This window comes from Geofilum rubicundum JCM 15548, assembly GCF_000974365.1.
Classification (GTDB): Bacteria; Bacteroidota; Bacteroidia; order Bacteroidales; family Marinilabiliaceae; genus Geofilum; species Geofilum rubicundum.
The window spans coordinates 1-49,900 of sequence record NZ_BAZW01000029.1 but is presented as its reverse complement, the minus strand read 5'-3'; the positions used below and the strand labels follow the sequence as shown (position 1 = coordinate 49,900).

Sequence of the window (49,900 nt, the reverse complement as noted above, 5' to 3'; positions counted from 1 at the left end):
CCTTCCTACCCCATCAACCCTTCCTACCCTATCAACTACTCCCTCCTCATCTCCCTCACCAACCGCGCATACTTCCCACCTTGCTGCATCAACGAATCATGGTTGCCCCGCTCAATAATCCGGCCCTCCTCCAACACCAAAATCAGGTCGGAATGCTTAATGGTACTCAGTCGGTGCGCCACCGCAATCACCGTGCGGGTTGAGAAAATATTTTCAATGGCTTTCTGAATGTACTGTTCCGTAATGGAATCCACCGCACTGGTAGCCTCATCCAGAATAATCAGCTCTTTATTGCCGCTAATGGCCCGGGCAAAGGAAATGAGCTGGCCCTGACCTTTGGAAAGATTATCACCATTGTCCTGAATCACGAAATCATATTTCCGGGAAGAGGCTGCACAAAGCGGTCGGCATACACAAAACGGGCCGCCTCTTCCACTTCGCGGGGACCAATACCCTCGCGTCCCAGACCAATATTGAAGCCAATGGTGTCATTGAAAAGGTAAATATCCTGCTGCATCACCGATACCGTTTGCCGAACCCGACGAAGGGGAACATCCCTTAACTCTTCCCCATTGATGGTGATAGAACCCCGGTAGCCCGAGTAGGCCTTGATGAGGAGTCGGATAATGGTCGATTTCCCCGAACCCGTAGTGCCCACCAGGGCAATACGGTCCCCCTTCTTCAAAGTAAAGGAAACTTCCTTCAATACATCGGGCTCCCCTTCCCCATAGCTAAAAGAAACATGATCAAAAACAATCTCCTGCAAAGCAATTGGTGCCACGTTGGTTTGCTCCACGCAATGAGCCGGTTCTTCCTCTTCCTGACCAAACAGGGCACTGATATGTTCCAGAGCCGACAAAGCTCTTTGTATGGTGGTAATCTGCTGGGCAAACTGTCGGACCGGAATAAACAAACGCCCCAGGGTGGTGACAAAAACAATGAGCACCCCTATGGTAAAATTCAGATTCCATATTTGCACAGCCCCATACCAAATGACCAAAGCAGTGGCAATGGAGGTAATGCCCTCCACAATAGAATACAGGGATGCATCATAAACGTTGGAACGGTTTTGTGCGTCACTGTAGGTTTTATTCAGGGCATCGTATTTTTTAAAGGCCGTCTCTTCAGCCGCATATAGCTGAATGGTTTTCATGCCGTAAATGGTCTCTTGCAGGTAGGCGGCTGATTTGGCCAGACTGGTTCTGGACTCATCAAAGGCTTTGCGTATTTTCTTCCGCAAATAGCGCATGACCACAACGATCAGAGGAACAACCAGTAAGAGCACCAGCGTTAATCCGGCGTTGAGATAAAACAAATAGCCCACCAATGCCAGTGTTTTGATGGTATCGGCCAGGAGACCAAGGATACCGGCGGCAAAGGATTCTGCAATGCTCTCCATATCACTCGTCAAGCGTGAAAGGGTAACGCCAATGGGATGCTTGTCGTAATACCGCATGGGAAAACGCAGCGTTTTCCCAAACAAATCACGCCGCATATCCACAATGGCCAGTCCCCCGGCCTTCGAAAAAGCATAACTATAAATCCCGTCAAACAAAAAATTAATCAACAAGACAGAAGCCAGCATAATGGTATAGAGCTTCAATCCGGAAACATCTCCCGGCAGAATAAAGTCATCAATAATGCGCTCTACCAGCCATAAAAAAGCAATGCCGGCCGTCGTTGTAATGGGAATGGAAGCCACACTAATGATCATCCATTTTTTATGCGGTACAAAGTACTTACCAAATTTTCTGATCAGCCACCAATCGTTGGCGCCCACTAACTTATTAATTCCAGCTACCTTCATTTGCGGCCTCCTTCCTGTACCTGCCATGTTTCGCGGTAAAATTCTGAGTCGCGCAACAATTCCTCATGCGTGCCTTTGGCCACCATTTGACCTTCTTCCAAAACAATGGTAAAATCAGTTCTTTCCAACACACTCATGCGGTTAGAAATGATGAGCAGACTACTCGCGACTTTGTTCTCAAACAACTGCCGGATCAGGAAGCGTTCGGTGTCACTGTCAACCGCTGAAAACACATCATCCAAAATCAACAACTGGCCAGGGGCGTAGAGGGCGCGGGCCAGACTGATACGTTGTTTTTGTCCACCCGACAGCATGATGCCTTTTTCACCCACCATGGTTTTTTCCTTTTTCGGAAAGCGTCCCAACTCGTCGGCCAGTGCACTGCGATAGACCACATTCTGCAGATGCTCCTCCTCAAGATTGAGTCCCGCACCAAAGGCGATGTTGTTCTCCACCGTGTCTGAAAAAAGGAAGACATCCTGACTCACTGTCCGGACGGCCGATCGTATATCATGTCCACGTAATTCAGAGGCATCCTTCTGGCCAAAATACAATGTGCCTGGTGGCACTTTCAGGTAGCCATTGAGACAATTGATGAGGGTGGTTTTGCCGGAGCCTAAGCGACCAGTGATGCCAATGACCTGACCGGGCCTTATGTCGAAAGAAATATGCTTCAAAGCGGGTCCTTCACCATTGTGATAAGTGAAATTCAGGTTTTTGACAGAAACGCCCTGATGGACCAGGCGGGACTTTTCCTCTGTCGGGAGGCCTGGCTTCAAATCATCGACCCCCTTACGGTCCATAATGGTTTGAATACTGCTGATGCCCACAAAGCCCTGTTGAAAGACGGTCAGCACCCAGCCCAGTCCCATTATCGGATGGGTGAGCAAAGCCGCATAGGCGATGTACTCGGTCAACTCACCAATGGTAAACTCACCGTTGATCACATAAAGGCCGCCCACAAACAGGACCACAATTTTCAGAATTTGCTCCATACTTCCCAGGAGGGGCATGACAAAAGAGCGTATCCATGAAATTTTCAGGGTATAATCAAACAGCGAAACGTTTTCTTTCTCCACCTGATTCTCGGCCCACTTATGAATGTTGTAGCTTTTGATGACGCCGTTTCCGGATAAAAAGGAAACGGTTTTGCCTGATAAACGTTGCAGGGCATCCATGCGCAGGTGGGTGTTTTTGACCATGACCACCATGCCGGTGCGCACAATGATGAAAATCACCACCAGGGGCACCATGCAATAAAGTGTTAATGTGGGCGACATCGCCCACATTTTATATGGGGTAACCGACAAGGAAAACAAAATGTTCCCAATTTGAAGAAGTCCGAATCCGGTAATCATGCGCACTCCGTTAATATCGTTGTTGATGCGCGATATGATAGAGCCGGCACTGTTGTCATCGTAATAGTCTTTCCCAAAAGAAGACAACTTCTGAAACATCTCCCCCTTCAATTTACGCTCAATGAGCCGTCCCGGTACAAAAAACAGAATGCGCGAAAAGGTACGCACGATTATCAGCACCAGAGCCAGTCCCAGAATAATCGCCACATATTGATAAAACTGATCCTCGTTACCTGCACGCCCCTGCGCAATAATATCAATACTTTTTTGAATGTATTCCGGTATCGTCACCGACGCCCAAATCGTCAACGCCAAAAAAACAACGCCCCCCGCGTACCACCATCTAAAACGGTGTGTGTAATAAAGTAAAAACTTTAATTTAGCCAACATCCCATCTCTTTATTTCAAAATTTTGACACTTAACCCAACCTACCCTATCAACCCCATCTCCCCTTCCTACCCCACCAACCCCATCAACCCTACCTACCTATCAACCTAATAACCTAATGACCTAATAACCTATCAACCTAAATACCTTTCTCCCCTTCCTACCCCATCAACCCAATCATCCCTTCCTACCTATCAACCTAAATACCTTTCTCCCCTTCCTACCCCATCAACCCAATCATCCCTTCCTACCCAATCAACCCCTTCCCATCCACTCTCCCGCCCCACCTACCATGGTAAAGCTCCAGCAAGCGGTCCGCCCTCGTTTGTCCCGAAGACAAAATTTCTTCCAAGGGTTGTAAATATTTCTGTTCAGAATCCATCCCCATTTCCCTTGCCCGGTGCGCCAAACCTTGATCGGACAGCTGCAACAGTTCCCGGGCCACATCCAACAAATTAGAAGATTTGTAACAAGCCTTCAGGCCCATTTTGGGGACTTCCGCTCTTAACCCGCAGAGGGTTTCCATGCCCAGTTCCATACCCAGTGAATGGGCGGCTGCCAGACTGTCCGCATGGTATAAAAGCCCGGTCCAAAAGGCCGCCAGAGCAGCTATCATGTGGGCCGAACCAGCATCGGCCCCCCGTAATTCAATAAACTTCTTTAGCCGGATATCCGGAAACACCGTCGAAACATGCACTTCCCAGTCGCCCATCGTCGGTTTAAAACGGTGCTGCCCTTTCATGAATTCCCTGAAAGTCATGCCATCTGCAGAATGGTATTGCCCCTGACGATGGATAAAATACATGGGCACGTCCAACAGAAACTCCGTCCACCGCTCAAAACCAAAACTTTTATCAAAGACAAAGGGCAAAAACCCGCAGCGATCGTTATCGGTGTGGTCCCAGACATGCGAGCGGTAGGTCAAATAGCCATTGGCTTGCCCCTCCGAAAAAGGCGAATTGGCGAACAAGGCCATCACTACCGGTTGAAAAGCCTGTGCCACCTGCATTTTTTGCACCATATCGGCTTCTGAGCTGTAATCCACATTCACCTGAATAGAGGCGGTGCGCGACATCATATCCAGTCCCAAATCCCCCTTGCCGGGCATCCAGGATTTCATAAAGCGGTAGCGCTCCTTAGGCATCCAGGGCATTTTTTCACGTGACCAGAAAGGATCAAAGCCCATGGGCAGATTGTAAAAACCCAGCTCCTGGCCCAATCTTTCCAACACTTCAAAATGCTGGCGCGTTTCGTCATAAGTCTGGTGCACCGTCCGGTGATTGGCACCTGAAAGCTCAAACTGTCCGCCCGGTTCCAGCGTTATGGTGGCCCCGTCTTTGGCCAGTGCAATGAGATGGCCCTCTTCCGTCATGGAGGCCCATCCGTCCCTTTGCATTTGCGACAGCACGTTTTGAATCCCCGGTTGGCCCATATAAGCCAAACGACTGAAATCTTTTCTGTTGTACAAAAACTGCTCATGCTCAGTGCCGATACCCCACTCCGCTTTGGGTTTAATGCCCAGGCGAAACCAATCTGTCAACTGTGATTTATCTGTTACCTCTGCCGATGTATCGGTATTATTCATTAAAGTAGATTCTAATAAGTATGGAAATAGGATGGCTTGAGCACTCAGTTTTTTGGAGCGCTGAGAATACAGTCCAGCACATATTTCTCCACATGTCGGTTTTCTCCAATATAGGGATAATTGTGCATGGACAACATGGCCGGCGCATTTAGCTCAACCACGATATAATGAACAGGAGAAGGCGTGGCTTCCAGATCATTGATAATGATATCCACCCCGGCAATTCTTAACCCGGCTGCTCCGGCAGCCTTCACAGCCACCTCCTTGTAAAAGTCCGGCATGGCATCGGTGACATCTATGCTGTCGCCCCCGGTACTCAAATTGGAGTTTTTGCGCAAATAGACCTTTTTGCCCTTTGGAATAATTGAATCGATGGTCAATGATTGTGCCTGCAAATGCCGCTGGACTTCTTCATCCACCCTTATTTTCAGTAAGGGATAACGGTAGTCGTCTCCGCGCCCCACATTTTTTTCCTCGATCAATTGCTGCACCGTCGATACACTGTCACCAATCACATTGGCCGGTTCACGAAAAGCGATGGCCCGCACATGCCCGTCAATGACCAAAAAGCGGAACTCCTTTCCGGGATAGTACTCTTCCACAATGACTTTGTCCGCGTAAAGAAAAGCCCTTTCAATGGCCGTGTGAAGCTGATCCTGGTTGACAATGGCCGTACTCACGCCAATACCGTGGTCGGTATTGGCAGGTTTCACCACCAGGGGATAATCGGGCATCCGGGAAAAATCCCTTGCTTCCGCTTTTTGCAAAATCAGCCCTTTGGCATAATGAACCCCTTTCCGCTCCAGAAATTGCTTGGTCATCCATTTATCATTGGAAATCCAAAAAGCAATCAGACTATTACCATCGGATATGGTCCCTTCATGTATGATGTATTCCCGATTGTTCCATGTAACAACCAGGAGATTATTGTCCGCATCAATCACCTCAAAAGGCAAATCACGCCTCAAAATTTCTGCGATGATGATTTGTGTGGTGGCCTCAAAATTTTCATACCCTTTTAATGGGGTATAACTAAAAGATGGCTGTGGCATATGAATCATTTTCTTATATAATCGGAAGTAAAACGAGCCAGGCAGGGTATTTGTTCCCGCTTCCTGCAAAAGTAACCAGAATATGGGAAAAGGGGAACAAAAAAGCCGGCAATGCCGGCTTTTTTTATATTTGGGGATCTGTTAACCTTTATTCCAACTCCAAAGCCACCACCGACAAGGGAGGCATGGTCACTTCCAAAACATTCTTGGAAAATTTGTATTGAGAAAAGTCTTTTGGGCTCACCACATCGGCATCATCAAAAGTATTCACTGAATTGAATTCAGGTGCGGTAAGCACGGTACCATTGTTCACCTTTTTGACCTCTCCACTGCTTAAATCCACCGTTACTTTGATGGATTTATGCGGATTCGTATTGCTTAGATTCACATTCACTTTACCATCCTTCTGTGAGGCAGTGCCTGAAATGGCAGGAATGACATCCGTACCAAAACTGTAGTTTTCAGATGACAATTCCACAGGAATGCTAACGGCGTCCTGGTGACCGGCATACATTCTGAACACATGATACGTCGGCGTCAGAATCATTTTATCTTCCTCGGTAAGAATCATCGCTTGCAAAACATTCACCACCTGAGCAATGTTGGCCATTTGCACCCGGTCGGCATGCTTATGAAAAATATCGAAGGTGGTGGCAGCAATTAAAGCATCCCGCATGGAGTTCTGCTGATACAAAAAGCCCGGATTGGTGCCCGGCTCAGCATCCGTCCAAATGCCCCACTCATCCACCAACATACCCACTCTTTTCTCCGGATCGTACTTATCCATCATCTCTGAATGCTTGGTAATGATCTCATCCATGCGCAAACCCTGCTTCAGGCCTTTGATATACAAGCCCTCATCAAAGCCGGTAGCGGCAGATTTTGAGCCCCAATTACCAGTGGCAATGGTATAATAGTGAACGGATAAGGCATCCATGTTGCGACCGGCGTTTTTCATCAGCACATCGGTCCACCGGTAGTCATCCCCATTGGCACCACAACCCACACGTTCAAATTTCCCCTTGCCGTACTGACGGGCATACAAGGAATACTGACGCAAAAGGTCCGAATAATATTCAGGCGTCATATCACCACCGCAGCCCCAACTTTCATTACCAATACCCAAAAATTTAACATCCCAGGGTTTCTCACGGCCATTTTCACGCCGCCAATTGGCCATGGGCACATCACTGTCGGCCGTCATATATTCAATCCACTCCACCATCTCCTTCACCGTTCCGCTGCCCACGTTGGCCGAAATATAGGGATCCGCCCCAATGATCTCACACAAATTCAAAAATTCATGGGTTCCAAAACTATTGTCCTCAATAACGCCGCCCCAAAACACATTTTCAATATTGGGACGATCCTGAACCGGCCCTACACCATCTTTCCAGTGGTAAGTATCGGCAAAACACCCACCGGGCCACCGCAATACGGGAATCTGCAACTCCTTTAAGGCCTCCAGAACATCTTGCCGGTAACCGTTGACATTGGCCATGTCAGAATCCGGACCCACCCAGATACCGTCATAGATACAACGACCTAAATGTTCGGCAAACTGTCCGTAGATGTTTTTATTAATTACCTGATTGGCCTCAGCAAAATCAAGTTTCATGCTGTTTTCCTGTCCGTTTACTGCTACACCAAGCAGTATAAACAGACCGGTCATCAAACCTAAACCTTTTTTCATAGTTCTTAAATTTAGTACAAAGTGGCTGTTAATAATAAAAGTAATTCTAACCTTAAAATTAGGTAAACAGCGCATATTGACCAAGCGAAAAAATAAAATAACACCCCTATCCTCCAAATAAACCAATTTTTCCACCTAAAAGGAGGGATGCAAAAAAACCGTTCAAAGCCTGTTTAAGAAACAGGCTTTGAACGGTTTTAAAGATACACCCTCTGTTCAATTGGCCTCAGCATTAAAACAGAATAATGACCTAAACTATTTTCCCAAATAGCTACTTTTTCCAGAGCGATTCCAGCTCTTCGAGCGTCCGTCCTTTTGTTTCGGGAACCATTTTCCAGACAAACAAGGCCGACAAAATACTCATCAAACCATAGAATCCATAAGTCATTCCACCACTAAACTCCATCATGGCCGGATAGGTTGATGAAATAAAGTAGTTGGCCGTCCATTGAGCAGCCACCGCAATCGCAACAGCTCTTCCACGGATCTTATTAGGGAATATCTCAGATATCAAGACCCAGCAAATGGGTCCCCATGACATCATAAAGGAAGCGGTATAGACAATGATAAAAACCAGGGTCCAGATACCAATGATGTTAAAAAACGACAGCGCAGAAATGGCAAACATACCAACGGCCATGCCAATTGATCCGATTATCAAGAGGGGTTTACGACCGAGCTTATCGACGGTCATGATGGCCAAAACCGTAAATATCACATTGATCAAACCCATTACAACGGTTTGCATCATGGAGGCATCTTTACCGGCTCCCATACTTTCAAAAATACGGGGCGCATAATAAAGCGCTACGTTAATTCCGACAAATTGCTGGAATACCGACAATAGAATACCAATAATGATCACCAGCTTACCATAAGAAAACAATTTTCCCGAATGGTGCTCCACGGTGGATCTGATATCCCTCAAAATATCACGCGCCACATCCGCGCCGTTGATTTTTGTCAGGACGTTAAGAGCCTCATCATGACGGTTGGTGAGGGTCAGATACCTGGGTGTTTCAGGTACAAAAAACAATAATATACCAAAGATGGCTGCGGGAATGGCTTCTGAGAAGAACATCCGTCGCCATCCAATGGTGTTAATCCACTCAATACTCTGCCCATTGGCAATGCCCCAGTTCACGAAATAAACCACCAACATACCAAAAATGATGGCAAACTGGTTGAGCGAAACCAGGCGTCCCCGAATATTGGCCGGAGCGATCTCTCCAATGTAAACGGGACTTATGGCCGAAGCCATACCAACACCAATTCCACCAATGACCCGGTAAAAATTAAACATCATTAACAGGGAGATGCTTACTTCACCTTCAGAAAAGAACAGGAACTCGGGATACCCTGACCCCAAAGCTGAAATAAAGAACAGAAACGCCGCTATCATCAGGGATTTTTTTCGACCTATCCGCGAGGAAAAAATCCCGGAAAGTGCTCCCCCGATAATACAGCCAATGAGCGCGCTGGAGGTCGTGGCGCCATGAATAAAGGTACTTAAACCCTGACTGTCGATGAGAAAGGCCTGAATGGATTTCTCCGCCCCTGAGATAACAGCCGTGTCATAACCAAAAAGCAAACCGCCCAGCGTGGCAACAAGCGTTAAGCCGGTGACGTACAGCTTATTTTGACCATTTTTCATTAAAATATTTTTTTGATTAAAATTAAATAACCCAGTCAACAACAGCAGGTTGTTCCTCGGGTAACATCAATAAAAGTGACAAGGGGAATGTAACTTTTGAAAAAAGGTTGTCGAACCACCCGCGGGTTTTACGACAACCTAAAAATAATCAATTAAATGAAACACATCCCGAAACTTCAAGACAAAATAGATCCAAGTGATAAAATGGAAAACGCATCATATTTCGGGATGTTTGTTTTTCAGAGTATTTTAAATATACAAGTTAATCAACTGCTCGTAAAGTTCTTGCTTGCCACTGAGCATTTTGGGCTCACCATTGGCAGCAGCAATGTTTCTCAGGTCGGCCAGCGACAATTTACCAGCCTCAAATTCAGCACCTTTACCATTATCGAAAGAAGCATAACGCTCTATGCGCATTTTCTTGTAATCCGACTCGTTCAGAATCTTATCGGCAATCACCAATGAACGGGCAAAAACATCCATTCCGGCAATATGCGCAATAAAGATATCGTCCAGATCGGTTGAATTACGCCGGGTTTTGGCATCAAAATTAATACCACCGGTCTTAAATCCGCCAGCCTCCAGGATCACCAACATGGCTTCCACCGTTTCATAAATATTGATCGGAAACTGGTCGGTATCCCATCCATTCTGGTAGTCACCGCGGTTGGCATCAATGGATCCCAGGAGTCCGGCATCCGCAGCTACCTGCAGTTCGTGCTGGAAAGTATGGCTGGCCAAAGTCGCATGATTCACTTCAATGTTCAGACGGAAATCTTTTTCGAGACCATACTGACGCAGAAAACCAATAACCGTAGCTGTATCAAAATCGTACTGATGCTTAGTGGGTTCCATGGGTTTGGGTTCAATATAGAAAGCACCTTTAAAACCCTGACTGCGGGCATAATCACGAGCCATGGAAAGGAAGCGACCCAAATGTTCCTGCTCACGCTTCATGTTGGTGTTCAAAAGACTCATATAGCCTTCGCGTCCACCCCAAAAGGTGTAACCTTCTCCGCCTAAAGCAATGGTGGCATCAATGGCGTTTTTCACCTGAGCACCGGCATGGGCCACCGCATTGAAATCAGGATTGGTAGCAGCCCCATTCATGTAACGCGGGTTGCTGAAAACATTGGCTGTACCCCAAAGCAACTTCACACCTGAGTCTTGCTGCTTGGCTTTGGCATAATCAACAATGGCCTGAAGATTCTTCTCGTACTCGGCCACAGAAGATCCTTCGCTCACCAAATCAATATCGTGAAAACAGTAATAAGGCACACCTAACTTCGTGATAAATTCAAATGCGGCATCCATTTTATTCTTGGCAGCCGATACGGCATCTGCTCCCTGGTTCCAGGGAAAGGTTTTGGTACCGGGACCAAAAGGGTCACCACCTTCACCGCAGAATGTATGCCAATAAGACACCGCAAAACGCATGTGCTCTTTCATGGTTTTTCCGGCCACCACCTGATCGGGGTTGTACCATTTAAAGGCCATCGGGTTCTTTGACTCTTTGCCTTCGTACTTGATTTCTCCTATACCGGGGAAATACTCCTTGCTTCCTAATGTTAAACTCATAACGATCTTATTAACGGATTAAAACTTTAAATTATTTTTCCAACTATTATACACTTCATTTACAGCGACCTTGTCGCCATCGGGTTCAATGGTCTCCAGACAAGTCAGTCGCTCAAAGGCTTCTGCAGCATTTTTATAAAGACCGGCGCCCAAAGCTGCGCCCCGGGCAGCACCCAAGGCACCATCCGTATCATATAGTTCAATGCGGGCATCCAGCACATTGGCCATGGTTTGCCGAAACAGGGGACTTAAAAACATATTGGCTTTACCGGCACGCACCACCTTGGCTTTTATACCCATTTCACCCATGATGTCAACGCCATAGCGGAAGCTATAGGCGATCCCCTCCTGCGCAGCACGCAGCATGTGCGACTGGTTGTGGATATTGAAGCTTATACCTTTGAAACCGCCTCCTGGATTGGCATTTCCCAAAACGCGTTCGGCACCGTTACCAAAGGGATAAACCAATAGGCCCTTAGCCCCTACAGGTGCCTTCATGGCCACTTCATTCATGGCCGCATAATCGAGATGGGCAGCCACATTCTTACGCAACCAGGAATTGAGAATGCCGGTTCCGTTGATGCACAACAGAACCCCCAAGCGTTTTTGCTCCTGGCTGTGGTTCACATGGGCGAAGGTGTTAACGCGCGATTGCTCATCCCGGGCCAGGGTGTCATTGACACCATATACAACTCCTGAAGTTCCGGCTGTTGCCGCCACTTCACCAGGTTCCAGCACATTTAAGGAGAAAGCGTTGTTGGGTTGATCACCGGCGCGATAGCTCACTGGGATGCCGGCAGGCAAACCCAATTCACTCGCTACCTGCTCGCTCACCTGCGATTGCTCAGAAAAAGTATCCACTATTTCCGGAATCAAATCTTTGGCAAAACCAAAGTAATCAAAGAGTTCTTCAGCAATGCTTGCTTTCTTAAAATCCCACATGATGCCTTCGGTCAAGCCACTCACAGTCGTCTGCATCCTGCCAGTCAACTTATAGGCCATGTAATCGCCCGGCAACATAATTTTATGAATACGGGCAAACAATTCGGGCTCATTGTCTTTTACCCATTTAAGTTTAGAGGCCGTAAAATTTCCCGGAGAATTAAGGCAGTTGGACAAACAGTATTCCGCTCCTAAATCATTAAAAGCCTGATCACCAATTTCAACGGCGCGACTGTCGCACCAGATGATGGATGGACGAACCACTTCTCCCTTATTGTCCAAAGCCACCAAACCGTGCATCTGGTAGGAGATGCCAATGGCTTTAATTTGATCCTTGGGCGCAGCTGAACGAGCCAGTACATCTTTCAAGGCACTTTTCATATTGTTCCACCACTGGCCCGGATCCTGTTCGGCCCAGCCGGTCTTAATGGCCGTTATCGCCATCTCTTCAGACGGATAGAAGGCAGAGGCAGCGCAACTGCCATCCGACAAATTCAAGAGACTGACTTTAACGGACGAGCTACCTACGTCGATTCCTAATGTGTACATAATTAAATAGTCTGTTCTGTTCTGTTTAAATAGCAAATATTTTTATAACGATTCTCTGATCAAAACTTTTGTGGGCACACAAATCTGCATGGAAATATCGCCGGAGACAAACTCCGCAGCCTTGCTGCCCATTAACTGAAAATCGGTTGTAATAACAGTGATGCCTTTATAAATAAACTTTTTCATCGGTGTTTCATTATAGGAAATGATTCCTGCATCGGTCCCGGGTTCCAGTTTCTTTTCCCGGCACTGCTCCAAAAAATGTCCCAACATGCGGTCGCTCACACTAAAATAAGCCATTCCCGATCGAACCTCAAACTGCGACGGTTTAGTAACTACACTGTGTTTAATATGGTTATGCTTACAAAACTTCTCAAAATATTGAACCGACTCAATCGGGTGATTGGTATAATCCGGATAAAGAAAAACCATCTCTTTGTACTTCTCCAGAAGGTGTTTAACCGATTCCAATCCATCATAAACCGACTGGCCAAAATCCTGATAAAGTAAATTATTACCAGGTTTAGAGTAAATATTCCAGTCAATCACCAGCAACTTATCGGAAGGAATCAGGGCGAGGACAGCATCCATTTCTTCATGATCAAAGGGCATGACCACGTAGCGGTGATACTTACCAATGCTCTCCTCTATCTGGCGTTTGAAGACTTCCGGATTGTAATGGTGAAAATGGACATCTGCCAGCACGTTGTTGGGTAAATTCTTGGTAAAGGCATCGTAAAGCACCTCCTTATAAGCTTTAAAAGTATCCAGGAACAAGAAAACCCGACGGATTTCACGTGCCACAAAATAACCTTTATTGGGCACCGAATCAATCACTCCCTGCTCCTTCAGGATGGTATAAGCCTTGAACACGGTATCCCTGCTCAACTTATAATCTTTACAAATTTGATTAACAGACGGCAAATGATCCCCCACACTCAATCGGTTTTCCGAAATAGCATGATTCACAGAATCAATCAATTGCCGGAACTTAGGAACATTTCCTTCATCGTTGATCTGAAATTTAAAAGTGCTTTTTTTGGACGTCATAGTGTTCTGGTCTGTTACGGTCAAAGATATGTTTTTTTAAAATACCTTGTATCCCTTCAAACCTTTTTTTTAAAAACCAGGCAAAAAATATTGGTCCACCTAACCCGATAAATCATAAAAAAATATAAATAGCGGGATATGACCAGCCATGGTAGAGGTTTCTAATTATAAGTTATTACTTTTGCACTCTGATTTTTCCGAAACAGACCACACTCCCGGTCATGGTATCTAATCAATTCGGAAATGACAATCAGATGGCGAGACCGGGCTTTCAGACAGGAAAAGAGACTACCTGCCTGGTTTTAATAATATGGGGTCACTGTAACAAACAAGGGTTACAGACCTTTAATTCTTTTTATTTTACATGCAAACATTTTCTGAAACCGGGCTTAAGCCCGAGATTCTTGAATCCATTGAAAAAATCGGATTCATTAAGCCTACACCTATTCAAGCAGAAACCATTCCTTTTCTATTAAATTCTGAAGAAGACCTGGTTGCAATGGCACAAACCGGAACAGGTAAAACAGCCGCATTTGGCCTGCCCGTTCTGCACAAAATGGATTTGAACGCCAAAGGCGTACAAGCCATTGTTCTATGCCCAACGCGTGAACTGTGTCTTCAAATCACCGCTGACCTTAACACTTATGCAAACAACTTACCTGTTTCGGTGGTTCCTGTATATGGAGGCGCACCCATTCACAACCAAATCATCGCCATTCGAAAAAAATGCGACATTGTGGTTGGCACCCCCGGACGGGTCAACGACCTGATCCGCAGAGACAAACTGGATCTTTCTTCCATCCGCTTTTTAATTCTGGATGAAGCAGACGAAATGCTGAAAATGGGTTTTAAGGAAGAGATGGATGCCATTATGGGCGAAACGCCGGACACCAAGCAGACGCTGCTGTTTTCGGCCACCATGCCTCCCGACATCAACCGGATGGCAGGTAAACATATGAATAAGCCTAAGACCATTTCTGTGAGTCGTCAGAATATTTCCAACGACGACATCAGCCATGAGTTTGTGGTAACATCCCCCCAGAACAGTTACCAGGCTTTACGCAGAATTGCTGACATAACCCCTGATATTTACGGTATTGTATTTTGCCGTACCCGTCAGGAAACAAAAGACATCGCTGACAAACTGATGAACGACGGCTACAATGCAGATGCATTGCATGGCGACCTTTCTCAGGCCCAACGTGATTATGTTATGGGACGTTTCCGCAACAACAAGCTTCAAATTTTGGTAGCTACCGATGTGGCGGCGCGCGGACTGGATGTGGATGACCTCACACATGTGATCCATTATCATTTTCCGGATGATCCGGAAAACTACATTCACCGGAGTGGCAGAACCGGCCGTGCCGGTAAAAAAGGTATTTCTATCGCCATTTTAGCGCCTTCAGAGACGCGACGTCTGGGCTTTTTAGAAAAACAGACCGGCAAGAAACTGACCAAGCGTCAAATCCCTACCGGAAACGAGGTCTTTGAACTGCGACTGAAAAATCATTTAAAAGGCGTGGCAGCAGCAGACACGAATCAGTTCGACCTGCAGCAGTATGCTCCAACCATTGAAGCTGAATTACAGGACTTGTCACGTGAGGAAATCATTGAAAAGTTCATTGCTGCGCAATTCAACCGTCTGCATAAGGACTACAGCCAATCTGCCGATTTGAATGTCACCGCTGCCGACCGTAAATCACGCACAGAAAGAAGTCCCCGAACAGGTGGAAGCGCACGTGGTGATAAATTTGCCCGTTATTCGATCAACATTGGTGCCAAAAACAATTTACGTCCGGATGTTCTGATCAGCATCATTAACCGCCAGACACCGGATCGGAAAATTGCCATCGGGAAAATTGATATTCAAAGTAAGGTATCCTATTTTGAAGCTGAAAGTTCGCATGAACGGCATTTAATTCAGGCTTTCAAAAAGGCCCGGTTTAAAGGTCAGTCGCTGATGGTTCAGTCAATGGACGGTGAGCGTGGAGGAGAGCGTGGCGGATCCCCGGCCAGACGGACATATGCCAGACATAAGAGAAATTAAGGTATAGAGAATAAAGGTTCCAATAAATCAACAGCCCGTCAGGTACCCACTACCTGACGGGCTGTTTCATTAAACCAAACCTAACCCTAAACTCTGAGAAAACTAAGATATATATTGCAATTAACATGCCATAAAACCACCTAGGAACCTCCCATAAAAAAAAGAGGCTAAAACCGGGGGATGCACTACCCGTTTAAGCCTCTTTTCTTCCTAAACCTAATTAACCTAACCTAAACCTATGAAAAAACCTCCGTTCTTTCTATACAAATATATGACTGAAAACAGGATAGCGCCAGCAAATACTGTTATAAAAAGTTAAAACCCGCAAATAAAAACCTTCATCCACCGGAGGGCGCCATTCAGGCCAAGCTCCCGGGCTAAAAGTGCAGGCGGAACGCAATGCTCAAATTCTCCCTGGCCTGTATTTTACTTGATTCACTTTCAAAATACCTGAAATTCGTAACAATGCGCGTGGTCAAAAAGACATTAATTTTCATGTCCAGAATAATATCCCACTCGGCCTGTACCTTATCCTCTTTCTCAAAATAATCATAAAAAACGTTCATCGCGGAGGAAAGTTTGATGTCCTTGGTGATGTCCCATTTGATATTGTTCTGTAAGGATCCCCCCATGAAAAACATGGATTTCTTATCCTCAGGAATACTGTATCTGGTCTGATCGATGGTCGCCGTATCCAACACCATGGTGACCCTGCTGGTCAAAGGCGATAACATCAGTGTAAAATTCTTGGTTTTGTAATCCATACCTGCGGCCAACGACCAAAAGGCAGGTGCCATAAACGCAGAAATGGGCGTTTCCTTGTCCACATCTTTGCTGCTGTAACCCTGAAAAAACTGGGTTCTAAAATTGAACAGCAAACTGTAGTACCACTTTTTACTGGCATTCACCCCATATTTACTGGAAATTTCTATTAAGTCGTCATTGATGCGCGATTTGCTTCCATCACTATCAATGAATCCGACTTTATGAATCAGATTGTTCTCCCATTGGGTATTTTCATCTTTATAAACCGCAGAAAACCGTAAATCACTTAACAGGGCTAATGACTGCTGTCCCCCCTTTACCCAATTCTTTAAATAAGCCTGAGAAAACTGAACATGCTCCGTTCCCGAAAACACCCAGGGTCTTTTGGCCATATCCACCTTTTCCAAACGCCCTGGCCGATTGATCTCCCTGGCATTAAAGAGGTGTTCTATACTTCGGGAACTGGTATTGCGGGACAAGCGACTGGCCTCTCCAAAGACTTGTGGCGGATCGGGCAATTCATACCAATCGTACTGAACCACAGAAGGGCTTGTATGATACAATTGCCTCATAAAGCGTTCCCTCGAAAAGCCCTCCTTCATCATTTGAGCATGAAGCGTATCGGCCCGCCCGGGATGCTTTAAAAAATTCTGATACCGGTCGAAGGGCGTCTTCTCCACTTCCGAATCAAAATCCATTAAATCCGGCACCGGCGGACTCTTATAAATATTTGGCAGGGCATGGGCCCAATAGCCGCCCGGCTTATGAAGGGCATATTCTAAGTGATAAACATTTAGTGGTCGCTGTTGCAGATGGGAAACAATATGAGCTCTGGAAACATTAACATCTAAAACCTCGGCTCCTGCCAAAAAAGGAGTTGAATAAAAAGGAATTCGGGCGCCTTTTAATTTCTTCATTTCGTTTTGGCGCCTGACCTCTTCCAACATCTGATCGTGCAACCATTCGGCCCCCATGGGTTCAAACCACCACTCCGGTAAAACATAATCCGGAAAATACCTGTCCACCGCAGTCTGTCCATTACTGCTTTGGACCACCCCAAAAAACAACAAAAATCCTAAGATCGTCTTAATTCTCATCCGAATAAGTTAATTGAACAAAACAAGCGCTGCAAAACTAGCTGAAATTAACGACATAAAAAATTAAGGACTAAAAGTGCAAGCCCTAAATGGCCGACTTCTCCATGGTCGAATTCCTTACAAAAAAACTGCCAATTCTTCTTCTATCTCCAAAAAAATTCCGTTGTTTTGTAAAAATGAAGGACCTCACATCGGGAACAGAAGCCGGACTTATTTTCAAATTTGCATTACCATTGGTGATTGGGAATCTGTTACAGCAATTCTATAACATCATTGACAGCATCATTGTTGGAAATTATCTGGGAACCGAAGCTTTAGCTGCGGTGGGGGCCTCTTTTCCCATCTTTTACACGCTCATTGCCTTCATCATTGGCATTGGCAGTGGCGCCACCATTGTCATCAGTCAATACTTTGGGGGGCGCGATTATGCCCGCGTCAAGCAAGCCATTGGCACCATTTACCTGTTCATGTTTGGAGCCGGCATTGCGCTCACCGCCATCGGCATCTTCTTTAGCCGCGAAATTTTCACCCTGCTAAATATCGGAGAGGATGTAATGCCCCATGCTCTGGCCTATTTCAATGTGTATATGATTGGAATGGTGAGCTTTTTTGGGTTCAACGGGACATCCTCCATTTTAAGGGGCCTGGGCGACAGTCGCACCCCGCTACTTTTTTTAGCCATTGCCACGGTGGCCAATATCGGACTTGATCTGCTTTTTATTATTGTCTTTAAATGGGGAGTGGCCGGTGCTGCCTGGGCGACGGTGATGGCGCAGACCGGGGCTTTTGTCACGGCCATTTTTTATTTAAACCGGCGCGACCACCTGATCCATTTTAGTGTGAAAACCATCACATTTGACCCATACACTTTCTGGCAAAGTGTGAAAATTGGCTTACCTACCGGATTTCAACAGACCTTTGTCGCCTTAGGGATGTTGGCCCTCATTCGCATCATCAATAACTTTGACACAGTTACACTGGCCGCCTACACCGCAGCCAGTCGCATAGATGCCCTGGCAGCTATGCCGGCCATGAATCTGGCTTCGGCACTGTCGGCCTTTGTGGGTCAAAATCTGGGCGCCAACAAAATCGATCGCATACGCAAAGGTGTTTGGGCCACCCTGAAAATGGCCTGGGCCATTAGTCTGGCCGTCATGCTGATCGTTATACTTTGGGGAAACAACATGATGGCGCTTTTCAGCGGTGATCCGGAGGTGATCCGACAAGGACACGAATATTTAATCATTGTCAGCTCCTTTTACATTGTCTTCTCATCCATGTTTGTGATGCACGGCATGCTGCGTGGAGCCGGAGACACCCTGGTTCCCATGTTTATAACCCTGATATCACTTTGGATCATACGCATACCCATTGCCTGGTACTTATCGGGACAAATTGGAGAAACCGGCATTTGGTGGAGCATTCCTTCCGGATGGTTCATTGGACTAATCGGCACCTGGCTGTATTATAAAAGTGGCCATTGGAAAAAGAAGGGCATTGTGAAATACTAAAGGGGGCAGTTCAAAGTGGTTACTCAGAATACTTCAACAACCTCACCGCCTCTTTAAAAGCTTTAATGTGGGGGATGACGGCAAAACCTTCCGGCAAGGCCGGATTATTTTCCTTTACCTGGTAGCCCGAGATCCAGAAAGGAACATCTGGAAACAATTCCTGGTATCGAAGCAACAAAATTTCCAAGTCCTCTTTCTCAATGGCCGAAATAAAAGAGGTCATAAACATATCCGCCGGTCGCAACTGATGGATCAATTGCAGATCATTCATAGGCACGCCCGAGCCCAGATAAATCACTTCCAAACCTTCTTTACGGGCAATCAAATTATAGAAAAGCAGGGAAATTTCATGTTGCTCATGCTCGGCCAAAAAGAGAATAATGCGCGGGCCGTTGTGCACAGGCGATTGCATTTCATTGTCAATGGCCACAAACAATTTTTGACGAATGAGATTCGACATAAAATGCTCCTGGGCAGGATTAATGGTCCCTGCTTGCCACAGCACGCCTATTCGCTCCAAAAAAGGAAAGAGAATCGTCTCAACCGAAGTTTCAAAACCAAACTTAATAATGGCACCAGATAAGGCATTGAGGAATTTGGTTTCGTCCAATTCCAACATGGCCACCATAAGATTCTCAATTTGCACATTACTGCTGCGTCCGTCAATAGAAAGATCCAGCACACGGTTTTTGATTTCTGCATCTGAAAAACCGGCAATGTGCGAAATTTTAATGCCGTTATGGTTTAATATTGAAATATTCAACAAGCGCTTTAAATCACAATCCGAATAATACCTGATATTGGTATCGGTTCGTTGGGGTTCGATCAGTTTGTACCGTCGCTCCCACATACGAATGGTATGCGCTTTAATGCCAGAAATCTTTTCTAAATCTTTTATTGAATACTTACCCATGGTGTGTTGATTGCCTATTATATCAAATGAATAAACCATGCAAGCCTTGGTTTTGTTCAAATTATGCCTGCAAAAATAAAACAGTATCGGATAACAGCCTCATTTCAGGAAGAAAAAATCTTCACTTCCTGTAAACAACTTCAGGAAGTGAAGATTTCAAGCCTAAATACTAACCAAAAAATAGAAGGCCTGTCAAAAAATCATCCATTCATAGAGCGGAGGGTGTGAAATTATGGCAAAATAACACCATCAATAACATGTATCACACCATTCTTGGTTTGCACGTCTGCCAACACCACATTGATGTCTCCATCGAGGCTTACTCCCCCATTAACAACCACATCAATTGATTTCTCAGTGTTGAGCGTTGGGACACTTGAAGAGGACAAATCACCTGAAACAACGTTTCCACTAACCACATGTGATAAGAGTACTGAAGTCAACAAGGTCACATCCAAATCCGCAATACCATCTACCTCAAGCGTTTCAAAAAGTGCTTCAAAAGCAGCATTGGTCGGTGCAAAAACCGTCAATGGTCCATCCCCTGAAAGCGCGTCAACCAATTCCGCCTTCACAACGGCCTCCACCAAAATAGAAAAGGCGGGATTACTGAGGGCCACATCCACTATGTTGGGTTGAAGTAACACCTCATCAATGGCATGAATCACCCCGTTGGTTGCTACTACATCCACCACAGCCACATTGGATGATCCGTTAAGTACTACCCCATCGTCGGTAGAAATACCCAATGACACATTTTTCTCAAAAGCCGTCGCCAGCGTAGGAAAATATCCGGCCGTCACAGAAGAGGACGGATTAACGCCATCCAATACATGGTAGAGTAAGATGGGACTTAAAGCTTCGGCTGTTAAATCATCCAGCGTCACACCCAAATCGGTCAGCAACTGATCAAAAGCGCTGTTAACAGGCGCAAACACAGTAAAACGAACATCATCAGAAGCCAATGTCTCATCCAATTCGGCCTTTACAACCGCAGCCACCAAGGAACTAAAGGAACTGTTGGCCACAGCGTGTCCGGTAATTGACAAGGGTAAAATCACTTTATCAATCACATGAATCACACCATTATCAGCCATGACATTTGCGGTGGTAATCTCCGCCCGGTCATTCAGCATTAATCCATTCTTATACAAAGAAAGATTTAAGCCCTCGGCAGGTCCGGCAGAAAGGGTACTGTAATACCCGTCACTTAATTGAGTCGCCGTCATTTGTTCACCCAAAACGTGATACAATAAAACAGAAGTCAGCAATTCATCAGAAATATCGTCCAAAGATGAGGCACCCAATTCGGTTAACAGGGCACTAAAAGCAGCATCGGTTGGCGCAAATACGGTGAGGGAAGCATTGGGATCAGCTAAGGCATCCACCAGACCAACACGCGTCACAGCTTCCACCAAAACAGAAAAATCATCACTCCCAACTGCCACATCAACAATGGTATTGGTCATCACCTCATCTACTTTGTCATCCTCATCACTATCACATGCTGATAAGGTAAAAGCTGCCAGTAAAACAGCCAACATTTGAATTTTCAAAAACTTTTTCATAATCATTGAATTTTAATTAGCAATACATTTAATTGGTTTTGTGAGTTAAACAGTACGGCTCTGTTTTTGTTTAATCTTTTTCAGAAAAAGATAAACAAATTTTTACCGACAAATGCCAGACAATTAAAAATCAACAACTTACTAAAAGAAAAAAAATGGCTTAGCGTAGTTTTAAACTACGCTAAGCCTATTCACCAATCCATTACGCAAATCCCTATAACCATAAAAAAGAAATCCGTAAATTTGCTGCTATTAATAATTTTAAGCCACAGACAGATGATAAAGTCAATGACCGGATTTGGTAAGACCACTTGTGAATTGCCAGAAAAAAAAATTCATATTGAAATAAAATCCCTCAACAGCAAACAGCTGGATCTCAATCTGCGCCTGCCAACCATTTACAGAGAGAAAGAGCTGGAGATGCGCAACCGGTTATCGGCAGGATTGCAGCGTGGCAAAGTAGATATTTCAATTACCATCGAGTCGTTGACGGCCGACAGGGTTCCGCAAATAAACGAGCAGGTATTTGAACACTACTATAAGCAACTGAGTCAGCTTTCAGACAAGCTACAAATTAGCAGCCACTCTGATTACATCCGCACCATACTGACCCTGCCGGAAACGCTCAAAGTGGAGCAGGCTGAATTGGATGCAGAGGAATGGAAGACCCTGCAAGACGGACTCGCAGAAGCCATCGCCTCCATCAATCAATACCGCCGTCAGGAAGGAGCGGCCCTATATGATGACATTACGGCCAGAATCCACCAAATAGACACCCTGAGTCAGGAAGTGGTGCCCTTTGAAAAGCAACGCATTGAGCGGATCAAAAGCCGGATTAAGGAAAATCTGGATGAATGGAACGAAAAGAACATTGACGAAAATCGTTTTGAACAGGAACTGATTTACTACCTGGAAAAACTGGACATTACCGAAGAAAAAGTCCGCCTGAAAAATCACATCGACTATTTTAATGAAACCATAGCTGAAGATGAGCCCGTGGGAAAAAAACTGGCCTTCATCATTCAGGAAATCGGTCGTGAAATCAACACCCTTGGCTCCAAAGCCAATGATGCGGACATTCAACGCCTTGTTATTCGAATGAAAGATGAGTTGGAAAAGATTAAGGAACAAATGTTGAACATCCTCTAATTAAAGTGTGACCGCACAAATCAGAACCATGCAAAAAGGAAAACTCATTATACTCTCTGCCCCTTCAGGCTCCGGAAAAACCACCATTGTTAAATACCTTTTATCAAGGGATTTAAATTTAGCCTTTAGTATTTCAGCCACCAGTCGCCCACCCAGAATCAATGAAAAGCACGGGGTGGATTACTACTTTTTAGACGACGATACCTTTAAAAAAAGGTTGCAAAATGGTGATTTTTTGGAATGGGAAGAAGTCTATGCAGGCACCAGTTACGGAACACTTAAAAGCGAAGTGGAACGCTTGTTAAATGCCGGTAAAAATGTGGTATTCGATGTGGATGTTGTGGGCGGTGTAAACATCAAAAAACAATACAAGGAGGAGGCCTTGTCGCTCTTTATTCAGCCGCCTTCCGTGGATGAACTTCGTAAGCGACTCATTAACAGAAACACCGACAATCAGGAGGTCATTGAAAAGCGGGTGAACAAAGCCACCCGTGAGCTTCAGTTTGCGCCGGAATTTGATCACATTATCATCAATGATGTTTTGGAAGATGCCTGTCGGAAAACGGAAAAACTGGTGCGCCAATTTATTCAACAAGAATAACCATTGATCTAAAACTACTTTTGAATGAAGCATGTCGGACTCCTTTTCGGTTCCTTTAACCCTGTACACATTGGCCACCTGGCGCTGGCCAATTACATTTTAGAATACGAAAAACCGGAAGAAATATGGTTTGTGGTAACCCCTTTAAATCCCTTTAAAACATCCAGGGATCTTCTGGATGAAAAGGTGCGACTCGACATCCTAACAAGGGCCATTCAGTTGGAACCCCGTTTTAAAGCCAGCGATTTTGAGTTTGCCCTGCCGAGACCCTCCTACACCATAGATACTCTGGATCAGTTATCCAGCCAGCATCCGGACCATCACTTTTCGGTGATTATGGGAGCCGACAATCTGCTGGCCATCGACAAATGGAAAGAGGCGCAACGTTTGCTGGAAAGCCACCCATTGTTAGTGTATCCACGTCCCGGTTTTGACCTGGACCAGGCGCAGAAACATGCCAACATTCAAATCATCCAGGCACCGGTCTTTGACCTCTCATCCACCATGATCCGGGAAGCGCTGCAAGCCGGCAAAAACATTCGGTATCTATTGCCGCACGGGGTGTACGACTATATCCGGGACAACAAGCTTTATCCATCGGTTTAATCAGCCCTTACTTTTTCTTCAGTACCATATAGGCGGGCAGATGATCGCTAAAACCGCCATGATAGCTATTGCCGACATAGGTACGCCAGGTATACCCCTTGTACTTGCCTTTCTGCTGAAGCAGGAATTCCTCCTTAAAAATTTGGGCCGAATCAAAATAGTATTGGCCTTTTTTTGGCTTAAGTAAGGATTGGGAAATGATCATTTGATCAAAAAGGTTCCAAACACCCCGGTAAATCAAGGTGCCCTGTCCCTTCTCAAACAGGGGACCGGTAGCATTGAACAAAGCCCCTTTTTCCAAATTTGAACGGTCGGGCAAGGCCTTTAAATACTTAAGAACACTCTCATTGTCGGGGTCATCATTTAAATCACCCATCACCACAATTTTGGCTTTTCGCTCCGTGGCCATAATCGAATCGACCAGAGCGCGTGTTAACAAGGCTGCTTCCTTTCTAAAGGGTCGACTGCTTTCTTCGCCACCGTACCGGGAAGGCCAGTGATTAACGATAAAATGCATCTTTTCACCATTCAGCCGGCCCGAAACGACCAATTGGTCGCGTGTCAAAATCTGCTCACCCTTTTCATCCCGTATCACCAATGGAGCCGACACCGTGTTTTCCGGCTGAAATTTATCCGCCTGATATAAAAGCGCCACATCAATGCCTCTCTCGTCGGGCGAATCATAATGAATTATTTGATACCCCCTATTTTTTAAGACATCGGTATTCACCAAATCCACCAACACCTGACGGTTTTCCATTTCACACAGACCTATAACAGAGGGTCCATCTTCATTATACCCGATGCCCAACTGAGCAAGTACCAACGCCATCTGCCCCAATTTGGCACTGTATTTTTCAGAATTCCACTTCTTGGGTCCCTCCGGCGTAAACTCAAAGTCGTTCACATCCGGGGTATCGATGGTATCAAAAAGATTTTCCAAATTATAAAAAGCAACGACCTCTGCATTCCGCACTTGTCCGTATAAGACCTGTGTTCCGGCTAAACCTGAAACAAGAAAAACCACCACACAAAATCCTCTCAGCCATATTCGATTCATAGTCTGTTTTAATTAAAAACTCTATAACAAAACAACAAATAGCGATAATGGTTGACAAGTTAGATAATCTTTTCAAAAGACAGGCATCCACATTTCGTAATAAAACATAAACATGAGCAAAATCAGTCAGGTCCGGTCGCCGAATGAATGAGACAAGTCTTTTGCAGACTACATTTGATTTTGTTATATTTAGCCTTGGCAAAAGAATGAAATCCTCTTTTTTTTCATTTCTTTGCGCTGCCAAAAAACGGATTCATTAACGGGTAAAAATTGTTACGATAAAATGGGAAAAGTATTAGTAATTGGCGCCGGTGGCGTAGGAACGGTAGTCGTTCACAAAATGGCCGGTCTGCCGGAAGTTTTTTCTGAAATTTTGCTGGCCAGTCGCACCAAAAGTAAATGTGACGACATTGCCGCCCAAATTGGCGGCAACCGGGTGCAAACGGCTCAGGTGGATGCCGACAATGTGCCAGAACTGGTTGAACTGATCAACAGTTACCAACCTGATCTGGTGGTCAACGTGGCCCTTCCCTACCAGGATCTCACCATAATGGATGCCTGCCTGGAGACCGGCGTTTCCTATCTGGACACCGCCAACTACGAGCCCAAAGATGAGGCCAAATTTGAATACAAATGGCAGTGGGCCTATCAGGAAAAATTTAAAGAGGCAGGTTTAACAGCCATTTTAGGATGTGGATTTGACCCCGGTGTGACCAGTGTGTTTACAGCCTATGCGGCCAAACATCACTTCGATGAAATGCAGTATCTCGATATTGTCGACTGTAATGCAGGCGACCATGGTAAGGCCTTTGCCACCAATTTCAACCCTGAAATCAACATTCGCGAAGTTACGCAAAAGGGCAAATACTGGGAAAATGGTCAATGGGTGGTGACTGAGCCGCATGAAATTCACAAAGCACTGAATTACCCGGAGATCGGCCCCAAGGAATCCTACGTGATTTACCACGAAGAACTGGAGTCTCTGGTGAAGAATTTCCCCACCCTGAAACGGGCCCGTTTCTGGATGACCTTTGGACAGGAATACTTAACGCACCTGAGGGTGATTCAAAACATCGGCATGGCAGGCATTGAGCCGGTCATGTACAACGGCGTTGAAATTGTGCCCATTCAGTTTTTGAAAGCGGTACTGCCGAATCCGGGTGATTTGGGTGAGAACTATAAGGGATGGACCTCCATTGGTTGTCGCATCAAGGGACTGAAAGACGGGAAAGAAAAGACCTACTACGTTTACAACAACTGCAGTCACGAAGTGGCCTACAAGGAAACCGGCACACAGGCTGTGAGTTACACCACAGGCGTGCCCTGCATGATTGGGGCCATGATGTATTTGCAAGGCACCTGGAAAAAACCCGGGGTATTCAACGTTGAGGAGTTCAACCCGGATCCCTTTATGGAACAGCTGAACCAGCATGGCTTGCCATGGGTGGAGCTGCACGATGTCCATCTGGAGATGTAAAAACGAAATTCACTCAGGAATTAAACCGCCTTCGAGATAAATCGTAAAAAAATTGAGTTTGTTTGTCGTTTAAAAGCCCTCGTTGTTTGAGCGCAGCGAGTTCAAGGGGTTTAGACAAACAAACTCAATTTTAGGTTTATATCGTTAGCGGCGGCCTTTTTTGCTGACTTTTTGGGGCTGTAGCCAAAAAGTCAGAGCCTGCCCGGCTTGAGGGCTAAATTAGTAAGACTTAACCACGTCCCAGACAAAGGCCCTCACACCAATGGCCTTATTGCGCATATCCAACTTACGAACGGTCTTGAGGAGATCATCCACCCGGTCGTTGTCCACCATCGTCATGATGGCGGAATTCATTTCCGGCCAGGTATGTGTGCCCCTGCGGGGCTCACCATCCACACTGCCCTGTCCCTGAACCTGCTCAAAAAAAGTGAAACCTCTGATTTGTAACTGGTCTAGCATATATTCCACACGCTCGGTGTTGGCTTGATTGAATACAATAAATACGGCTTGCATAATCTTATATTTTAATTCTGTTTCTCATCATCTGCCATCGCAAAAAGACAAATTCTTTTCGGGTTCTTTCTTCCTTGTCGCGTTCGCCATGTTTCGACATAATACCATACAACACAGGCACCACAATCAGGGTTACCAGAGTCGAAACCAGGAGGCCCCCAATCACGACCACCCCCATGGGGCGCCAGGCTTCAGCTCCGGCTCCCTGACTCAGGGCCATGGGCAGCATACCCAAAATGGTGGTAAAAGCTGTCATTAAAACGGGACGCAAACGTGAAGATCCTGAAAGCGCAATGGCCTCATTCAGTTCATAACCTCTGTCGCGCATCAAATTGGTGTAATCTACCAACACGATACCATTCTTGACGACAATCCCCACCAGCATCACGACCCCCAAAGCGCCGATCATATCCAGGGATATTCCGGTAAAGAACAGAGCCAGTACTACTCCTGAGATGGCAAAGGGCACCGACATCATAATAATGAAGGGCTTGGAAAGCGACTCAAACTGAGAGGCCATCACGATATACACCAACATCACAATCAATGCCAGTAAAAGCCCCATGTCGGCAAAAGTCTCCTGCTGTTCCTCATAATCCCCTGCCAGTCGGATGGTCGCCCCTTGCGGCACCTCCACCTTTTCCAGTGCTTTTTCAATGCCCATGGCCAATTCGCCCATGGATGTTTCATGCGGGGTTACTTTCACCGAAACAATGCGCTGGCGGCTTTTTCGTTCAATGGTGGGGGGCGTCCAATACTCCTCTACCGTAGCAATTTCACTCAATTTGATGCGACCTCCTGCTGAGGGAATCGAGAGCGACTCTATGTCAGAGATGGTATTCCGGTTTTCTTCTACCAGACGGACAATGATGTCGTACTCTTCGCCGTCTTCTTTCAGGTATCCGGCCTGCATACCGGCTACCCGGTTATAGACATAGCCTGAGATGGTGGCGGCATCCAATCCGTGCCGCGCTATTTTTTCCTTGTCGATGTTTATTTTTAGTTCGGCCCGGTCTTCATCGCGACTGATGGTGATGTCCCGGGCATTGTGCACCTGCTGACGTATGGTATGGCGAATCTCTTCCGCCAAGAGGTTGGTCTGGTCAAAATCATGGCCATAAATCTCCACATCAACGGTAGATGTTTCCCCCATACCACTCGACACCTGCGCCTGAAAATCAACAACCTCTGGCAGAGAAGCCATTTCCTGCCTCAAAACTTCTGCTATCTCAAACGAGGTCCGCTCCCGTTCCATTTTATTCACCAGCACAACGGTCATGGCAATTTTATTGTTGGTGGTCGAATTAAACAGGGACGAAATACCTGCGTCATCACTAGATCCGGCCGAGGTCGACAGGACCTTAATTTCCGGCACCAATTCCATAAAGCGGGCTTCCAGAGCACGAGCCGTTTTCAGTGTTTCTTCAATGCGGGTCCCCCGATTGACTTCCACCGAAACAGAGATCCGGCTCTGGTCGCTTTGCTGCATAAAATCGGTACCAATCTTCCCCAAAAACATGGGCAGCAGGGTGATCAGGAAAAGCACGACCACAACAGCCAGGGTTAACTTTTTATGGTGCAGTACGTAACGCAGTAACCTGGCATAAAAGGCATCCAGCTTATCCAGCACTCCGACGATGTATTTTTGGTACCAGTTCTTTTTTTCCTCTTCTGCCACGATGTGTCCCTGCGCATCCAGGTTGATTTTACGTGCCTTCAATAACTTGGAGGCCAACATTGGGGTTAAGGAAATGGCGACCAGGGTGGAGGTAGTTACCACAATGGTGACAATCCAACCCAGCTCTTTAAACATGATACCGGCCAGACCGCCCAACATGGTGAGGGGCACAAACACGGCAGCGATGACCAGGGTGGTGGCGATAACGGACACCCAAACCTCGTTGGTGGCGTAAATAGCGGCCTCGCGCGGACTGGAGCCGCGCTCTATGTGCTTGGTTATGTTTTCCAACACCACAATGGCATCATCCACCACCATGCCAATGGCGACGGTCAGCGATGATAAGGAAATGATGTTCAGGGAGCTTCCCGTAAAAGCCAGATAGACGAAAGAAACCACCAAAGCAATGGGAATGGTGATCCCAATGATCAACGTGGCCCGCCAGCGTCCCAGAAACAGCAATACCACCAGCACCACAAAAAGCAGAGCGTACATGATGGAGGCTTCCAGACTGCTGATGGAGTCTCTGATGTCCTCCGAGGAATCGTAGATGACCTCCACATTAATGTCGGAGGGCAACAGCTTTTGAATCTCCCCCATCTCTTTGTGCACCTCCTCACAAATCTCCACCGTATTGGCGCCCGATTGCTTGGCAATAATCACGCGGACGCCATCGCGGCCGTTGATTTTCTCATCCAGGGACAAGTCCTTAATGGTATCACGCACCGTGGCGATATCACGGACAAAGACCTGGCGACCCTCACTGGTGGTGGAAACCACAATATGGTTGATTTCGGAACTTTCCACAAATTCACTGCGCACCTGCAACTGGTATTGCTCCTTCTCCATTTTGAGCGTACCGGAAGACCGGTTGATATTGTTCTGGCCAATGGCGGTCCCCACCGATTCGAGCGAAATGCTATAGGCATCGAGCTTTTCCTGGTCGATATCGACATACACATAGCGCTCCGGCGTACCCGCCAGCGAAATATTGCCGATTCCATCCACCCGGTTCAACTGAGGCATTACCACATCATTCAGAATCTTATCCAAACCGGCATAACTATCGTCGGCCGTTATCGAATACATAATAATGGGCATGGTACTGGTGCTGAACTTGAAGATGAATGGATTGCTGGTTCCGCTCGGCAGGTTGTCCTTGGTCATGTCCACATACGAGCGCACATCGTTGATCACCTCATCCAGATTCATTCCCCACTCCAGTTCCAGAGATACAATGGAGATATTATCCTGCGAGGTGGAAGTGATATCCTTTAAGCCATCAACGGAGTTCAGACTGTTTTCCAACAAGCGGGTCACATTGGTCTCCACTTCACTGGCATTGGCGCCCGGGTAGCTGGTCATGACCGAAATGTAGGGCGGCTCAATTTCGGGATACTGGTCGATGGGCAACATCTGCAACGAAAAGAGCCCCATCACCATGACGGCTACAAATATCAGTGCAGTTGTAACCGGTTTATTTATGGATGTTTTAAAAATACTCATGTTATTATCAAATCAATGGTTAACTATTTAGTGCCACCAGAGAACTAACCCTGGTGCAGTCTTTGATAAAAAACATCAAAGACGGGAATGGCCGTTTATCCCTTTTTCGGGACAATACCTGGCGCTTTCACCAAGACTACTTGACTATATTCAGCTTCACCCCTTCCACCAGTCGGGCCTGCCCCACGGTCACCAACTGGTCACCAATGGCCAATTCCTCTGAAAAAACCTCCACCATATCATCGACGCGCTTGCCCAATGAAATGCGCACCCGTTTGGCGCTATCGTTTTTAACCACAAAGACATAGCGCTCATTGGAGCCCGTCAACTTAAGCACCGCCTGATAGGGCACCATGATGGCATTCACCTCCCCAACTTTTATAGAGGTACGTGCGTACATACCCGGACGCAGCCGGTTATCGCCATTGGGTATTTTTAATTTGGCCTGAAAAGTATGGGTACTGGCATCGATGGTGGGATACACCATCTCAATAAGCGCCGGAAAGCGTACGTCGGGATAAATATCGGAAGTCACCTCCAGGGTCATGCCCGCCTTGATGAAAGGCACATAAGACTCGGGAATACTGACCAGGGCCTTTAGCTGATGCGTTTGTGTCAGAGTCAGAATGGGTGTACCACTGTACAATTCTCCATCTTCATAGTTCTTGGCCGAGATAACACCCCTGATAGGAGCTTTCACAAAGGTATTGGCACTTAAAAAATCGACACTCTCCCGTGTCTGCTCATACGCCAGCTTCGCCTGATCATAGGCCTGCTGCGACACCGTACCGGTCTCGCTCAGCGCTTTTACCCGCTCAAAATCATGGCTTAAATTGGCCAAAGTCAGTTTGGTGGTCGTTAATTGATTCTGATCCATGCGTACCAACAAATCACCGGCATTCACCCTTGCCCCCACTTCCACATAAATGTGTTCTATGTTACCCGTAACCGAGGGAGCGATGTTCACCGTTTCATACCCCTCAAGAGTGGTTGAAACGTTGATTTCCCGATCAATTTGTAAAGTCTTCAGGGGACTCACTTTCACATTTTCAACCCGCTCGGTGACCGTCTCAGCCTGCGCCTTATCACCGGCAGTACCACAACTAAGAACCAGCAGCGAAAAACCGCCTACAACAAAATATCTAAAGAAATGATTCATTTTTTTTGTATTTATGATTTTAATTTACCTAACAATCTATTAACCTAATGATCCCGCCTTGCGGGACTGCGCTTCGCTTGCCTCCCAACCTAATGATCCCGCCTTGCGGGTACCGATACTCGGTATTCCACTTCGTTACAACTCCCGCTGCGCTGCGCCTCTCGATCCCGCTTCGCGGGACTGCGCTTCGCTGCGCCTCTCAACCTTCCAGATTGAGTAGTGTTTCCAGCTCAATTTGCGCCCTTACAACTTCGAGTAAGGCCTGCACATAGCTGCTTTGGGCAGCAATGAGTTCAGAGCCAGATTGGGTGATGTCCAGACTGGAGGCCATGCCTTGCTCGTACTTTCTCGAGATGTTATCAAACACCCTTTGTACCACCACCATGTTCTTTTTTTGGGTTTCAAAACTTTCATAGGAAGAACTGAGGTTATAGGATAACTGGCGGTGCTGAATAAGGAGCGACTCACGGGTGTCTTCAAAAGTATTGAGCTGTTTTTGGTAGCCCAGTCGCGCTTCCTTAACCGCCTGCTGCCGACTGCCACTCGAAAACAGGGGAATGTTTAAGGAGAGGCCGAACATATTGGGCGGTGTCGAATTCATCGTGGCCTCATCGCTGAAATATTCCTTTTCGGAGTACTGGTAAAAGGCCGACAAAGAAGGGGCATAGGCCCACTTCTTTAGCGTGACCTGCTTTTGGGCCAGCGACACATTCTGCCGGAGTAACTGGTAATTGTAATTATTATCCAACACAAACCCCTCTCCCAACAGGGAGATACCGCTATTGGCGCTCATCAGGCCATCGATGGTCTCGCTTAGCATGATTTCTGCATCCACCTCCAGACCCAGTTGCAGGCGCATGGAATTGTAAATCATTTCGAGCGATCGGCGGTTGGCATTGATATTGGTCTTCATGCTGGCTACCTGCACCGAAATCAGGTCGGCATCGGTCTGCTCCGAGACACCCACTTCTACCGAACGCTCAGTAAATACCATCAATTGATTCAGGTGCTCCAGATTTTTCTCCAGCAACCGCACCGTCTCTTCCATGACCAATGCAGAATAGTAAAGTGTTTTCACCTGATCGGCCACCTCCTGCTCGGTTTGCTTCAAGGTGATATCCGCCATTTGTCCGGCCATCTTCTCCAATTGAACGCCCACCACCTGTGCCCCGCTCAGAGCTACAGAGGCCGTGGCCCCATAGGTCATTGAATTGGGCATGGATATTTGAAATTCACCCAAGTTCATTTTATACCCGAACATATTGCTGTAATCAACGTTGGCACTTACCTGGGGCAATAGGGTGGCCAGCGTTTGCCAGCGACTGGCCGCTGATATTTGAACATCCATGGAGGCATTCTTCAAACTGCGGTTGTGCTCCAGCGCATAAGTCTGAGCTTCCTTCAGTGAGAGATGTAGGCTGTTCTGGGCATCCGTCGTCCCCAAAAAAGACATGAGCATCATAAAAACTAAAATCCTGTTTCGCATTGTTACTATTTTGATTAATGGTTGATAAAACCTTTCTCTAACGGCTACAAATATCCCATGAATAGCAGTGGCTAAAAAAACGAATCAAGCAAACACAGAGAGATTTCAATAAGCGGAGGAGATCCTTCAATAACAGCCGTTGATTGAAGAAAACAGCTGATTATTGAATAATGAAAGAAAGAGGCTTTGGATCGATTTTATAAGTCGTAAATTTGTGGCCACGAGGAAATCCCGCTTTCCTCCCTTATAAAGAATGACACCATGATATTTACGAAATTCACCTCCTGGTTTAAGAACCTGCCGACCATGGCCATCTGGATCGTTCTGTTTCTCTTTTATTTCACCATTGGTGCACAACTCAGCCTTGTTCGGGGTTTGGTACTGGCTGCCGTGCTAACCCCCATCCAATTTACGGTTTACACCCTGAACCTTAAAAGGTTCATGCCCAGATATTATGACACCAACAAGAAAAAATTTCGCTTAAACAATACGGTGCTTATATTATTACTGGCAACACTTGGCGTTTCGTTGGAAAGCATCTATTTTCATTTCAACCCCGATATGGCTCCTCCTCACAGAGGCTGATTTTCCCCTTTATATTTCACATCATTCTTTGCCTGGTGGCCTTTTGGGTCAGCATGACCAAATACCTCATCGACAAGCAGGAAAAAACCAACATCGAATTGGAGACCCTGAAGCGTGGCAAGGCCGAAAGCGAGCTCAAATTCCTAAAAACGCAAATCAATCCCCACTTCCTGTTCAATGCCCTCAACAATATATATTCCATGGCCTATACCGGCGACAAGTCGGCCCCGGAGAAAATCACCATGCTGTCGGACATGCTTCGCTACGTGCTCTACGATTGTGAATCCGATTACATCTCCCTCTACAAGGAAGTGGACTACATCAACAGCTTCATGGAATTTCAGCAGCTCAAAACAGAAAAGCGGCAAAACATCCGGTTCGACATTGGCAATTATGATGAAAACTACCAGATAGCCCCCATGCTATTGGTCACCTTTGTCGAAAATGGCTTCAAGCACAGCAAAATAGAAAAGGACAAAAACGGCTTTGTCAACATTACCATTTCGCAAACGCCCGAAAAATTTTATTTCTTTGTCGAGAACAGCATTCCCGTAGAAGCAGCTGTCCCAACGCCTGAAACGAAAAGAGGCATTGGCATTGAAAATGCCAAAAACCGGCTAAACTTATTATATCCTAAAAAACACAAACTGGAAATCAGCAACAGCAACAATATTTATAAAGTGGAACTGGAATTGTACAAGTAATGGCAGAACAGCGAAAATACAACTGCATCGTGATTGATGATGAGTTTCTGGCAAGGAAACTAATGGCCGATTACATCTCAAAAATTCCCCAGTTTCATCTGGTGGATGCCTTTGATTCGCCTATGGCGGCCATCGACACCATTACCAGCGGTGGTATTGACGTGGTGTTTACCGACATAGATATGCCCGACATGTCGGGCATGGATTTCATTAAAAACCTATCCTTACCCCTCGTGCCCATTATTGTATTTGTTACCGCTTACCCCCAATATGCCGTGCAGGGTTTTGAAGTCAACGCCACTGAGTATCTGCTAAAGCCTGTCTCCTTCCCCCGCTTTGTGAAGGCCGTCAACAAAATCACCACCATTCTCAACTTCAAGCAAAAACTGGAAGGCATGGCCATGCAGGAAACGCCACGACCAAAGCCGAAAGGCGATCAGAAAGACTTCATCATAGTGAAGTCGGACCGCAAAATGGTGAAACTCATGTACGATGACATTCTGTTTATAGAGGGTGCGCTGGAGTACGTATTTTTCCACACCCTTGGCGGAAAATTTATGGGCCTTTATTCTTTGCGCAAACTCGAAAACGAGCTACCCGGGGACCAGTTCATGCGCATCCACAAATCCTACATAGTGGCCTTAAAGCGAATTTCAGAGATCAATGGCAACCAGGTATTGGTGGGTCGGCACACCATCTCCGTGAGCAAAGCCATGAAGCCTGTCCTGCTCGAACATTTTTCCGGCCGGAAATAACCACGTCCCAAAAAATCAAGCATTTCTATCCAAATCCCATTCATTAAGGGTTTCAACCGCCTGTTTAGTAATAGTCTAAATTAAAACTGAGGCAGAAAAAAACGCTGAAAGTCGCGTATTTGTTAATGTTTACTAATTTTCAACAACATTCCTTTTGTAAATATTGAAAATACGCTCTATCTTCATTTCGAAAAACAGACCTAATTTCTGGTCTGCCACCTTATAAAACGATCAGCTATGAGAGTTTTACTTTTAATAATACCTTTTTTTTGGGCCTGTCAGGGCCCAAAAACATCTGCCTCACAGGAGCGCACTGCACCTGAACCATCCGGAACCATTTCCTACACACTTTCGGTTGAAGGCATGACCTGTACCGGTTGCGAAAACACCGTCAAAAATGCGGTCCAATCCGTGGATGGTGTGACGGCAGTTGCAGCTTCCTTCGAGGACGAGTTGGTGAGCGTTTCTGTGACAGAAACAGCAGACACAGCTGCCATCCGTCAGCAAATTATCAGCTCAGGCTATACACCCACAGGAGGTTTTAGTCTTAAAGACAATTAATAACCCTTTCTCCGGACAAAAACACAAGCTATATTTATGAGCGAAGAAAGCAATAATAAGGTACCAGATAACCGCAATCAAAATGAGGGCAGGAAATCACGTCGTGATTTCCTTAAAAACGTTGGCCTGTTTGGTGCTGCCACGGCTGCAGGTGCAGGTGCCATCTATTCCGGTTACAAATACGAGCAGAACAAAGGATCCTCTGAAATGGTCCGGGTATTGACTGAAGACAACCGATTGGTGATGATTCCCCGCGACCAGATACAAACAGTCACTCTGGATCAGGATGCGCTTCAGAAACGGGGTCGCGAAGGTCTGGAAGGACACCGGTGGGTAATGGTGATTGATCTGGCCAAATGCCGCAATGCCCGAAAATGCGTAGATGCGTGTCAGAGCGCCCATCACCTGCGGCCCCACGAATACCACATCACCACACTGGTGATGAAAGACGCCCCCAATACGGCTCCTTACTTTATGCCCAAACCCTGTCAGCATTGCGACAATCCGCCCTGCGTTTCTGTCTGTCCGGTTAATGCCACCTTTAAAAGACAGGATGGCATTGTGTTGATCGACAATGAGCGCTGCATTGGTTGTCGCTTTTGTATTTCGGCCTGTCCCTATTCGGCCCGCATGTTCCACTGGCAGGAACCGGTCATGGCCGACACCTATGAGGAGGAGCAACCCGATTACGATGTGGAGTTGAACGTTCCGCAAAGAAAGGGAACCATTTCAAAGTGCCTGTTCAGTGCCGATTTGGTGCGGGTGGGACAATTGCCCTATTGCGTGACGGCCTGCCCCAATGGCGTGTTCTATTTTGGCGACGAAAATCAGGATGCGGTGACCAATGGCACCACCAAAGAAACGGTGCGTCTCAGTCAGCTCTTAAAACAAAACGCCGGCTACCGGCTGATGCCCGAACTGGGCACCAAGCCACGCGTGTATTACCTGCCACCTAAAAACCGGTTGTTTGATGCACCGGATGAAGACATGACCGGAACACAAATCCAGGAAACCGTTTAATTCTGACTGACCATGTATAAGTACACTGATACATCTATTACAGATAACCCAAAGCTCGATAAGATTGCCAAAGATCTGTTACAACCGGTAGGATTAAATATAAGGTTCCATATTTGGATGGGACTGCTAACGCTCGGCCTGATGGCTTGTTTATATGCTTACTGGATTCAGTTGAACGAAGGTTTAATCGTAACCGGATTACGCGACCATGTAAGCTGGGGCATGTATCTGGCCAACTTCGTTTTCTTCGTCGCCGCCAGTCTCATTGGCATGCTGATTAGTGGCATCCTTGGTCTGCTGGGCCAGGAGTGGATCAAGCCCATCGCGCGCATCGCTGAAATTATCGCCGTGGCCTTTGCTGCCGTAGCCGGCATGGTCATTGTTTCAGATATGGGACGTCCCGATCGCCTGCCCTATGTATTTATGTACGGCCGAATTCAATCGCCCATTCTTTGGGATGTCACCGTGGTAACCACCTACATGGTCATCAGTCTGCTGCTCTGGTTCATTCCCATGATTCCGGACATGGCCATTGCCAAGTCACGAATGGACCATTGCCCCAAATGGCTGAGTTTTGTTTACAATATACTCTCCTTAAAATGGACGCACCATCCGGAACAATACAAAATCTTATTTAAGGCCACCAGAATACTTTTTATTCTGGTAGTACCAACTGCCTTCGCCATACATACCGTGACCTCGTGGCTCTTCGCTGTGAACCCCCGGGCAGGCTGGGACAGCACCATTTTTGGCCCCTACTTCCTCACAGGCGCCTTTGTGGCCGGCTCAGCAGGATTGATCATGGCCATGTACTTCTTCCGAAACAACTACCGATTGAAAGCCTACATTACCACCGAACATTTTAACAAGATGGGTAAACTATTGTTTTTAACCGGGCTCATCTATCTCTATTTCAACATCAACGAATACATTGTGCCGGGTTACAAGCTAAAAACGGCCGACGCCATTCACCTGAAGGAACTCTTAACCGGACACTTTGCACCCCTCTTTTGGTCGGTACAAATTGGCGGTTTAATCATCCCCTTGATTTTGCTGCTGTTTAAGCGCTTCAGGCAACCGGGTATATTGACCATCATCGCCGTTTTTGTGTTTATTGCTTCCTGGTTCAAGCGCTACCTCATTGTAGTACCCACCATGGAGCACCCCTATTTACCCAAGCAGTTTTTGCCACAGGAATGGATGCTCTATCAGCCCACTCTCATAGAAACAGCCATTACCATAGCGCCCTTTATTCTGGTGCTGATGATTATCACCGTATTGTCCAAACTTTTTCCCGTGGTGCCCATCTGGGAAATGGCCGAACTTGGCGAACAGCATGAAGCGCATGAAACCCATCCCATAGATGAAAGTTCCCTGAGCGATGAAACCGATATCAAATCCCATTCCGATGAATAGATTTTCTCTTTTTAAACACGCGCCTATGAGATGGTCTCTCCACCTGATACTGCCCTTCCTCACGTTTAACTTCCTCCAGCTTAACGGACAGGAAAACTGGGAGGTTCCGGAAGAAAGACAAGGTCGCCTCAGTCCTTTTGAATTCAGCGACTCCATTCAACAGCAGGGCTCCATTCACTATTCGGTCAACTGTGCTTCGTGCCACGGCACACCGGGACAGGGGAATTTTGAGCGACTGGATCCACTACCAGTGGATCCGGCCACGGCAGAGTTTCAGGAGAACACCGATGGCGAAATATTCTATAAGGTGAGCGAAGGCCGCGGCCTGATGCCTTCCTTTAAAAATGTATTGTCTGCTCAGGAAATATGGGAGGTGGTTGGATACCTGAGGACCTACAACGCCGATTATGTACAGGAGGTGAGGCCAACAGCTGAGCTGTCGGCCTACGGCGGCACGGTAGAGTTGCTCATGGCCCATCTGACCGACCAAAACAAAATTCAGGTAGTGGCCAAAGGCACCCGCCATGGAGAAACCCAGCCCATTGAAGCCGCTGAAGTAGCCCTTCGCGTCAAGCGGTATTTTGGGGATTTGCAGTTGGACGAAACAAAGTTCACCAACCCTCAGGGCATTGTGGAGTTTGATGCGCCTCAGGAACTGCCTGGCGACGAAAGTGGCCATCTTGAATTGACCGCCCATCTGGTCAATCAGGAAATGTTTGGTATCACCCAGGTGGACACCACTCTGGCAGTCGGCCAGGCCTTTGTGCCCGTCAGTTTAACCCGTGACCGTGCCATGTGGAACGTGGTTCAAAAAGCCCCCATCTGGTTATTGTTGGCCTATACCTTATCGGTACTTATTGCCTGGGGAATTATTTTTTACATCCTCTTTCAAATCAAGAAAATATTTGACATAGGTGCTGAATTGGAATCCAAATCTTAAAACACTAAAAACAAAAGCTATGAATAATTTCACAACACTGGGGCGTATTCTTTTTGCCATTCCTTTTGGTTTGTTTGGTATCAATCATTTGTTTTTGTACGACTGGTATGTCGGTAATTTCACCTCCTTTCTGCCCATAGGCCCCTTTTCTGTCATCACAACAGGCATCATCATGATATTGGTCAGTATCAGCATCATTACCAAAAAATACATCACCCTTTCTACACAGGTTTTGGCCGTCATGCTCTTCATCTTCATTGCTGCCATTCATGTACCACACCTGATAAACGGTGAAGACACCACCATGGTAACCATTACCCTTTTAAAGGACATTTCCCTGATTGGTGGCTCACTCATGATTTCAGGCATGTGCTCTAGAGAAGACAACCAAAACACAACCACCAAAAATTAATCTTTTTCCCATGAAGCATTTAGTATTAACCTTTGGACTACTCTCAATTTTGGCTTTCAGTCGGGCCCAGGCCCCCACGGAAGATCAGATTGAAATTGGCGTTTATGAAAAACTGGGAGAAACCATTCCCCTGGATCTCACCTTTATTAATGAAGATGAACAGGAGGTAACACTGGGGTCATTGATTGACAAGCCCACCGTTCTCTCCTTTGTCTATTTTGATTGTCCCGGCATGTGCAGTCCTTTGCTCGACGGCATTTCTGATGTAGTCAGTAAAATGGACATGGAGCTGGGTAAAGATTACCAGGTCATCACCATCAGCTTCAACACCAAGGACACCCCGGAAAAAGCCCGTACCAAGAAGGTGAATTTTGTCCAGAACATCAGTCAGGACCACCGGGAACACTGGATTTACCTGACGGGCGAAGAGGAAAACATCAAAGCCATTACCAACGCAGTTGGTTTTAAATACAAACCCATGGGCTTTGATTTTGCGCATCCTTCCATCATTACCCTGCTGAGTCCCGAAGGAAAAATTACCCGGTACCTTTACGGCATTGAGTTTTTACCCTTTGACCTGAAGCTGGCCGTTATTGAGGCTCAGAAGGGACAAGCCATGCCAACCATCAACCGGGTTATCGACTTCTGCTTCGCCTACGATCCGGTTGAAAAAAGTTACGGGTTACAAGTCACTAAAATGGTGGGCATCCTCACCATCTTTATCGCGCTGGTTGTTTTCATTTCCTTACTCATCAAAGGACGGCGTAACAGAGCATCCAAAGCAGCTAAAAACGAATAACCAAGCAGAAAAAAACGAACAATTATGCGCAACGCAGAAAAATACACCCATGTAAGCTACCTGGAGCATGAGGGAAAATACAAAGGCATCTGGTCGTGGCTCCTTTCTACCGACCATAAAAAAATCGGACTCCTTTACCTTTATTCCATCGCCTTCTTTTTTGTAGTAGCCGCCATTCTGGGACTCTTGCTGAGGCTGGAACTCATTGCCCCCGGTCCCACCATCATGGATGCCCAAATGTACAATGGCGTTTTTACGCTGCATGGCATCATCATGGTCTTTATTGTTGTGATACCCGGTCTGGGTGCCGTATTCGGCAACTTTTTTCTACCCATCATGATTGGGGCCAAGGATGTGGCCTTTCCCAGATTGAACTTGCTATCGTGGTACATCTTCATCATTGGTGCACTGTTGGGCGTCGCCTCACAATTTGCCGGTGACGGACCACCGGATACGGGATGGACCTTTTATGTTCCTTACAGTGCGGAATCGGCCACCAATGTTATTTTTGCCCTAACGGCCGCCTTCGTTTTAGGATTTTCTTCCATTTTGACCGGTATCAACTTTATTGTGACCATTCACCGCATGCGGGCACCGGGAATGGGTTGGTTTAAAATGCCCCTCTTTCCATGGTCACTATATGCTACTGCATGGATTCAGGTACTGGCCACGCCCATCGTGGGCATTACCCTGCTCATGGTTATTGCCGAGCGAACGCTCAACATCGGCTTTTTTGATCCGGCACTGGGTGGCGACCCCCTGTTGTTTCAACACCTGTTCTGGATCTATTCGCACCCGGCGGTCTATATCATGATATTACCGGCCATGGGCGTGGTAACGGAAATCTTTCCCACCTTCAGTCAAAAACCGGTTTTTGGTTACGGTGCCATCGTGATCTCCAGTCTGGCCATCGCCTTTGTCGGCTATTTTGTCTGGGGCCACCACATGTTTACCACCGGTATCAGCTACTGGTCAAGATGGTTTTTCTCCTTCCTGACCTTTATTGTGGCCATCCCCAGTGCCATCAAGGTTTTTAACTGGATTTCGACCATGTACGGAGGCTCTATTGACCTGAAACCACCTTTGCTGTATGCCATTTCGTTTATTTTCCTGTTCATGATTGGCGGCTTTACCGGACTAACCCTGGGCGCCTTGGCGACCAATGTGCATCTCCATGACACGTCTTTTGTGGTGGCGCATTTCCATTATATCATTTTCGGGGGTATGGGCTTTGCCTTTTTCGCGGGCATCCATTACTGGTATCCCAAAATGTACGGCCGTATGTACAACATCAAACTGGCCAATATTGCCTGGGGCGTCTTGTTTACCGGCTTCAATCTGCTGTATTTCCCACTGTTTATCATTGGGTTACAAGGCATGCCCCGTCGGTACTTCGATTACCTGCCCCAGTTTCATGCCGGCCATTTCATATCCACCATTGGGGCCATCATCCTCGTCATTGGTATTTTTATGATGATGTACAATCTGATTTATTATCGCCACAGAGGACCTGTAGCACCTTCCAATCCATGGAAGGGTGTTACCCTGGAGTGGCAGATTGAATCGCCCCCGACCCATGAAAATTTTGATGTCATTCCGGAGATTAAGAATCCACCCTATCTGTTTAAAAAAGAGCCTCAAACCTGATAATTATGACAAACTCTAGTAGCCATGCACATCCTGTGGACAATGAAGCCGGAAAACTGGGGATGTGGTTATTCCTTTTTACCGAATTCTTTTTGTTTGGGGGATTGTTCTTAGTATATGCCGTTTTCAGAGCCAAATTCAGCGATGGATTTCATACCGGGGCCAACGATTTGAATGCCATGATAGGCACCATTAACACCGTGGTGCTGCTGGTAAGTAGTATGACGGTGGCCATGGCTATCACCGCCATCCAAAAAGGCAGCAATCAAAAGGCCATTCTTTTCTTAGTAGCCACCATTTTACTGGCCCTGGTATTTATGATCAACAAATATTTTGAATGGGCCCATAAGATTGAGCTACATCTTTTTCCAGGCTCAGAAGCACTGCAGACTTTGGAACGAGGAGAGCTCCTGTTTTTCAGTCTCTACTACATGATGACGGGCTTGCATGCTTTGCATGTGATAATTGGCTTAACCTTATTGATTATTTGCATTTTTCAGATAAAAGCAGGTAATACCCACAAAGGACAATATCTTTTACTCGAGAACAGCGGCCTTTATTGGCATTTAGTGGATCTCATCTGGATTTTCCTTTTCCCGCTGCTCTATTTACTGACCTAAAAAACATGACATGGACGAACACAAACCACATATATCAAGCTATTTGTCGCATGCCAGGGTACTAACAGCCCTGCTCTTCCTAACCCTCATTACGGTTTTGCTGACCTGGATAGATCTGGGCGTCTTTACCATAGCTGTAACACTTTTGGTAGCATCAGTAAAGGCAACCATTGTACTGACCTGGTTCATGCACCTGAAATTTGAAAGTGCATTCACCAGATGGATAGTGATCGGGACATTTGCCCTGTTTGTTCTGATACTGATCGTGACATTTGTCGATTACTTCTTTAGATAACCTTATAAATAAGAAGATATGTTTGGAGGTGCTTCCAATTTAGCTGAAGGCGTAGATAATGCTTTTATTTTTATATTCGCTATTTCCTTCTTTTTCATCATCGGCCTGACGGCTTAATGGTTTATATTGTCATCCGCTTTCGCAGAAGCAAGAACAAAGAAGCCATGCAGTTTTCAGGTAGCAATAAACTGGAAATAATATGGACCGTGATTCCTTTTATTCTGGTATTGCTCATGTTCTATTACGGATGGGTGGGCTTTGCGCCTATGCGGCAGGTTCCGGACGATGCCATGCGCATCAAAACCATAGGAAGAATGTGGGAGTGGGAATTTGACTATGGCAACGGCAAACTGGCCAAAGAACTGGTCATTCCCGTTGATCAACCCATACGCCTGGATTTGGAATCGGAAGACGTCAATCACAGTCTCTTCATCCCCGCCTTCCGGGTTAAGGAAGATGTGGTGCCGGGGTACGACAACTGGTTGTGGTTTACCCCCATTTACACCGGAGAATATGAAATCATGTGCACCGAGTACTGCGGTCTGTTGCATTATGACATGGTGACGAAGGTTCGCGTGGTTGAACGGGAGGTGTTCGACGACTGGCTGGAGAATTTAGAGGCCACGGGCCTGATTCCGGATCCGCCGGGCTTGGCCGTCATGAAACAGAACGGCTGCATGGCTTGTCACTCACTCGACGGCACCGAACTGGTAGGCCCTTCCTTCAAAGGACTCTACAATACTGAAAAAGTGGTACTAATTGGCAATCAGGAAGAGACTGTTGTGGCCGACGAAGATTATATTCAGCGGGCCATTTATCAGCCCAACGAGGAAATTGTCAAGGGCTATGCTCGCGGCTTAATGAATTCTTACGAAGATTTAATCTCGCAGGAAGAAATAACTTCCATTGTTGAATACCTGAAAACGCTCAATGAAGAGTAGCTGGTTAATACCTGCGGCACTGATCCGTGTGCGTCTGTCCCTCATGGTCACCTTCTCCGCTTTGATCGGTTTTTTAATTGCACCGAATCAGAGCTGGAGGGATGCTTTATTGCTGATATCAGGGGTATTCTTTTTGGCCTGTGGCACCTCTGCCCTCAACCAAATTCAGGAGAGAGGCAGAGACCGCTTAATGGAACGTACCAAAAAGCGGCCACTGGTAACAGGGCACATCTCTCTGCAAGCTGCCGGATTAATGGTCATATCGATGCTGACGGCCGGCAGTCTGGCACTCGCCTTAATTGGCTGGACACCTTTGCTTTTAGGCATCGCCAACATTTTCTTTTACAATGCACTTTATACCCCTTTGAAGCCCCGCACACCGCTGGCCATTTTACCCGGAGCCCTGGTGGGTGCCATTCCACCCGTTATGGGATGGACGGCGGCTGGAGGTGCACTCTTTCACCCCACCATCCTTTACATCGCCGCCTTCATGTTTTTGTGGCAGTTGCCCCATTTCTGGTTGCTTTTGGTGGCCCACGCCAAAGATTATGAGAGAGCAGGATTCAAGGGCTTCCCCAAATTTTTGAACCCGCAACACATTCGTTTCATCATTTTTTCATGGACCCTGATCTCCTCCCTCTTCCTCTTCTCTTTTCCCCTTTTTGGCATCCACTTTCTATGGTCGCAAGTATGGCTGCTCACGTTTATCAATGTCAGCTTCATTGCCCTGTTCTACTTCCTGCTCTTCCACAAAGCCCTCAGCCCTTATAACAAAAAAGCCTTTATCGTCCTAAACTCCTACGCCCTCACCATCCTCCTCCTCTTTGTCTGGATGTTTCAGTGATAAAAAGTTGTCCACGAATTTTCACGAATCAAAGATTGTTTTTGCTTTTATAAACAACAATTAATTTCTTTAGTCGGTATCGTGCGTAAGCCCGTCAGGAAAAAGTATAACCAAGAGCCTTGTGCGGCTTGAGCACAATACAATATATTTAATTCAAAGATTGTATCTTTGCCAGCAAACAAAAAAGATACAACAATGCCCATTGATATAAGCAAAATCCCTTCGCCCTGCTATGTGCTGGACGAGCACTTATTTCGCAACAATCTGAGTTTGATCAAATCTGTGAAGGAGCGCGCCGGGGTTGAAATCATCATGCTTTTAAGGCCTTTAGCATGTGGTCGGCCTTCCCCATTGTGCGGGAATACATCCCCCACTCCACGGCCAGTTCCATACACGAGGCACGTCTGGCTTGGGAAGAAATGGGCAGTCTGGCCCACACCTATTCACCCGCCTATACCGAAAAGGATTTTGCCACTATTCTGCAATACAGCAGTCACGTTACCTTCAACTCTTTTTCACAGTTTGAACGCTTTCTGCCCGCAGTCAACCAATTCGAACGCCAGGTATCCCTGGGCATACGCATCAATCCGGAATACAGTGAAGTAGATACCGACCTGTACAATCCCTGTGCGCCGGGCTCGCGCATGGGGGTCATTGCCGACCAGATGCCGGATATCCTACCACCGGAAATTGAGGGCATCCACTTTCATACCTTGTGTGAGTCCACCTCCTTCAACCTGGAAAAAACCCTCGAAGCCATTGAGCAGAAGTTTGGCTCGTACCTGAAGCAAGTCAAGTGGTTCAACATGGGCGGTGGCCACCTGATGACGCGCAAAGGTTATGACGTGGAGCACCTCATTGAATTGCTGAAGCGCTTCAAAGCCAAGTGGGATCTGGAAATCATTCTGGAACCCGGCAGTGCCTTTGCCTGGGAAACGGGCGTACTCGTGTCCGAGGTCGTTGATTTGGTGGAGAACCATGGCATACACACGGCCATACTGGATGTATCGTTCACGGGCCACATGCCCGACTGCCTCGAAATGCCCTACAAACCGCGTATTCGTGGTGCCCACCACGAGCCGGTGAAGGGACTGCCCACTTACCGCATGGGGGGCAACAGTTGTCTCTCAGGTGACTTTATCGGCTACTGGTCCTTCGAACAGCCCCTGAAGGTGGGCGACAAGATCGTTTTTGAAGACATGATTCATTACACGATGGTCAAGACCACCATGTTTAACGGTGTTCCGCATCCGGCCATTGGGATTTGGAACGATGCGAGCGGGCTGAATGTTGTGCGGGAGTTTGGGTATCAGGACTACAAAAACCGAATGAGTTAACAACTACCCTGAACGAGGTTTATGACTTCGGCAAAGCGGTAGTTCTCCAGGGCCGCATAGCCGGGGATGGAGGAGGCCTTGACGGAGGAGAAAAACGGGGTGTGAATACCGCATAAAAAGCGGGTTTCTAGCACCGGGGAAACCTTGTCGGCCGCTACAGCGGCCCTTAAACCGGCCAGGTATCCATCCACCTTTTCTTTGGAAAGAATTTCCAGCGGAAGCGTCTTTTCCAGTCGGGCCGCCCCGCCCTGACAAACGGAGCAATGGCCACATTGCGCCCAGTCGATACTTTCCCCAAAATAGGAAGACAGGGAGGCGGACAGACACTGGTCGCTGCTGAAAAAAGCCAGCATATCGTTGATGCGTTTCACCTCTGCCTCTTCTTTCATCGTGAATCGCTCATACACCTCATCCGTCACTTTGTCAATATCAAACCCGCTTTCCAATACCTCATACACCTCTGTCATTTGTTTGGTCTCCAGCTGAATAAACCCCTGCTCATTCAAATAGTCCAGAGCGGCCACAATGCGCTGTCGGTCGGTATTATAATTGGCCACAATGTTGTCAAAATGGACCGTGGTCCACGTCCGGGCCTTTTCCGAAAATTGAAAGATGGCCTTTAAAAACACCTGTCGCTCCCCTTTGAACCGGGCCAGAATCTGATCCGTTTCCATGACCTGCTTAAAGCGATAACTGGCAAAATAGCTGTAAAGCGGCTTAATAACACCGTCCATTTCCAGATAGACCAGCAATGTTTTCAAGGGCAATTGACGAATATTAACCGAATTGGACAGTTTGACGGATTGTACCTCCCAGTGTTTTTCGGCCCGCTGAACCGACTCCAATACTTTTTGTATGGAAGCACGCTCCGGGGTGTCGCCATAAACGAAATTCTCCAAAACATTGACTCCGTCCAGATTGCCCAGCAAGGTGCAGTGGGAGACCATGCCATCGCGACCGGCACGACCAATTTCCTGACTGTAGCCTTCAATGGATTTGGGCAGATCGTAATGTACCACATGCCGGATATCCGGCTTATCGATGCCCATGCCAAAGGCGATGGTGGCTACGATGACCGGAATCTGCCCAAACATGAAGCCATTCTGAATGGCTTCGCGATCGGCATGGTTCATACCGGCATGGTAGGCGGCCGCGACTAATCCGGCATCCCGCAGATAGGCAGCCACCTCTTCGGCCGTTTTCTGAAGGGTGACATACACAATGGTGGACTCCTCCTTGGTGGGACCAAGTAATTCGGCCAGTGCAGCTTTTTTGGAAGCTTCTGCAACCGGGAGCACCGCCAAATGCAGATTCGCACGGTAGAAACCGGTCAACACCACATCGTCTTTCAGAATGTCGAAACGCCGGCACATGTCCTCAATGACAAGTGGAGTGGCCGTGGCGGTCAACAACAAAACCTGCGAAATATTAAAAGCGGTTCGGTATTCCGGTAACTTCAGGTAATCGGGCCGAAAATTATGGCCCCACTCAGAAATACAATGCGCCTCATCTACTACCAGCAGGGAGACTTCAATGCCCGATAAAAAGCGCCGAAAGGTCTCGTTCTTAAAGCGCTCCACCGAAACCATCAAGACCTTGGTTTTACCCTGTCGCACATCCTCACGAATGGCCATGACCTGCTGGTGACTGAGGGTCGAATCAATACGGGCAGCCGGAATCCCCTGCCCCTCCATCGCCTCCAACTGATCGCTGATTAAGGCTAAAAGGGGAGAAACCACCAGGGTCAAATGGGGCAAATGCATCGCTGCCAGTTGATAAATCAAGGATTTACCAGAGCCGGTCGGAAAAATAGCCGCCGAAGACCTTCCCGCCAACAAGGTATTAATGGCCTGCTCCTGACCGGGACGAAATGAACGATGACTAAAATATTTTTGAAGACTCTGATGAATGTCTGACATGCTTTATATTTAAAAAGTTGATCAAATTTCACTAAGACAAAGTTCAGTTATTAGAAAATATAACTTAACAAGGCAAAAGCGGCTTATGGTAAAGATTAAGATTGAAGAAAATTGTTGACTACTGTCTTTATTTCAAGTTTAATCGCTTCCCAATTATGAGTAATAAGCATTACCGGGAATTCATCTTGTTCAGCATCCTCAAAATAGACAAGGCTTTTTAAAACTATAAATTCATTTCCATCCGAATATTTTTGTTGATAGAAAACAAGCATTTGCTGGAGACTAAAATGCTTCAACAGGAAAAACATATCGATAAAATCTTTTCTTGTACCCCTACCTGTAATGGCACTCAATTTCATAGCAGCAATGTCTTCCAGACTTGCTAAAACAAGGTCATTACTACTAATTGGTTGGAATAACCAAGGATAGATATAATTTACTATAATTTGCAGAGCCAACGAAGTACCTCCAACCAACCGGAGATTTTTAAAAGCAGGTTGCCCCTGTAACTGTTTTAAAAGTTCCAGTGTTGAGGAGTCAATTGTCTGGTAGTATAACATGCAAAGTCTTCAATAGGAGTATTACTTAAATTTGCGACAAAGCCGGCAGACTTTATATCTAAATCTCTTAGCTTTTTTGATACTTGAGTAATTTCATGGATACCATAAATCTGAACTATTAGCTTCCAATCAGATATGAGTCCATAGTCAAGGACTCTATGAATAATGATCTTTTTACTATTATTTATGTCCAGTTTACTTTTGTCTATATCCCAAAACAGGTGATCAGACAATGAATGGATGTATAAATTATCATTTATACTGTTGAGCATATAGGATCAATTTAGAAAAGTGTTATTCTCGCTCTTTCATTACCATGTAAATTTAGACAATTTTTGTAGATGAATAACCCTGAGCCCTTACTTTTCAAAAAAACGACAACTTGGCTGAGGACTTAAAACAACTCCTCATAATAAGCCAGTTCAGCCCGATCATGTACCCCCTTGTCTCCCAAAGCCAGATTCTGGCTTAAATCATCAAAGAAACCACGGACGGCAGCTCCCATGGGTTTGGAGCCACAAACGTAAACGGCGGTGCCCGACTGCACCCACTGTGCCACATCTTTCCGGTTAATGCGCAGCAAATCCTGCACATATTGCGGTGGATCATTCCTTGAAAAGGCCACATCCATGCGGTGAATAGACCCTTTCTCAAGCAAGGCCTTCCATTCGTCACGATAGAGGTAATCCGTTTCGATGTTGCGGTCGCCATACAGCAGCCATATTTTTACGGGGTTGAGTTGCGCGGCATTGTGACGGATAAAGGCTCTAAAGGGGGCGATACCAACGCCGGCGGCTACAAGAATAATGGCAGGATGGTCATGGCCCAGGCGGAAAGATTCTGAAGGCAGATGAATGAACTCAAGTTCGTCGCCGGGTCGCAATAAGTGATTGAGACAGGGAGAACAGAGGCCCTTTTCATGGGTTTTCACCGTGAGGTGAAAACCGTTGGTCACTTCCAGCGGACTGGAAGCAATGGAATAATAGCGGGGCGTACGGCCCTGCTGGTCGCGCCCATTTGGGAAACCTGATGGTATAAACCCTACCGAATCACCAGGCAAATAAGGAAACAAGTCACTTTCGAATTCCAAATGAAAGACTTCCTTGCTGGAATCGGGTTGATTCAAACGAAATTGCCTGGTTAATCGTGCCTTATAGCGCCTGGTCTGTGAAACCAGAGAAACTTCTTCAGCTACTGAACCGCTTAAAACACCCGCCACCTCTTTGATCCATCGGGCTGCAGGCATTTCAAATTCTTCATCGCAATCTACCCGCGGCACCAAAGCCCTGGCCCCTAGCCGCATCATCACCGCATCAATGTACCTGCCCGTCTCACAGAAATTTTCATAATAACTGTCGCCCAGCGCACAGACTGAATACTGTAAACCGGAGAGTTCTGGCACCTTTGACAATTCTGTCACAAAGCGCATGGCTCCGGCGGGCGGTTCTCCGTCACCATGCGTACTCACCACCATTAAAACGCAGCGCTCCTGAACCAGATCCGCTGCCCTGAAACGCTTCATATTAAGAACACGATGGCTCACCCCTTTGAGGTCGAGCAACTTTGCCAGTTGTCTGGCCACATATTTTGAATGGCCCGAATGGGTGCCAAAAAGAATGGTTACTTCGGCTAAGGCAGGCCTCTTTTTATAAAGTGAAAACATGAGAGAAAACTTAATTGTTAGCCCGCAAAAATAAAGGACAAAAAAGTCTGATACAATCACCACTTTTGGTGATTTTGCGTTTTAAGG

General features: G+C 46.6%; 43 protein-coding genes. 21 read left to right on the top strand and 22 right to left on the bottom strand.

Annotation, left to right across the window (positions count from 1 at the left end):
- Positions 1–35: 35 nt before the first annotated feature.
- The 10 genes from JCM15548_RS24080 to JCM15548_RS12930 all read right to left on the bottom strand — a co-directional run bounded on the left by JCM15548_RS24080 (position 36) and on the right by JCM15548_RS12930 (position 13,680).
- A complete protein-coding gene (locus JCM15548_RS24080; RefSeq protein WP_227625794.1) occupies positions 36–368 on the bottom strand; it encodes an ATP-binding cassette domain-containing protein in 333 nt (110 codons plus the stop codon).
- A complete protein-coding gene (locus JCM15548_RS12970) occupies positions 365–1,807 on the bottom strand; it encodes an ABC transporter ATP-binding protein (RefSeq protein WP_227625793.1) in 1,443 nt (480 codons plus the stop codon). Before JCM15548_RS12970 ends, JCM15548_RS24080 begins: the two co-directional genes overlap by 4 nt.
- Positions 1,804–3,555, bottom strand: a complete 1,752-nt coding sequence (locus tag JCM15548_RS12965; protein WP_062126088.1) for an ABC transporter ATP-binding protein — start codon at positions 3,553–3,555, stop codon at positions 1,804–1,806. The genes JCM15548_RS12970 and JCM15548_RS12965 overlap by 4 nt, the downstream gene beginning before the upstream one ends.
- A gap of 245 nt (positions 3,556–3,800) precedes the next feature.
- Positions 3,801–5,138: a glutamate--cysteine ligase gene (locus JCM15548_RS12960; protein WP_062126085.1), complete on the bottom strand. Its 1,338-nt coding sequence runs from the start codon at positions 5,136–5,138 to the stop codon at positions 3,801–3,803.
- A 44-nt stretch (positions 5,139–5,182) separates the two neighbouring features.
- Entirely contained in the window at positions 5,183–6,190 is a 1,008-nt protein-coding gene (locus JCM15548_RS12955; protein WP_227625792.1) for a glutamate ligase, read from the bottom strand.
- A 148-nt stretch (positions 6,191–6,338) separates the two neighbouring features.
- Positions 6,339–7,883 (bottom strand): alpha-N-arabinofuranosidase, encoded by a 1,545-nt coding sequence (locus tag JCM15548_RS12950; protein WP_083985135.1) that lies wholly within the window; start codon positions 7,881–7,883, stop codon positions 6,339–6,341.
- 271 nt (positions 7,884–8,154) lie between these two features.
- Positions 8,155–9,537 carry a D-xylose transporter XylE gene (gene xylE / locus JCM15548_RS12945; RefSeq protein ID WP_062126079.1) on the bottom strand — a complete coding sequence of 461 codons (1,383 nt, stop codon included), beginning with the start codon at positions 9,535–9,537 and terminating at the stop codon, positions 8,155–8,157.
- 249 nt (positions 9,538–9,786) lie between these two features.
- Positions 9,787–11,115, bottom strand: coding sequence for a xylose isomerase (gene xylA / locus JCM15548_RS12940; RefSeq protein WP_062126076.1), 1,329 nt, complete (start codon positions 11,113–11,115; stop codon positions 9,787–9,789).
- 18 nt (positions 11,116–11,133) lie between these two features.
- Positions 11,134–12,606, bottom strand: coding sequence for a xylulokinase (locus JCM15548_RS12935; RefSeq protein WP_173427662.1), 1,473 nt, complete (start codon positions 12,604–12,606; stop codon positions 11,134–11,136).
- A gap of 42 nt (positions 12,607–12,648) precedes the next feature.
- Positions 12,649–13,680 (bottom strand): GntR family transcriptional regulator, encoded by a 1,032-nt coding sequence (locus JCM15548_RS12930; RefSeq protein ID WP_227625791.1) that lies wholly within the window; start codon positions 13,678–13,680, stop codon positions 12,649–12,651.
- 340 nt (positions 13,681–14,020) lie between these two features.
- On the opposite strand from JCM15548_RS12930, the gene JCM15548_RS12925 reads away from it, so the two are divergent.
- Complete coding sequence (locus JCM15548_RS12925) at positions 14,021–15,706, top strand: DEAD/DEAH box helicase (RefSeq protein ID WP_083985133.1); 1,686 nt, start codon at positions 14,021–14,023, stop codon at positions 15,704–15,706.
- A gap of 377 nt (positions 15,707–16,083) precedes the next feature.
- Here the strand turns inward: JCM15548_RS12925 and JCM15548_RS12920 are convergent, their stop codons facing one another.
- On the bottom strand, positions 16,084–17,568 hold the full coding sequence (locus JCM15548_RS12920) for a DUF3078 domain-containing protein (protein ID WP_062126070.1): 1,485 nt from the start codon (positions 17,566–17,568) through the stop codon (positions 16,084–16,086).
- Positions 17,569–17,744: 176 nt separating this feature from the next.
- On the opposite strand from JCM15548_RS12920, the gene JCM15548_RS12915 reads away from it, so the two are divergent.
- Positions 17,745–19,079 (top strand): MATE family efflux transporter, encoded by a 1,335-nt coding sequence (locus JCM15548_RS12915; protein WP_062126067.1) that lies wholly within the window; start codon positions 17,745–17,747, stop codon positions 19,077–19,079.
- A gap of 19 nt (positions 19,080–19,098) precedes the next feature.
- On the opposite strand, the gene JCM15548_RS12910 is transcribed toward JCM15548_RS12915, so the two are convergent.
- A complete protein-coding gene (locus tag JCM15548_RS12910; protein WP_227625790.1) occupies positions 19,099–20,031 on the bottom strand; it encodes a MerR family transcriptional regulator in 933 nt (310 codons plus the stop codon).
- 191 nt (positions 20,032–20,222) lie between these two features.
- On the bottom strand, positions 20,223–21,560 hold the full coding sequence (locus JCM15548_RS12905) for a fasciclin domain-containing protein (protein WP_062126064.1): 1,338 nt from the start codon (positions 21,558–21,560) through the stop codon (positions 20,223–20,225).
- A 276-nt stretch (positions 21,561–21,836) separates the two neighbouring features.
- Between JCM15548_RS12905 and JCM15548_RS12900 the strand changes: the two genes are divergently transcribed.
- From JCM15548_RS12900 to nadD, 3 genes are read left to right on the top strand one after another with little or no spacing between them, the layout of a single operon-like run.
- Positions 21,837–22,709, top strand: coding sequence for a YicC/YloC family endoribonuclease (locus JCM15548_RS12900; protein WP_062126099.1), 873 nt, complete (start codon positions 21,837–21,839; stop codon positions 22,707–22,709).
- 28 nt (positions 22,710–22,737) lie between these two features.
- Positions 22,738–23,310: a guanylate kinase gene (gene gmk, locus JCM15548_RS12895; protein ID WP_062126093.1), complete on the top strand. Its 573-nt coding sequence runs from the start codon at positions 22,738–22,740 to the stop codon at positions 23,308–23,310.
- Between the two features lie 24 nt (positions 23,311–23,334).
- Complete coding sequence (gene nadD / locus JCM15548_RS12890) at positions 23,335–23,916, top strand: nicotinate (nicotinamide) nucleotide adenylyltransferase (protein ID WP_062126061.1); 582 nt, start codon at positions 23,335–23,337, stop codon at positions 23,914–23,916.
- Between the two features lie 7 nt (positions 23,917–23,923).
- Here nadD and JCM15548_RS12885 read toward each other — a convergent pair whose 3' ends face one another.
- The gene (locus tag JCM15548_RS12885) at positions 23,924–24,976 is read right to left on the bottom strand and encodes an endonuclease/exonuclease/phosphatase family protein (protein ID WP_062126058.1); all 1,053 of its coding nucleotides are present in this window, start codon (positions 24,974–24,976) and stop codon (positions 23,924–23,926) included.
- Positions 24,977–25,259: 283 nt separating this feature from the next.
- On the opposite strand from JCM15548_RS12885, the gene JCM15548_RS12880 reads away from it, so the two are divergent.
- Complete coding sequence (locus JCM15548_RS12880) at positions 25,260–26,453, top strand: saccharopine dehydrogenase family protein (RefSeq protein ID WP_062126055.1); 1,194 nt, start codon at positions 25,260–25,262, stop codon at positions 26,451–26,453.
- Between the two features lie 219 nt (positions 26,454–26,672).
- On the opposite strand, the gene JCM15548_RS12875 is transcribed toward JCM15548_RS12880, so the two are convergent.
- The 4 genes from JCM15548_RS12875 to JCM15548_RS12860 form a co-directional block, all read right to left on the bottom strand.
- The gene (locus JCM15548_RS12875; protein WP_062126052.1) at positions 26,673–26,966 is read right to left on the bottom strand and encodes a PG0541 family transporter-associated protein; all 294 of its coding nucleotides are present in this window, start codon (positions 26,964–26,966) and stop codon (positions 26,673–26,675) included.
- A gap of 4 nt (positions 26,967–26,970) precedes the next feature.
- On the bottom strand, positions 26,971–30,150 hold the full coding sequence (locus tag JCM15548_RS12870) for an efflux RND transporter permease subunit (RefSeq protein ID WP_062126048.1): 3,180 nt from the start codon (positions 30,148–30,150) through the stop codon (positions 26,971–26,973).
- Positions 30,151–30,286: 136 nt separating this feature from the next.
- Positions 30,287–31,309 (bottom strand): efflux RND transporter periplasmic adaptor subunit, encoded by a 1,023-nt coding sequence (locus JCM15548_RS12865; protein WP_062126045.1) that lies wholly within the window; start codon positions 31,307–31,309, stop codon positions 30,287–30,289.
- 199 nt (positions 31,310–31,508) lie between these two features.
- The gene (locus JCM15548_RS12860) at positions 31,509–32,795 is read right to left on the bottom strand and encodes a TolC family protein (protein WP_062126042.1); all 1,287 of its coding nucleotides are present in this window, start codon (positions 32,793–32,795) and stop codon (positions 31,509–31,511) included.
- 261 nt (positions 32,796–33,056) lie between these two features.
- On the opposite strand from JCM15548_RS12860, the gene JCM15548_RS24075 reads away from it, so the two are divergent.
- The 15 genes from JCM15548_RS24075 to nspC all read left to right on the top strand — a co-directional run bounded on the left by JCM15548_RS24075 (position 33,057) and on the right by nspC (position 45,671).
- Positions 33,057–33,380: a hypothetical protein gene (locus JCM15548_RS24075; protein WP_227625789.1), complete on the top strand. Its 324-nt coding sequence runs from the start codon at positions 33,057–33,059 to the stop codon at positions 33,378–33,380.
- A 35-nt stretch (positions 33,381–33,415) separates the two neighbouring features.
- Positions 33,416–34,084, top strand: coding sequence for a sensor histidine kinase (locus JCM15548_RS12855; protein WP_227625788.1), 669 nt, complete (start codon positions 33,416–33,418; stop codon positions 34,082–34,084).
- Positions 34,084–34,839: a LytR/AlgR family response regulator transcription factor gene (locus JCM15548_RS12850; RefSeq protein WP_062126040.1), complete on the top strand. Its 756-nt coding sequence runs from the start codon at positions 34,084–34,086 to the stop codon at positions 34,837–34,839. Before JCM15548_RS12855 ends, JCM15548_RS12850 begins: the two co-directional genes overlap by 1 nt.
- 237 nt (positions 34,840–35,076) lie before the next feature.
- Complete coding sequence (locus tag JCM15548_RS12845) at positions 35,077–35,400, top strand: heavy-metal-associated domain-containing protein (protein WP_062126037.1); 324 nt, start codon at positions 35,077–35,079, stop codon at positions 35,398–35,400.
- A gap of 36 nt (positions 35,401–35,436) precedes the next feature.
- A complete protein-coding gene (locus JCM15548_RS12840; RefSeq protein WP_062126034.1) occupies positions 35,437–36,420 on the top strand; it encodes a 4Fe-4S dicluster domain-containing protein in 984 nt (327 codons plus the stop codon).
- A gap of 12 nt (positions 36,421–36,432) precedes the next feature.
- A complete protein-coding gene (nrfD, locus tag JCM15548_RS12835; RefSeq protein WP_227625787.1) occupies positions 36,433–37,836 on the top strand; it encodes an NrfD/PsrC family molybdoenzyme membrane anchor subunit in 1,404 nt (467 codons plus the stop codon).
- 25 nt (positions 37,837–37,861) lie between these two features.
- Positions 37,862–38,776: a c-type cytochrome gene (locus tag JCM15548_RS12830; protein ID WP_062126031.1), complete on the top strand. Its 915-nt coding sequence runs from the start codon at positions 37,862–37,864 to the stop codon at positions 38,774–38,776.
- Between the two features lie 19 nt (positions 38,777–38,795).
- Positions 38,796–39,188, top strand: a complete 393-nt coding sequence (locus JCM15548_RS12825; protein ID WP_062126028.1) for a DoxX family protein — start codon at positions 38,796–38,798, stop codon at positions 39,186–39,188.
- Positions 39,189–39,198: 10 nt separating this feature from the next.
- On the top strand, positions 39,199–39,987 hold the full coding sequence (locus JCM15548_RS12820; RefSeq protein WP_062126025.1) for an SCO family protein: 789 nt from the start codon (positions 39,199–39,201) through the stop codon (positions 39,985–39,987).
- 24 nt (positions 39,988–40,011) lie between these two features.
- Positions 40,012–41,634 carry a cytochrome c oxidase subunit I gene (locus JCM15548_RS12815; RefSeq protein WP_062126022.1) on the top strand — a complete coding sequence of 541 codons (1,623 nt, stop codon included), beginning with the start codon at positions 40,012–40,014 and terminating at the stop codon, positions 41,632–41,634.
- 5 nt (positions 41,635–41,639) lie between these two features.
- Complete coding sequence (locus tag JCM15548_RS12810) at positions 41,640–42,254, top strand: cytochrome c oxidase subunit 3 (protein ID WP_062126019.1); 615 nt, start codon at positions 41,640–41,642, stop codon at positions 42,252–42,254.
- Positions 42,255–42,264: 10 nt separating this feature from the next.
- Positions 42,265–42,549: a cytochrome C oxidase subunit IV family protein gene (locus JCM15548_RS12805; protein ID WP_062126016.1), complete on the top strand. Its 285-nt coding sequence runs from the start codon at positions 42,265–42,267 to the stop codon at positions 42,547–42,549.
- A 116-nt stretch (positions 42,550–42,665) separates the two neighbouring features.
- The gene (gene coxB, locus JCM15548_RS12800; RefSeq protein WP_062126013.1) at positions 42,666–43,490 is read left to right on the top strand and encodes a cytochrome c oxidase subunit II; all 825 of its coding nucleotides are present in this window, start codon (positions 42,666–42,668) and stop codon (positions 43,488–43,490) included.
- On the top strand, positions 43,480–44,334 hold the full coding sequence (locus tag JCM15548_RS12795; RefSeq protein ID WP_062126010.1) for a protoheme IX farnesyltransferase: 855 nt from the start codon (positions 43,480–43,482) through the stop codon (positions 44,332–44,334). Before coxB ends, JCM15548_RS12795 begins: the two co-directional genes overlap by 11 nt.
- Positions 44,335–44,666: 332 nt before the next feature.
- On the top strand, positions 44,667–45,671 hold the full coding sequence (nspC, locus tag JCM15548_RS12790; protein ID WP_227625785.1) for a carboxynorspermidine decarboxylase: 1,005 nt from the start codon (positions 44,667–44,669) through the stop codon (positions 45,669–45,671).
- Here the strand turns inward: nspC and JCM15548_RS12785 are convergent.
- From JCM15548_RS12785 to JCM15548_RS12770, 4 genes are all read right to left on the bottom strand, one after another.
- Entirely contained in the window at positions 45,668–47,590 is a 1,923-nt protein-coding gene (locus JCM15548_RS12785; protein ID WP_227625784.1) for a RecQ family ATP-dependent DNA helicase, read from the bottom strand. The two genes, nspC and JCM15548_RS12785, sit on opposite strands and share 4 nt — an antisense overlap.
- Positions 47,591–47,685: 95 nt before the next feature.
- A complete protein-coding gene (locus JCM15548_RS12780) occupies positions 47,686–48,150 on the bottom strand; it encodes a nucleotidyl transferase AbiEii/AbiGii toxin family protein (protein ID WP_083985131.1) in 465 nt (154 codons plus the stop codon).
- Positions 48,105–48,422 carry a DUF6922 domain-containing protein gene (locus tag JCM15548_RS26630; protein ID WP_062126004.1) on the bottom strand — a complete coding sequence of 106 codons (318 nt, stop codon included), beginning with the start codon at positions 48,420–48,422 and terminating at the stop codon, positions 48,105–48,107. Before JCM15548_RS26630 ends, JCM15548_RS12780 begins: the two co-directional genes overlap by 46 nt.
- 122 nt (positions 48,423–48,544) lie before the next feature.
- A complete protein-coding gene (locus tag JCM15548_RS12770; protein ID WP_062126001.1) occupies positions 48,545–49,813 on the bottom strand; it encodes a flavodoxin domain-containing protein in 1,269 nt (422 codons plus the stop codon).
- Between the last annotated feature and the right edge of the window lie 87 nt (positions 49,814–49,900).

Bases quoted from the DNA above. Each gene is read 5' to 3' on its own strand.
- JCM15548_RS12770 (WP_062126001.1), bottom strand. From the start codon at position 49,813: ATGTTTTCACTTTATAAAAAGAGGCCTGCCTTAGCCGAAGTAACCATT.
- JCM15548_RS12780 (WP_083985131.1), bottom strand. From the start codon at position 48,150: ATGTTATACTACCAGACAATTGACTCCTCAACACTGGAACTTTTAAAA.
- JCM15548_RS12960 (WP_062126085.1), bottom strand. From the start codon at position 5,138: ATGAATAATACCGATACATCGGCAGAGGTAACAGATAAATCACAGTTG.
- nadD (WP_062126061.1), top strand. From the start codon at position 23,335: ATGAAGCATGTCGGACTCCTTTTCGGTTCCTTTAACCCTGTACACATT.
- JCM15548_RS12870 (WP_062126048.1), bottom strand. From the start codon at position 30,150: ATGAGTATTTTTAAAACATCCATAAATAAACCGGTTACAACTGCACTG.
- JCM15548_RS12910 (WP_227625790.1), bottom strand. From the start codon at position 20,031: ATGGTTTATTCATTTGATATAATAGGCAATCAACACACCATGGGTAAG.
- JCM15548_RS12825 (WP_062126028.1), top strand. From the start codon at position 38,796: ATGAATAATTTCACAACACTGGGGCGTATTCTTTTTGCCATTCCTTTT.
- JCM15548_RS12900 (WP_062126099.1), top strand. From the start codon at position 21,837: ATGATAAAGTCAATGACCGGATTTGGTAAGACCACTTGTGAATTGCCA.
- coxB (WP_062126013.1), top strand. From the start codon at position 42,666: ATGGTTTATATTGTCATCCGCTTTCGCAGAAGCAAGAACAAAGAAGCC.
- JCM15548_RS12830 (WP_062126031.1), top strand. From the start codon at position 37,862: ATGAGATGGTCTCTCCACCTGATACTGCCCTTCCTCACGTTTAACTTC.
- JCM15548_RS12905 (WP_062126064.1), bottom strand. From the start codon at position 21,560: ATGAAAAAGTTTTTGAAAATTCAAATGTTGGCTGTTTTACTGGCAGCT.
- xylE (WP_062126079.1), bottom strand. From the start codon at position 9,537: ATGAAAAATGGTCAAAATAAGCTGTACGTCACCGGCTTAACGCTTGTT.
- JCM15548_RS12810 (WP_062126019.1), top strand. From the start codon at position 41,640: ATGACAAACTCTAGTAGCCATGCACATCCTGTGGACAATGAAGCCGGA.
- JCM15548_RS12955 (WP_227625792.1), bottom strand. From the start codon at position 6,190: ATGCCACAGCCATCTTTTAGTTATACCCCATTAAAAGGGTATGAAAAT.
- JCM15548_RS12785 (WP_227625784.1), bottom strand. From the start codon at position 47,590: ATGTCAGACATTCATCAGAGTCTTCAAAAATATTTTAGTCATCGTTCA.
- JCM15548_RS12880 (WP_062126055.1), top strand. From the start codon at position 25,260: ATGGGAAAAGTATTAGTAATTGGCGCCGGTGGCGTAGGAACGGTAGTC.
- JCM15548_RS12795 (WP_062126010.1), top strand. From the start codon at position 43,480: ATGAAGAGTAGCTGGTTAATACCTGCGGCACTGATCCGTGTGCGTCTG.
- JCM15548_RS12850 (WP_062126040.1), top strand. From the start codon at position 34,084: ATGGCAGAACAGCGAAAATACAACTGCATCGTGATTGATGATGAGTTT.
- JCM15548_RS12935 (WP_173427662.1), bottom strand. From the start codon at position 12,606: ATGTACACATTAGGAATCGACGTAGGTAGCTCGTCCGTTAAAGTCAGT.
- JCM15548_RS26630 (WP_062126004.1), bottom strand. From the start codon at position 48,422: ATGCTCAACAGTATAAATGATAATTTATACATCCATTCATTGTCTGAT.
- xylA (WP_062126076.1), bottom strand. From the start codon at position 11,115: ATGAGTTTAACATTAGGAAGCAAGGAGTATTTCCCCGGTATAGGAGAA.
- JCM15548_RS12950 (WP_083985135.1), bottom strand. From the start codon at position 7,883: ATGAAAAAAGGTTTAGGTTTGATGACCGGTCTGTTTATACTGCTTGGT.
- JCM15548_RS12965 (WP_062126088.1), bottom strand. From the start codon at position 3,555: ATGTTGGCTAAATTAAAGTTTTTACTTTATTACACACACCGTTTTAGA.
- JCM15548_RS12925 (WP_083985133.1), top strand. From the start codon at position 14,021: ATGCAAACATTTTCTGAAACCGGGCTTAAGCCCGAGATTCTTGAATCC.
- gmk (WP_062126093.1), top strand. From the start codon at position 22,738: ATGCAAAAAGGAAAACTCATTATACTCTCTGCCCCTTCAGGCTCCGGA.
- JCM15548_RS12915 (WP_062126067.1), top strand. From the start codon at position 17,745: ATGAAGGACCTCACATCGGGAACAGAAGCCGGACTTATTTTCAAATTT.
- JCM15548_RS12805 (WP_062126016.1), top strand. From the start codon at position 42,265: ATGGACGAACACAAACCACATATATCAAGCTATTTGTCGCATGCCAGG.
- nrfD (WP_227625787.1), top strand. From the start codon at position 36,433: ATGTATAAGTACACTGATACATCTATTACAGATAACCCAAAGCTCGAT.
- JCM15548_RS12840 (WP_062126034.1), top strand. From the start codon at position 35,437: ATGAGCGAAGAAAGCAATAATAAGGTACCAGATAACCGCAATCAAAAT.
- JCM15548_RS12920 (WP_062126070.1), bottom strand. From the start codon at position 17,568: ATGAGAATTAAGACGATCTTAGGATTTTTGTTGTTTTTTGGGGTGGTC.
- nspC (WP_227625785.1), top strand. From the start codon at position 44,667: ATGTGGTCGGCCTTCCCCATTGTGCGGGAATACATCCCCCACTCCACG.
- JCM15548_RS12860 (WP_062126042.1), bottom strand. From the start codon at position 32,795: ATGCGAAACAGGATTTTAGTTTTTATGATGCTCATGTCTTTTTTGGGG.
- JCM15548_RS12845 (WP_062126037.1), top strand. From the start codon at position 35,077: ATGAGAGTTTTACTTTTAATAATACCTTTTTTTTGGGCCTGTCAGGGC.
- JCM15548_RS12815 (WP_062126022.1), top strand. From the start codon at position 40,012: ATGCGCAACGCAGAAAAATACACCCATGTAAGCTACCTGGAGCATGAG.
- JCM15548_RS12970 (WP_227625793.1), bottom strand. From the start codon at position 1,807: ATGAAGGTAGCTGGAATTAATAAGTTAGTGGGCGCCAACGATTGGTGG.
- JCM15548_RS12820 (WP_062126025.1), top strand. From the start codon at position 39,199: ATGAAGCATTTAGTATTAACCTTTGGACTACTCTCAATTTTGGCTTTC.
- JCM15548_RS12865 (WP_062126045.1), bottom strand. From the start codon at position 31,309: ATGAATCATTTCTTTAGATATTTTGTTGTAGGCGGTTTTTCGCTGCTG.
- JCM15548_RS12885 (WP_062126058.1), bottom strand. From the start codon at position 24,976: ATGAATCGAATATGGCTGAGAGGATTTTGTGTGGTGGTTTTTCTTGTT.
- JCM15548_RS24075 (WP_227625789.1), top strand. From the start codon at position 33,057: ATGATATTTACGAAATTCACCTCCTGGTTTAAGAACCTGCCGACCATG.
- JCM15548_RS12875 (WP_062126052.1), bottom strand. From the start codon at position 26,966: ATGCAAGCCGTATTTATTGTATTCAATCAAGCCAACACCGAGCGTGTG.